Annotated in this window: 54 protein-coding genes, 1 tRNA gene and 1 pseudogene (1 of these 56 running past the window's edge); 26 read left to right on the top strand and 30 right to left on the bottom strand. The window is 69.9% G+C overall.

Features of this window, described 5'->3' with window-relative positions:
- The 3 genes and pseudogenes from VS93_RS11100 to VS93_RS31495 form a co-directional block, all read left to right on the top strand.
- Window positions 1–890, top strand: the 3' portion of a protein-coding gene (locus VS93_RS11100; RefSeq protein WP_236700483.1) for an NRAMP family divalent metal transporter. Its footprint begins 280 nt before the window's first position; 890 of the gene's 1,170 nt are visible here — the last part of the coding sequence; its start codon lies off the left edge, out of view; its stop codon occupies window positions 888–890.
- Window positions 891–969: 79 nt separating this feature from the next.
- A pseudogene (locus VS93_RS31500) lies at window positions 970–3,087 on the top strand (hydantoinase/oxoprolinase family protein); the annotation flags it as partial.
- Window positions 3,088–3,116: 29 nt separating this feature from the next.
- On the top strand, window positions 3,117–4,616 hold the full coding sequence (locus VS93_RS31495) for a hydantoinase B/oxoprolinase family protein (RefSeq protein WP_338022723.1): 1,500 nt from the start codon (window positions 3,117–3,119) through the stop codon (window positions 4,614–4,616).
- A 152-nt stretch (window positions 4,617–4,768) separates the two neighbouring features.
- On the opposite strand, the gene VS93_RS11090 is transcribed toward VS93_RS31495, so the two are convergent.
- The 5 genes from VS93_RS11090 to VS93_RS11070 form a co-directional block, all read right to left on the bottom strand.
- Window positions 4,769–5,275: a hypothetical protein gene (locus tag VS93_RS11090; RefSeq protein WP_052745685.1), complete on the bottom strand. Its 507-nt coding sequence runs from the start codon at window positions 5,273–5,275 to the stop codon at window positions 4,769–4,771.
- A 16-nt stretch (window positions 5,276–5,291) separates the two neighbouring features.
- Window positions 5,292–6,956: a polymorphic toxin-type HINT domain-containing protein gene (locus tag VS93_RS11085; protein ID WP_046469869.1), complete on the bottom strand. Its 1,665-nt coding sequence runs from the start codon at window positions 6,954–6,956 to the stop codon at window positions 5,292–5,294.
- Window positions 6,957–7,166: 210 nt separating this feature from the next.
- The gene (locus tag VS93_RS11080) at window positions 7,167–7,562 is read right to left on the bottom strand and encodes a hypothetical protein (RefSeq protein ID WP_046469868.1); all 396 of its coding nucleotides are present in this window, start codon (window positions 7,560–7,562) and stop codon (window positions 7,167–7,169) included.
- A 500-nt stretch (window positions 7,563–8,062) separates the two neighbouring features.
- Window positions 8,063–8,260, bottom strand: coding sequence for a DUF397 domain-containing protein (locus VS93_RS11075; protein ID WP_236700480.1), 198 nt, complete (start codon window positions 8,258–8,260; stop codon window positions 8,063–8,065).
- Window positions 8,257–9,102, bottom strand: a complete 846-nt coding sequence (locus VS93_RS11070) for a helix-turn-helix domain-containing protein (protein ID WP_046469867.1) — start codon at window positions 9,100–9,102, stop codon at window positions 8,257–8,259. The genes VS93_RS11075 and VS93_RS11070 overlap by 4 nt, the downstream gene beginning before the upstream one ends.
- A 203-nt stretch (window positions 9,103–9,305) precedes the next feature.
- Here VS93_RS11070 and VS93_RS11065 point away from each other — a divergent pair, with 203 nt between their 5' ends.
- Window positions 9,306–9,605, top strand: coding sequence for a hypothetical protein (locus VS93_RS11065; RefSeq protein WP_046469866.1), 300 nt, complete (start codon window positions 9,306–9,308; stop codon window positions 9,603–9,605).
- Window positions 9,606–9,882: 277 nt separating this feature from the next.
- A complete protein-coding gene (locus VS93_RS29745) occupies window positions 9,883–10,023 on the top strand; it encodes a hypothetical protein (RefSeq protein ID WP_162231671.1) in 141 nt (46 codons plus the stop codon).
- Between the two features lie 52 nt (window positions 10,024–10,075).
- Here the strand turns inward: VS93_RS29745 and VS93_RS11060 are convergent, their stop codons facing one another.
- Window positions 10,076–10,867, bottom strand: a complete 792-nt coding sequence (locus VS93_RS11060; RefSeq protein ID WP_046469865.1) for an acetoin reductase — start codon at window positions 10,865–10,867, stop codon at window positions 10,076–10,078.
- A 126-nt stretch (window positions 10,868–10,993) separates the two neighbouring features.
- Here VS93_RS11060 and VS93_RS11055 point away from each other — a divergent pair, with 126 nt between their 5' ends.
- On the top strand, window positions 10,994–11,794 hold the full coding sequence (locus VS93_RS11055) for a putative hydro-lyase (RefSeq protein ID WP_046469864.1): 801 nt from the start codon (window positions 10,994–10,996) through the stop codon (window positions 11,792–11,794).
- Window positions 11,795–11,912: 118 nt separating this feature from the next.
- A complete protein-coding gene (locus VS93_RS11050) occupies window positions 11,913–12,584 on the top strand; it encodes an NADPH-dependent F420 reductase (protein WP_338022722.1) in 672 nt (223 codons plus the stop codon).
- Window positions 12,585–12,680: 96 nt separating this feature from the next.
- Here VS93_RS11050 and VS93_RS11045 read toward each other — a convergent pair whose 3' ends face one another.
- Window positions 12,681–14,417, bottom strand: coding sequence for an alkaline phosphatase D family protein (locus VS93_RS11045; protein ID WP_156184781.1), 1,737 nt, complete (start codon window positions 14,415–14,417; stop codon window positions 12,681–12,683).
- Window positions 14,418–14,601: 184 nt separating this feature from the next.
- Here VS93_RS11045 and VS93_RS11040 point away from each other — a divergent pair, with 184 nt between their 5' ends.
- The 6 genes from VS93_RS11040 (at window position 14,602) to VS93_RS11015 (ending at window position 17,767) form a co-directional block, all read left to right on the top strand.
- The gene (locus tag VS93_RS11040; RefSeq protein WP_046469861.1) at window positions 14,602–15,030 is read left to right on the top strand and encodes a YjbQ family protein; all 429 of its coding nucleotides are present in this window, start codon (window positions 14,602–14,604) and stop codon (window positions 15,028–15,030) included.
- 156 nt (window positions 15,031–15,186) lie between these two features.
- Window positions 15,187–15,618, top strand: a complete 432-nt coding sequence (locus VS93_RS11035; RefSeq protein WP_046469860.1) for a DUF3052 domain-containing protein — start codon at window positions 15,187–15,189, stop codon at window positions 15,616–15,618.
- 133 nt (window positions 15,619–15,751) lie between these two features.
- The gene (locus VS93_RS11030; RefSeq protein WP_046469859.1) at window positions 15,752–16,213 is read left to right on the top strand and encodes a peroxiredoxin; all 462 of its coding nucleotides are present in this window, start codon (window positions 15,752–15,754) and stop codon (window positions 16,211–16,213) included.
- Window positions 16,214–16,411: 198 nt separating this feature from the next.
- Window positions 16,412–16,762 (top strand): hypothetical protein, encoded by a 351-nt coding sequence (locus tag VS93_RS11025; RefSeq protein WP_046469858.1) that lies wholly within the window; start codon window positions 16,412–16,414, stop codon window positions 16,760–16,762.
- 57 nt (window positions 16,763–16,819) lie between these two features.
- Window positions 16,820–16,896: transfer RNA gene (locus VS93_RS11020), tRNA-Val, on the top strand.
- Window positions 16,897–17,239: 343 nt separating this feature from the next.
- Window positions 17,240–17,767, top strand: a complete 528-nt coding sequence (locus tag VS93_RS11015) for a dihydrofolate reductase family protein (RefSeq protein ID WP_046469857.1) — start codon at window positions 17,240–17,242, stop codon at window positions 17,765–17,767.
- 328 nt (window positions 17,768–18,095) lie between these two features.
- Here the strand turns inward: VS93_RS11015 and katG are convergent, their stop codons facing one another.
- Both katG and VS93_RS11005 read right to left on the bottom strand, forming a co-directional pair.
- Window positions 18,096–20,327: a catalase/peroxidase HPI gene (gene katG / locus VS93_RS11010; protein WP_046469856.1), complete on the bottom strand. Its 2,232-nt coding sequence runs from the start codon at window positions 20,325–20,327 to the stop codon at window positions 18,096–18,098.
- A gap of 34 nt (window positions 20,328–20,361) precedes the next feature.
- Entirely contained in the window at window positions 20,362–20,793 is a 432-nt protein-coding gene (locus tag VS93_RS11005; RefSeq protein WP_046469855.1) for a Fur family transcriptional regulator, read from the bottom strand.
- A gap of 212 nt (window positions 20,794–21,005) precedes the next feature.
- On the opposite strand from VS93_RS11005, the gene VS93_RS11000 reads away from it, so the two are divergent.
- Together VS93_RS11000 and VS93_RS10995 are read left to right on the top strand one after the other, a co-directional pair.
- Entirely contained in the window at window positions 21,006–21,608 is a 603-nt protein-coding gene (locus VS93_RS11000; protein ID WP_046469854.1) for a hypothetical protein, read from the top strand.
- Between the two features lie 73 nt (window positions 21,609–21,681).
- Entirely contained in the window at window positions 21,682–22,374 is a 693-nt protein-coding gene (locus VS93_RS10995) for a sigma-70 family RNA polymerase sigma factor (protein WP_082126806.1), read from the top strand.
- A 106-nt stretch (window positions 22,375–22,480) separates the two neighbouring features.
- Here VS93_RS10995 and VS93_RS10990 read toward each other — a convergent pair whose 3' ends face one another.
- Entirely contained in the window at window positions 22,481–23,032 is a 552-nt protein-coding gene (locus VS93_RS10990) for a hypothetical protein (protein ID WP_052745683.1), read from the bottom strand.
- A 560-nt stretch (window positions 23,033–23,592) separates the two neighbouring features.
- Between VS93_RS10990 and VS93_RS10985 the strand changes: the two genes are divergently transcribed.
- Complete coding sequence (locus VS93_RS10985; RefSeq protein WP_046469853.1) at window positions 23,593–24,645, top strand: phosphatidylinositol-specific phospholipase C domain-containing protein; 1,053 nt, start codon at window positions 23,593–23,595, stop codon at window positions 24,643–24,645.
- Window positions 24,646–24,828: 183 nt separating this feature from the next.
- Here VS93_RS10985 and VS93_RS10980 read toward each other — a convergent pair whose 3' ends face one another.
- A complete protein-coding gene (locus tag VS93_RS10980) occupies window positions 24,829–25,536 on the bottom strand; it encodes a class I SAM-dependent DNA methyltransferase (RefSeq protein WP_082126805.1) in 708 nt (235 codons plus the stop codon).
- 192 nt (window positions 25,537–25,728) lie between these two features.
- Window positions 25,729–26,640: a class A beta-lactamase gene (gene bla / locus VS93_RS10975; protein WP_046469887.1), complete on the bottom strand. Its 912-nt coding sequence runs from the start codon at window positions 26,638–26,640 to the stop codon at window positions 25,729–25,731.
- 128 nt (window positions 26,641–26,768) lie between these two features.
- Between bla and VS93_RS10970 the strand changes: the two genes are divergently transcribed.
- On the top strand, window positions 26,769–27,662 hold the full coding sequence (locus VS93_RS10970; protein WP_046469886.1) for a LysR family transcriptional regulator: 894 nt from the start codon (window positions 26,769–26,771) through the stop codon (window positions 27,660–27,662).
- Window positions 27,659–28,564, top strand: coding sequence for a serine hydrolase (locus VS93_RS10965; protein WP_046469852.1), 906 nt, complete (start codon window positions 27,659–27,661; stop codon window positions 28,562–28,564). The genes VS93_RS10970 and VS93_RS10965 overlap by 4 nt, the downstream gene beginning before the upstream one ends.
- A gap of 2 nt (window positions 28,565–28,566) precedes the next feature.
- Here VS93_RS10965 and VS93_RS10960 read toward each other — a convergent pair whose 3' ends face one another.
- The 5 genes from VS93_RS10960 to VS93_RS10940 form a co-directional block, all read right to left on the bottom strand.
- The gene (locus tag VS93_RS10960) at window positions 28,567–29,865 is read right to left on the bottom strand and encodes a hypothetical protein (RefSeq protein ID WP_236700479.1); all 1,299 of its coding nucleotides are present in this window, start codon (window positions 29,863–29,865) and stop codon (window positions 28,567–28,569) included.
- A 98-nt stretch (window positions 29,866–29,963) separates the two neighbouring features.
- Window positions 29,964–30,356: a hypothetical protein gene (locus VS93_RS10955; RefSeq protein WP_046469851.1), complete on the bottom strand. Its 393-nt coding sequence runs from the start codon at window positions 30,354–30,356 to the stop codon at window positions 29,964–29,966.
- A gap of 31 nt (window positions 30,357–30,387) precedes the next feature.
- Entirely contained in the window at window positions 30,388–31,995 is a 1,608-nt protein-coding gene (locus tag VS93_RS10950; protein WP_156184780.1) for a polymorphic toxin-type HINT domain-containing protein, read from the bottom strand.
- Window positions 31,992–32,348 (bottom strand): hypothetical protein, encoded by a 357-nt coding sequence (locus VS93_RS10945; protein WP_046469850.1) that lies wholly within the window; start codon window positions 32,346–32,348, stop codon window positions 31,992–31,994. The genes VS93_RS10950 and VS93_RS10945 overlap by 4 nt, the downstream gene beginning before the upstream one ends.
- Window positions 32,349–32,643: 295 nt before the next feature.
- The gene (locus VS93_RS10940; protein WP_338022721.1) at window positions 32,644–33,054 is read right to left on the bottom strand and encodes an ATP-binding protein; all 411 of its coding nucleotides are present in this window, start codon (window positions 33,052–33,054) and stop codon (window positions 32,644–32,646) included.
- A gap of 225 nt (window positions 33,055–33,279) precedes the next feature.
- Between VS93_RS10940 and VS93_RS10935 the strand changes: the two genes are divergently transcribed.
- The gene (locus tag VS93_RS10935) at window positions 33,280–34,143 is read left to right on the top strand and encodes a helix-turn-helix domain-containing protein (RefSeq protein ID WP_046469849.1); all 864 of its coding nucleotides are present in this window, start codon (window positions 33,280–33,282) and stop codon (window positions 34,141–34,143) included.
- Complete coding sequence (locus VS93_RS10930; protein ID WP_046469848.1) at window positions 34,140–34,391, top strand: DUF397 domain-containing protein; 252 nt, start codon at window positions 34,140–34,142, stop codon at window positions 34,389–34,391. Before VS93_RS10935 ends, VS93_RS10930 begins: the two co-directional genes overlap by 4 nt.
- Window positions 34,392–34,397: 6 nt before the next feature.
- Here VS93_RS10930 and VS93_RS10925 read toward each other — a convergent pair whose 3' ends face one another.
- From VS93_RS10925 to VS93_RS10900, 6 genes are all read right to left on the bottom strand, one after another.
- On the bottom strand, window positions 34,398–37,688 hold the full coding sequence (locus VS93_RS10925) for an NACHT domain-containing protein (RefSeq protein ID WP_046469847.1): 3,291 nt from the start codon (window positions 37,686–37,688) through the stop codon (window positions 34,398–34,400).
- 261 nt (window positions 37,689–37,949) lie between these two features.
- Window positions 37,950–38,963, bottom strand: coding sequence for a LacI family DNA-binding transcriptional regulator (locus tag VS93_RS10920; RefSeq protein ID WP_046469846.1), 1,014 nt, complete (start codon window positions 38,961–38,963; stop codon window positions 37,950–37,952).
- A 76-nt stretch (window positions 38,964–39,039) separates the two neighbouring features.
- Window positions 39,040–40,149, bottom strand: a complete 1,110-nt coding sequence (locus VS93_RS10915; RefSeq protein WP_046469845.1) for a zinc-dependent alcohol dehydrogenase — start codon at window positions 40,147–40,149, stop codon at window positions 39,040–39,042.
- 32 nt (window positions 40,150–40,181) lie between these two features.
- On the bottom strand, window positions 40,182–41,447 hold the full coding sequence (locus VS93_RS10910) for a Tm-1-like ATP-binding domain-containing protein (protein WP_046469844.1): 1,266 nt from the start codon (window positions 41,445–41,447) through the stop codon (window positions 40,182–40,184).
- Window positions 41,444–42,103, bottom strand: coding sequence for a class II aldolase/adducin family protein (locus VS93_RS10905; RefSeq protein WP_052745680.1), 660 nt, complete (start codon window positions 42,101–42,103; stop codon window positions 41,444–41,446). The genes VS93_RS10910 and VS93_RS10905 overlap by 4 nt, the downstream gene beginning before the upstream one ends.
- Before the next feature lie 20 nt (window positions 42,104–42,123).
- On the bottom strand, window positions 42,124–43,017 hold the full coding sequence (locus tag VS93_RS10900; RefSeq protein ID WP_046469843.1) for a creatininase family protein: 894 nt from the start codon (window positions 43,015–43,017) through the stop codon (window positions 42,124–42,126).
- A 699-nt stretch (window positions 43,018–43,716) separates the two neighbouring features.
- Here VS93_RS10900 and VS93_RS10895 point away from each other — a divergent pair.
- Window positions 43,717–45,213, top strand: a complete 1,497-nt coding sequence (locus VS93_RS10895) for an Nramp family divalent metal transporter (RefSeq protein WP_082126802.1) — start codon at window positions 43,717–43,719, stop codon at window positions 45,211–45,213.
- Between the two features lie 219 nt (window positions 45,214–45,432).
- Here the strand turns inward: VS93_RS10895 and VS93_RS10890 are convergent, their stop codons facing one another.
- The 4 genes from VS93_RS10890 to VS93_RS10875 all read right to left on the bottom strand — a co-directional run bounded on the left by VS93_RS10890 (window position 45,433) and on the right by VS93_RS10875 (window position 48,237).
- Complete coding sequence (locus tag VS93_RS10890; protein WP_052745679.1) at window positions 45,433–45,642, bottom strand: hypothetical protein; 210 nt, start codon at window positions 45,640–45,642, stop codon at window positions 45,433–45,435.
- 17 nt (window positions 45,643–45,659) lie between these two features.
- Window positions 45,660–46,487: a hypothetical protein gene (locus VS93_RS10885; protein ID WP_162231674.1), complete on the bottom strand. Its 828-nt coding sequence runs from the start codon at window positions 46,485–46,487 to the stop codon at window positions 45,660–45,662.
- Between the two features lie 189 nt (window positions 46,488–46,676).
- The gene (locus VS93_RS10880; RefSeq protein WP_162231673.1) at window positions 46,677–47,072 is read right to left on the bottom strand and encodes a peptidase inhibitor family I36 protein; all 396 of its coding nucleotides are present in this window, start codon (window positions 47,070–47,072) and stop codon (window positions 46,677–46,679) included.
- Between the two features lie 370 nt (window positions 47,073–47,442).
- A complete protein-coding gene (locus tag VS93_RS10875; protein WP_236700477.1) occupies window positions 47,443–48,237 on the bottom strand; it encodes an SDR family NAD(P)-dependent oxidoreductase in 795 nt (264 codons plus the stop codon).
- A 203-nt stretch (window positions 48,238–48,440) separates the two neighbouring features.
- Between VS93_RS10875 and VS93_RS10870 the strand changes: the two genes are divergently transcribed.
- Window positions 48,441–48,857, top strand: a complete 417-nt coding sequence (locus VS93_RS10870; protein WP_046469839.1) for a CoA-binding protein — start codon at window positions 48,441–48,443, stop codon at window positions 48,855–48,857.
- A gap of 33 nt (window positions 48,858–48,890) precedes the next feature.
- Here the strand turns inward: VS93_RS10870 and VS93_RS10865 are convergent, their stop codons facing one another.
- Complete coding sequence (locus VS93_RS10865) at window positions 48,891–50,039, bottom strand: acyltransferase family protein (protein WP_162231672.1); 1,149 nt, start codon at window positions 50,037–50,039, stop codon at window positions 48,891–48,893.
- A gap of 470 nt (window positions 50,040–50,509) precedes the next feature.
- Between VS93_RS10865 and VS93_RS26925 the strand changes: the two genes are divergently transcribed.
- Window positions 50,510–51,466, top strand: coding sequence for a MarR family winged helix-turn-helix transcriptional regulator (locus tag VS93_RS26925; RefSeq protein ID WP_052745678.1), 957 nt, complete (start codon window positions 50,510–50,512; stop codon window positions 51,464–51,466).
- A 225-nt stretch (window positions 51,467–51,691) separates the two neighbouring features.
- Window positions 51,692–52,879, top strand: a complete 1,188-nt coding sequence (locus VS93_RS10855; protein ID WP_201776612.1) for an FAD-dependent monooxygenase — start codon at window positions 51,692–51,694, stop codon at window positions 52,877–52,879.
- A gap of 63 nt (window positions 52,880–52,942) precedes the next feature.
- Here the strand turns inward: VS93_RS10855 and VS93_RS10850 are convergent, their stop codons facing one another.
- Window positions 52,943–53,944 (bottom strand): adenosine deaminase, encoded by a 1,002-nt coding sequence (locus tag VS93_RS10850; RefSeq protein WP_046469837.1) that lies wholly within the window; start codon window positions 53,942–53,944, stop codon window positions 52,943–52,945.
- Between the two features lie 6 nt (window positions 53,945–53,950).
- Window positions 53,951–54,583, bottom strand: a complete 633-nt coding sequence (locus tag VS93_RS10845; protein ID WP_046469836.1) for a TetR/AcrR family transcriptional regulator — start codon at window positions 54,581–54,583, stop codon at window positions 53,951–53,953.
- A gap of 138 nt (window positions 54,584–54,721) precedes the next feature.
- Between VS93_RS10845 and VS93_RS31485 the strand changes: the two genes are divergently transcribed.
- Both VS93_RS31485 and VS93_RS10840 read left to right on the top strand, forming a co-directional pair.
- Window positions 54,722–55,294, top strand: a complete 573-nt coding sequence (locus tag VS93_RS31485; RefSeq protein WP_052745677.1) for a (2Fe-2S)-binding protein — start codon at window positions 54,722–54,724, stop codon at window positions 55,292–55,294.
- Window positions 55,291–56,699 (top strand): xanthine dehydrogenase family protein molybdopterin-binding subunit (locus VS93_RS10840; protein WP_236700476.1); only part of this gene is annotated, 1,409 nt, incomplete at its 3' end. The genes VS93_RS31485 and VS93_RS10840, both read left to right, overlap by 4 nt.

Below are 56,699 nucleotides of genomic sequence, written 5' to 3'. Positions count from 1 at the left end.
GCCTCGACGCGCTGGCCGGGATCGACGTCCGGGTCGGCGGGGCCGTCTCAGCGCTGATCGCGATCGCCATCTTCCTCATCAGGCGGGCCGGGGTGGCGATCGACCGCATCATCGTCGTGCTCGGCGTCGCCATGATCCTGCTCACCTGCTACGTGGCGTTCTCCTCCCGGCCCCCGGTGGGGGAGGCGATGCGCCAGGCGGTGCTGCCCGAGGCGCTGGGCAGCGACATGTTCTTCGCGACCGTGACCATCATCGGCGGCACCGTCGGCGGCTACATCACCTACGCGGGCGCGCACCGCATGGTCGAATCCGGGGTCCGGGGACCGGAGAACGTCCGGACCATCTCGCGCGCCTCGGTGAGCGGCATCCTCATCACCGGGGTGATGCGCGTGCTGCTGTTCCTGGCCGTGCTCGGCGTGGTCACGGCCGGGGCCTCCATCCTGGACAGTCCCAACCCGCCGGCCGCCGCGTTCCAGAGCGCCGCCGGAGAGGTGGGCATGCGGCTGTTCGGCGTCATCATGTGGGCGGCGGCGATCAGCTCGGTGATCGGGGCCTCCTACACCTCGATCTCCTTCGTCTCCACGTTCTCCGCCACGCTGACGAGGTACCGCGACTGGCTCGTCGCGGGCTTCATCGCCGTCTCCGCCGCGATCTACCTGGTCCTGGAGCAGGCGCCGACAACGCTGCTGATCTTCGCCGGCGCACTGAACGGACTCATCCTCCCGGTGGGTATGGGGATCATGCTGTGGATCGCCGCATTCCGCACCCGCGACCTGCTCGGCGGCTACCGGTACCCGCGGTGGCTGCTGGCCGTGGGCGTGCTCGCCTGGCTGCTGACCATCTTCATCGGCTACCAGGCACTGGCGGGCATCGCCGAACTCTGGCGATGACCCGCCCCGCGCCGGCGGCGGGCTCATCCGCCGCCGGCGCCGGCAACCACCTCAGCACAACACGAAGGAGCTGGTCACCATGGGAATCGAGGCCAACGCCGGCCAGGGCGGCGGGACCGCCGAGGACGGCTGGCAGTTCTGGGTCGACCGCGGCGGCACCTTCACCGACATCGTCGCCCGGCGGCCGGACGGCCGGCTGGTGACGCACAAGCTGCTGTCGGAGAACCCGACACGTTACCGGGACGCCGCCGTGGCGGGGATCCGCGCCCTGCTCACCGGCGACGAAACCGGCACCGGCCCGATCCCGGCGGCCGAGGTCGACGCGGTGCGGATGGGAACGACCGTGGCGACCAACGCGCTGCTGGAGCGCAAAGGGGAGCGCACCGCACTGGTGATCACCCGCGGGTTCGCCGACGCGCCGCGCATCGGCTACCAGAACCGCCCGCGCATCTTCGACCGGCACATCGTGCTGCCCGAGCTGCTGCACGAGCGGGTGATCGAGGTCGACGAGCGGATCACGGCCGAGGGAACGGTGCTGCTGCCGCCCGACCTCGACCGGCTCGCCGCCGACCTGAAGACCGCCTACGACGACGGCATCCGCGCCGTCGCGGTGGTCTGCGTGCACAGCCACCTGCACCCGGACCACGAGCGGGCGATCGGGGAGGTGGCCGGGCGGCTCGGCTTCACCCAGGTTTCGCTGTCCAGCGAGGTCAGCCCGCTGATGAAGCTGGTACCCCGGGGTGACACCGCCGTGGTGGACGCCTACCTCTCCCCCGTGCTGCGCCGCTACGTCCAGTGGGTGGCCGAGGAGATGAGCGGCGTGCGGCTGATGTTCATGCAGTCCAACGGCGGCCTCACCGAGGCCGGGCACTTCCGCGGCAAGGACGCGATCCTATCCGGCCCGGCCGGCGGCATCGTCGGGATGGTGCACCTGTCCCGGCTGGCCGGCTTCGACCACGTGATCGGTTTCGACATGGGCGGCACGTCCACCGACGTGTCGCACTACGCCGGCGAGTACGAGCGGGTGTTCGACACGCAGATGGCCGGGGTCCGGCTGCGCGCGCCGATGCTGGACATCCACACGGTCGCCGCGGGCGGCGGCTCCATCCTGCACTTCGACGGCAGCCGCTACCGGGTCGGCCCGGACTCGGCCGGGGCCCACCCCGGCCCGGCCTGCTACCGCAACGGTGGGCCGCTGACCGTCACCGACGCAACGTGATGCTCGGCCGCGTCCAGCCCGCCCACTTCCCGCACGTGTTCGGCCCCGACGGCGACCAGCCGCTCGACGCGGAGGTGGTGCGGCGGCGGTTCGCCGAGCAGGCGGACGCCATCGCCGCGCGGACCGGGGACGAGCGCTCCCCGGAGCAGGTCGCCGAAGGCTACCTGCGGATCGCCGTGCTGAACATGGCCAACGCGGTCAAGCGCATCTCGGTGCAGAAGGGCCACGACGTCACCGGATACGTGCTCACCACGTTCGGCGGCGCCGGCGGCCAGCACGCGTGCGCGGTGGCCGACTCGCTGGGTATCCGCACCGTGCTCGTCCCGCCGATGGCCGGTGTGCTCTCCGCGCTCGGCATGGGCATGGCCGACACCACGGCGATGCGCGAGCAGTCCGTGGAGGCGAGGCTGGAGCCGGCCGTGCTGCCGCGGCTGGAGGAGGTCGCCAAGGCCCTGGAGGAGCAGGCCCGCGCGGAACTGCTCGACGAGGGGGTGCCGGCCGAGCGGATCACGGTGACCCGGCGGGTCCAGCTGCGCTACGACGGAACCGACACCCCTGTGCCGGTCGAGCTGGCCGACCTGGACACCATGGTCGCGGCGTTCGAGGCCAGCCACCGCAGAACCTACTCGTTCCTCATGGACCGCCCGCTCATCGCCGAGGCCGTCTCGGTCGAGGCCACCGGGCTCACCGTGCAGCCCGATCTCAGCCACCTCGGGGACCCCGGCACACTCGAATCCCAGGGGCCGATCGACGTGGTGCGGCTGCACTCCGGCGGGGCGTGGCGCGACGCTCCGCTGCACCGGCGCGAGCGGCTGCACCCCGGGGAGCAGGTGACCGGCCCGGCCATCATCGCCGAGGCCAACGCCACCACGGTCGTGGACGACGGCTGGCGGGCGCACGCGACACCGGCCGGGCAGCTGCTGGTCGAGCGGGTGCACGACCGCGCCCAGGACGACGTCGGCACGCGCGCCGACCCGGTGATGCTGGAGATCTTCAACAACCTCTTCATGTCGATCGCCGAGCAGATGGGGGCGCGGCTGGAGTCGACGGCGCAGTCGGTCAACATCAAGCAGCGGCTGGACTTCTCGTGCGCGCTGTTCGACCCGGACGGCAACCTCATCGCCAACGCGCCGCACATGCCGGTGCACCTCGGCTCGATGGGCACGACGGTCCAGGAGGTGATCCGCCGCAACGCGGGCACGCTGCGCCCGGGCAACGTCTACGCGGTCAACGACCCCTACCACGGCGGCACCCACCTGCCCGACGTCACCGTTGTGACTCCGGTCTTCGACGACACCGGTGAGCGCGTCCTGTTCTACGTCGCCTCGCGCGGCCACCACGCCGAGATCGGCGGGCTCACCCCCGGCTCCATGCCGGCGCACAGCAGCAGGGTGGACGAGGAGGGCGTGCTCTTCGACAACTGGCTGCTCGTCGACCAGGGAGAGTTCCGCGAGACCGAGACGCTGCGGCTGCTCACCGAGGCGCCCTACCCGTCCCGCAACCCGAGCGTCAACCTCGCCGACCTGCGCGCGCAGATCGCCGCCAACGCCAAGGGCGTCGAGGAGGTCGACAAGATGATCGACCACTTCGGCCTCGACGTGGTGCAGGCCTACATGCGGCACGTGCAGGACAACGCCGAGGAGGCGGTGCGCCGGGTCATCGACGCGCTCGACGACGGCGAGTACCGCTACGAGATGGACTCCGGCGCGGTGATCTCGGTGCGGCTGTCGGTGGACCGGGCCAGTCGCAGCGCGGTGATCGACTTCACCGGCACCTCGCCGCAGCTCGCCACGAACTTCAACGCGCCATCCTCGGTGGCGACCGCGGCGGTGCTGTACGTGTTCCGCACACTCGTCGCCGACGACATCCCGCTCAACGACGGCTGCCTGAAACCGCTGAGCCTCGTCATCCCGCCGGGCTCGATGCTCGCGCCGGAGTACCCGGCTGCGGTCGTGGCCGGCAACGTCGAGACCTCGCAGGCGGTCACCGGCGCCCTTTACGCGGCGATGGGCATCCAGGGCGAGGGGGCCGGGACGATGAACAACGTCACCTTCGGCAACGAGCGGCACCAGTACTACGAGACCATCAGCTCCGGTTCCGGGGCCGGCGACGGGTTCCCCGGGACGTCCGCGGTGCAGACGCACATGACCAACTCCCGGCTGACCGACCCCGAGGTGCTGGAGTGGCGGCTGCCCGTGCTCCTGGAGGAGTACTCGATCCGGCGCGGCAGCGGCGGCGCCGGGCGGTGGCGGGGCGGCGACGGCGGGGTGCGCCGGATCAGGTTCCGCGAGCCGATGACGGTGAGCACGCTGTCGGGCCACCGGCGGGTGCCGCCCTACGGCATGGCCGGCGGGTCACCCGGCGGCCTGGGCCGCAACAGCGTCCGGCGCGCCGACGGCACCGTCGTGCCCGTCGCGGGCTGCGACTCGGTGGACGTGGGTACCGGTGACGTGCTGGTGATCGAGACACCCGGCGGGGGTGGGTACGGGCCACCGGACGGCGCCTGATCAGCCGTGCCGGTGCCCCGCACCGGCACGGGCCCTGTCCGGGGACGGGTGACGAGCGCTCCCCGTCCCCGGCTGTGGCCGGCGCCCGTACGTGCACGGCTCCGTGCTCGTGACGTGTCCACACGTAGCTGGAGAGCCGCCGCGCGGACACGTCACGACTTCCGGTTTCCTTCGTCCCTTTCGCGGAAGCGTTTCCAGAACCGTTCCGGAATGGCGAGGCGGTCCGCGATGAACGACTGGAAACCGGGGGCGGCGACCTCCTCGCCGTCGCCCTGGAGAGTGTAGCTCCATACCCTCTCGTCCTCCGGTTTGAAGCAGTAGAGAACGTAGCCCTGGTGGTGTCCGAAGAAGAACCGTTCGCCGATCGGCACGTTCTCGTCCTCTTCCCGCCTGCACTCCTCGGCGTACTCTCGCAGTCCCAGGCACGCCGGATAGTGGATGTCGCTCCCGCGGAACAGGTTGCCGGCACCGCGCCCGAACCTCCTCATGAAGCCGACGTATGCCGACGGTGGGCTGCCGAACGGGCATTCCGCGAGGATCTGCCGGACCTCCTGCTCGGTGCATTCCCGGATCTCCTCCGGACGCGCTGCGTCCAGCCGCAGGAGCTCCTCGGCCAGCTGGTCAAGCCACGCGTCGACATGCGGTTCCTCGTCGTGCACGTCGGGACTCCTTCCCCTACCCGTGTCGTACGTTCACCTCGACATTGGGGAACTCTCGCTCGAACTGCTCGATCACGCCCTCGCACGATGAGCAGGGCGGCCGCTCGGAGTACAGGTCGATGGAACCTTCGATGTCCGGTCGGGTCTCCGGGTAGTTTCCGTTGCTGTCCCTGGGGTTCAGCTCGTCGGCGATATCCTCGAGGATCTTCTGCTCGGAGTCCGCCGACCGGTCGGCGTTGTAGCGCGTCTGACCGGGCATCGGTGTGCTTCCGGGACGGTCGGGACCGCTGGTTCCGGCGCGCTGTGTGTTCTCAAACCCTTCGATATTGGTGTCCGCGACCGCCACATTTCGCCTCCCGGAGTAAGCCTGCCCCTCGTCCGCCCAGTGTTGCCGCCATTCGTCCACCGCCTCCGGGCCGGCGGGAGTGCAGTCGTTCTGGTTGTGGACGAGGGCCGTGTTCGCGCCGCCGACGACATAGTAGGTGTGCAGGTCGTCAACGGTGAGGTTGTGGACCTGCTGGTCGGCCACGGTTCGGATGTCGACCGCGGTGACCTGGGTCCAGGTGCCGGCCGATGTGCGCAGCCAGGTACCCGGGTCCAGGTCGATCGCCTCGACCCACGCACCGGCCTCAGGCACCCAGAATGGGTGCGCGTCCGTGGCGGTGACACTCCCCGTCTCGCCGTTGGAGTCGGTGATGGCGATATCGACCAGGGTCTTCTCATCGGCGCCGCCGATCAGGCCGGTGACCTCGCGCGGCCCCTCCTCACCGGTGGCCGGGTCGAAGGCCCACACCTCGTCGCCGACGTCAACCGCCTCGATTGGCACCCGGTCGCCACCGGCCATGAGCACTTCGGTGCCCGGAACGAAACTGCTTCCTCCAATAGGACACGACAGACCGGAGTTGTTCTCGTTATTGTCGTCGTTGTCGTCGTTGTCCCTGTTGTTGTTTCCGTCGTTGCTGCTGTCGCCTCGACTGTTTCCGGGGGCGAGCTTGCCGAGTTTTCCGGCCTTCGCGGCCCACCCGGCACCGGGAATGAACCAGGAACCGATATCCCACGTGCCCAGCCCCAGGGCCTCGCCGTAGTCCCCGTTACTCCACGCCTCGCGGGCTTCTGGACTGATCACCAGTGAGAGCGGGTCTTCTTTGATGCCCTCCCACATACCGGTGACCGTGTCGATCGGGTTGGTGGTGAAGATGTCACCGATGCCGGTGATGTCATTCCAAACGCCCTGGCCAAGACCGCTGAAAAAGCCCCCGACCTGTGGGGCTGCGGTATCCGTGGTCCACTCCCAGGCCGTCGACAACCCATCACCGGTGGCATCGAGCGCATTACCGCCGTGGCAGATCGGGTTCCAGCCGCACCCGTCATCGCCATCATCGTCAGAGCCACCGCTCCCGTCACCACCGGAACCATCGGCATCGTCGGCGCCACCCGAGTCGTCACCGGCGCCGGAGCTATCGTCGCCACCGCCGCCCGAGGTGTCATCTCCCGGGTCGGAGCTGGCACTGTCCGGGGTGTTGCCCGTGATCCGGTCCAGCGCATCACTGATCATCACCGCGGGCCGGTCGGCGATCCCCGACACCGCTACGGTCACGAACATCGCCGCGACCAGTACAAGGATCGCGCTGTACTCGATGAACGACGCGCCGCGGTCGGGGTTGTGGATTCGCAGGAGCATTACTTACCACCGGGCCGCTGCCGACCGACACCGGACAGCGTGGCGGCGTAGAGGGATGAAATTCGACAATGAGGAAGGATGTGACGCGCTGACGCTAACGAACGGGACGCCGGGTTGAAGAGACCCAAGAGGACCCAAGTCTCATTGGGCCCCAAGGCGATACGTGCGGCCGCACAGTCCACGGCCCCCGGCGGTTCGGCCGTCGGCCAGCTACTTGAGATAGACGCGCGAGGTCGGAAGCAGGACGAGCACCAGGATCGTCGAAGGCAGGAGGAGTTGGATAAGTCCGCGCGGGTCCCCCTGGCCGATAGTGGACAGGGCCAGCAGGATCATGAACACCATCAGCGCGGCGAGGCTCCACAGCAGCAGGCGGCGCCCCTTACGCAATCGCAGGCCGCAGACCATGGCAAGCACACCGGGCAACGCGAGCGCGGTCGCGAATCCAGCGGCCTCCGCGGTGGAGGTCGCCTCGAAGGCGTTCACCGCGAGCCCGGCGACGGCCGTCACCAGTGTGATCGCGGCGAGCACGAACAGCAGGACCCGCGCGACCCTGAGCGGGCCGGGCAAAGGCCCCCGGAGGTCGGCGTCATCATTGAGGTCGGGCATCGGGGACTCCACGGTGCGAAGGACGAGGAGGGGGTGCGGGCGTTACAGACGCGGGGCCCTGTATGGACCCCGGGATGTCACTGCCAACCAGAGCAGCAGGATCGTCGGACCTTCCCGTGCAAAGCCCCAGCGATTATGCCAGGTTCACTCCGACCACATCCCCGTCGCTGGCTCCCGTGGGGGTGGCAAACCGGTGATGACTCCGTAGGCAACGGGAAGGGGATCTGGCCAGTGGGGCCAGCGGGCCGGGTGCAGGAAAAACGCGGTGGAGCCCAAGGGCCCGCACCGCGCGTGGCAAGCTTGTCGGTCCCCGGTCTCCCGCCGCGATGCGCTCTGCGTGACCAGATCCGTCCACCCTCACCGCCGCTCGGGGTGGGGGCCGGGGCACAGGAGGGCATGGTCGTCCGCGCGTCCGATCCGTGGGGCTATTTCCGGCGATCTTGAGGATTGCGTTCCTTCAACGCGCGGTGAAGGAACGAAATGCTCAAGATCGCCGGGTTTCAGTGCTCGCGGCGGAGGTGGCCGAGGAACGCGACCCAGGCGGCGCGGTCGAAACCCAGGTGGGTGGCGTGTGGGTTCTTGGAGTCGCGGAGCGCTATGCGCTCCGGGAGGCGGGCGACTTCGACGCAGTTGGTCTCAGCGAACGAATAGCTGCTCTTGTGCCAGGTGGCGGTGGACAGGTCCTTGGCAGGGGTCACGGCTCCTCATAAGAGCGGGCGACATCAGTTACGAATTTCGCCGAATCTGTCCGATTCAGGGCGATTTCCTCCAGCTTAGCGACCGCGCTTCGGAACGCCTCCACATCCCTGGGGTCATCGACGAAGATGCTTGATTTCAGGTGTTCAAGGTGGACGATGGTGGCCGCCTTCTTGAACTCCAGCATGGAGAACGCCCCGCTCATGGCGGGGTGCCCTCCATGGGAGAACGGCACCACCCGGATGTCGATGTTGTCCCGCTGCCCAGCTTCGCTTATGTGGCGGAGCTGATCAGCCATGACGCCCGGACCACCGAGCGGTCGGCGCAGCGCCGCCTCATCGATGATCACGGTCAGTTGGGGCGAGTCGGCGCGGTTGAGAAGGGTCTGACGCCCCATCCGTGTGACGACTCTGGTCTCCGCCGCCACTGCGGGAACTCCCGAGACCTCCATGGTCGCCCGTGCATACTCCGGCGTCTGGAGCAGACCGGGAATCCCGAGCATGGCGACCTCGGTAATCCGCGTGGCCTGCGCCTCGAACCCGATGAGAGCGGTGAGCTGCTTCGGAAGGTTCGAATCGCCTGTCTCCCACCAGCCGGGCCGGTCGACCTCGCGGGCAAGGCCGACGAGCCGGTCCCGCTCCTCCGGGTTGGCCTTGTAGATCACCATCATCGCGGCGACCTCTTCGCTGGTGACGCCGCGTTGCCCGGTCTCGATCCGGCTGACGGTCGCCGTCGACGAGTTCATCAGTTCGCCGACCTGGCGCGTGGTCAGTCCGGCCCGCTGCCGCAGCTCCTTCAGCTCAGCGCCGAGCCCTCGCGCCCGCACTGTCGCCTTGCGTGGCACGCCTACCTCCTTGTCGCCCGGCCCAGCATCCTACGGCCGGTGCGGATTACCCAGGGTTTCCCCAAGACGCTTGAGTCTGCTTCAGGATAGAGTATCGTTTCTGAAGCAACCGAGTGGAGACCGCACTATGTATTCACTGAAGAGGAAGTACGGTGGACGGTCTCCGCTACCTCCTGCTCTGACCTGATCTCTGGGAGGCCCCCATGTCCTCTGACCGCGTCCTTGCCGAGCTCTCCCTCGACTCCGAGATCGCCGCGCTGTGTCTGGAGGAACGGCCGCAGCTGTTCGCGCTGGCCGGGGTAGACCACGAAACCGAGAACGGCGGGCTGATCGGCCGGGTGCTGGCCTGGCCGAACCGCGTCGTCGTGTACTGGGACGGCCAGCGCGACGTCTCCAGCTACCGGTCCTTCGCCGATTTCTGGCGCAGCGCGAGCAGGCACGAGCGCAGCGGGGACGTTCGCATCATTCCCATGGACGGCCAGCCCGTGCCGGACCTGGACTGAGGCGGATCGCGCGGGACCGGGCATCGGTCATGGTGCCGGCTCCGCCCCTGCACCCCGAGGGCGGAGCCGGCACCCCGATCATCGGGGAAACCGCCGGAGCCCGCCCGAACGCCCGGGAAAGTAGGGTTGCGGGCGATCCGGCGCGTGTGCGGCGCGCACGCCTCTGTACGCCGACAACGGATAGGACGGTCCATGCCCCCTGAGATCCCCCGTTCAGTGCCTCCGAGAGAGGCCGGCCCGTCACCCTCCCGAACGGCACGGAGCTCACCTGCACCGTGTGCGGGCACGGCAGTTCGAGCAGTACAAATGGAAGCTCAACACGGCCGGCATGAGCTTCATGAACCTGGACTGGCTGAACAGGGAGGCGACCTGCTACGTCTGTTCCGGGTGCCGCCACATCCACTGGTTCCACCTCTGACGAAGAGGCGAGGGCCGCCAGGCCTCCGCCCAACGCCGTACTGGCAGGGCCTTCAGGAGAACTGGATTCCGCCGTCGATGATGACGGACTGGCCAGTCATGTAGTCGGAGTCCGGGGAGGCGAGGTAGGAGACGAACGCCGCCACGTCCGCGGGCTCCTGCACCCGGCCCAGCAGGATCTGCTCGGTGTTCTCGCGCAGCGCCTCCCCGCGCGGTTTGCCCTGCTGCTCGGTGAGTTTCTCGTCGATCAGCTCCCACATCTCGGTGCCGACGATGCCGGGGCAGTAGGCGTTCACGGTGATGCCGTGCTTGGCCCACTCGGTGGCCGCGGCCTGGGTCAGCCCGCGCACGCCCCACTTGGACACCGAGTAGGCGCTCAGCATCTCGAAGGGGCGGTAGGCCACGATCGACGCCGCCCCGATGATCTTGCCGCCGTGCCCCTGCTCGATCATCTGCCGGGCCGCCGCCTGGTAGGAGTTGAACACCCCGCGCAGGTTCACGCTCATGACCTGGTCGAAGTCCTCCGCGGTGGTGTCGAGCAGGGACTTCACCTTGGCGATGCCGGCGTTGGCGACGAACACGTCGATCCTGCCCAGCTCGCGCACGACCTGGGAGACCATCGCCGCCACGTCCTCGGCGTCGGCCACGTCGCAGGTGGCCACGGCGCAGCGGCGCCCTTTCTTCCGGACCGCCTCGGCCACTTCGTCCAGCTCGGAGCGCATGTCCGCCAGGTCCACGACCGCGACGTCCAGCCCGTCGCCGGCCAGCCGTTCGGCGATGCCGCGTCCGATGCCGCGGGCCCCTCCGGTGACGACCGCGATCCGGTCCGGTCCCTTCTCCGCCATGGTGCCGCCTCCTCTCACTCGGCACTGTTTCCGGGGGCGGCCGCTACCCTGGCGTGCTGCCTCCATCACGCAGGGGCCGAATCCTGCCGGTTACGCTGGGCGCACCGAAGAACGAGGAGCACCCGCATGAGCCAGGTCCCCCCGCCCGCCGACCCGGCGGCGCTGTCCCCGCGCGAGGCCCGGGAGCTGTTCCGGGCCGGGCTGCGCGTGCCCACCTCCGGTTACGCCGCCGGGTACGCCCAGGCCAACCTCATCGCGCTGCCGCGCGACCTGGCGTTCGACCTCCTGCTGTTCGCGCAGCGCAACCCGAAGTCCTGCCCGGTGCTCGACGTCGCCGAGGAGGGCGAGACTCGGGCCGCCGTCTTCGACGGGGACCTGCGCACCGACCTGCCCGCCTACCGCGTCTACGAGCGCGGCCGGCTGACCGCCGAACCGGACGACGTCCGCGACGCCTGGCGGGACGATCTGGTGGCCTTCCTCATCGGCTGCAGCTTCACCTTCGAGGCGCCGCTGCTGGAGGCCGGGATCCCGGTGCGGCACATCGAATCCGGGTGCAACGTCCCGATGTACCGGACGGACCGGCCGTGCCGCCCCGCCGGTCGGCTGTCAGGCCCTCTGGTGGTGTCGATGCGCCCGATCCCCGCCGGGCGGGTGGCCGACGCCGTGCGGATCACCTCGCGCTACCCGGCGGTGCACGGCGCGCCGGTGCACGTGGGCGCCCCGGCGGCGCTCGGCATCGGCGACCTCGGCCGCCCCGACTTCGGCGACGCCGTGGAGGTCCGCCCCGGGGAGATCCCCGTGTTCTGGGCCTGCGGGGTGACCCCGCAGGCGGCGGTCATGGCCTCGGCCCCGGAGTTCGCGATCGCCCACGCCCCGGGCCACATGGCGGTCACCGACGCCCGCGACACCGCCTACCAGGTGCCCTGAGGCCCCCGAGACGTAAGCAGGGCTTTCCCGGTGTCTGCCGCATGTGGGAGCGCCTCCTTGTTTTGGTCCGGTAGCGGGGGATTAGCTTCGCTGTACGTACCGGACCGACCGGTCACCGGTGGAGGGGGGCACGAACGTGAATGTAGGGATTCTGGGTTCAGGGGACGTGGCGCGGGCCCTCGGCGCCGGTTTCCATAAGTATGGCCACGACGTCATGCTCGGCAGCCGCGCCCCGGCGAAGCTCACGGCGTGGTCGGCGGAGCATCCCGGCGCCCGGGTCGGAAGCTTCGCGGAGGCGGCCGGCCACGGCGAGGTCGTCGTGCTCTCGGTCAGCGGGCGGGCGGCGGAGCAGGCTCTGAGCGCGGCCGGTGCTGAGAACCTGAACGGCAAGCCGGTGATTGACACGACCAACCCCATCGCGGACGCGCCCCCCGACAACGGGGTGCTCAGGTACTTCACCGATCTCAACGAGTCACTGATGGAGCGCCTTCAGGAGCGGTTTCCCGAAGCGCTCTTCGTCAAGGCGTTCAACTCGGTGGGCAACCCGCACATGGTCGACCCGCGCTTCGAGGGCGGCACGCCGACGATGTTCATCTGCGGCGACAACGACGGCGCCAAGCGCACCGTCCGCGGGATCCTGGAGCAGTTCGGCTGGGAGGTGGCCGACATGGGCGGCGCCGAGGGCGCCCGCGCGATCGAACCCCTGTGCATGCTGTGGTGCATCCCCCTCCTCCTGCGCGGCGAGGGCGACCACGCGTTCAGGCTCCTGAAACGAGCGGGCGGGACGTAGGCAACGCGGGTACGGCCGCCGAACGACAATGCGGGATGTCGGGGAGTCCCCGTCCACGCCGGGCGGTCGCGATCACACCCGCACGGAACAGAACATCTAGTCCGTGATCCGCTCGCGGGCCAGTTCCCGGAGCTCGGGGCGGAAGGCGGAGTCCTGTTCCGGCGTCTCCATGGCATCCGCTGATACGGGCGCGTGCTCCCAGCCCACCTCGGCCCGGCGGCCCTCGATGGTCAGGGTGGCCAGCGTGTTGCCGTACCAGGGCCCCGCGTCCAGCTCCCAGGACAGTCCCGGTCGGCGGACCCCCGCCATGCGGGCGAGGAGGGCGCCGGCCGCGCCGGTGATCCGCCAGGCCGCCACCCGGGTGAGCTTGCCGACGAGCGACGGCAGCTGGTTGCGCACCGGTGAGCAGACCAGCTGGGCGATCCGGGTGTGCGAGGCCCGCGCGGCACCGCCGCGCGGATGCGCCCCCGCCAGGTAGGAGAAGTGCACGTCGCCGCCGAGGAACAGCACACTCGCCGGTGGAGCGCCCCGGCCGCCCGCGGCCACCTGCACCACCGCGTCGGCGACCGCGTGGAACGAGTCCTGGAAGGCCGACCAATGCTCCAGGTCGATGGCCTGGCGCAGCGTCTCGCTGGGGCGGCGCAGCGCCCTGCCCCACTTTCCGGCGCACACCGCCTCGTTCCAGGCTTCCAGGTAGTGCACGCCCCTTGGCAGCAGGAACGGCAGCGTGCTCGCGACGACGAGGTGATCGACATCGCCGGTGAGCTGTTCGTCCAGCCACGCGCTCTCGACGGAGTCGAGTATGCCGCGCCGCCGGTCGTCCTCGACGACCCTGCCGCAGCGGGTGTCCACCAGCAGGAGGCGGGTGCCGCCCACATCATGGCGGTGGCTCCAGCGGTAACTGACCGGGTCCTCGTCGGCCCGCTGGGCGAATGCGTCCAGCACGTCGCTCCCGTCCTCCTGCGCGGCGACCTTGCCGAACACGGGGTCGGCGGCGCGCTGCTCCGAGGAGAGGTTCCCGAGGTGCTGGTAGACCCAGTACGCGCCGAGCCCCGAGGTGATGCGCGGTCCCCACCACGGGTTCTCGGCGATCTGTCGCCGCCACGTTCCGGAGGTGTTCCAGTCGTCGCGGATGTCGTGGTCGTCGAAGAGCATCAGTGTCGGCACCGTCGACAGCAGCCAGCGGACGTCCGGGTCCGACCAGGCCCGCCGGTACAGCTCGGCGTACTCGTCGAAGAAGACGACCTCGTCCTCCGGGGGGTGGGCCTCTCCCTTGGCCTCCGCCCGCGCGCGGTTCTCCCTGAGGAACCGTTTCATGCCGGGCTGCAGCTCGTCGGCGTACACCTGGTCGCCTATCAGCAGCAGGAGGGTGGGTTCGGCATCGCCGGCGGTGCCGTCCAAGCGGCCGTCGCCGCGCCGGTCGGCGAGCCGCAGCGACTGGGCGCGGAGCATGTCGACCCCGTTGCGCAGCACCGCTTCGGGCGAGTGGTCCGTCGTCATGCGGCAGGAGCCGAACAGGATGCGCACGGGCGCGGTGTGGTCCAGGGTGCGCACGAGGCTCGGCGGGTAACCGGAGCCCGGCTCCGGCCAGACGGTGGCCTCCTCCCCGTTCCGCTCCAGCCGGACCTCGTAGGGCAGCGCGGAACCGGGGCGCAGCCCGGTGAACTCGCAGACGGCGTAGTGGTGCCCGTGCACGGTGAACGTCTCGGCGACGGCCCGGTGCTCTCCCGCCGCGACGCTGACCCGGCAGGGCTCGTCGGTCTCCACCCAGATCGTCGCCGTCGTATCCGTCACATGCCGCAGCATCGGCCCAAGCCGCAGACCAGCGCGCACGTCCGTCTCCTGTCGTCTCACCCGGGCCGGCGCGGGTCTGCTCTTCTGTCCGGCCACTATCGAGTATGCCGAGGTCCGGCCTCTGGTGTCAGTGCCCGCCCGGCAAAAGCATCCGGCCGCCGCTCCCGCCGGCCCGCGGCCGCCGAAGGTTGAACCCGCGGGCCGCCTGGGTAAGCGTTGCCGCATGCGGACAAAACTTATCGATCTGCATACCGGCGGGTCGGAGAACATCATCGACATCACCGCGGAGTGCCGCGACTTCACCTCAGAAACAGGCGGCGACGGCCTGCTGCACGTTTTCGTCCCGCACGCCACCGCCGGTGTGGCGATCATGGAGCTGGGAGCGGGCTCCGACGAGGACCTGCTCGCGGCACTGCGCGACCTGCTGCCGGCCGACGACCGGTGGCGGCACCGGCACGGATCACCGGGGCACGGACGCGACCACGTCATGCCGGCGATGATCCCTCCGTACGCCACGATTCCGGTGATTTCGGGCCGCCCGGAGCTGGGAACATGGCAATCTATCGCCATTGTGGACCTGAACGTGGACAATCCGCGCAGGAATGTCCGGCTGTCGTTCTTGACGAGTCCGGTTGACGGAGCAGGATGGTAGGAGCAGAAGCTCAAGGGGCGGTAACGCGTTGACGGGACAGCCCCCCAGCGTGTGAACTAAGCGAGCAACGGCGGGATCGACCCGGAAGCGGGCCGCATACAGCCGAGTCCGCCCCAGCGGCGGGCAGTGCAATGAAAAGTATGGAGGAGGACTTTCGTGAGCGCGACCGCGGGCCAGGCACAGAGCGAACGCGGCCTGGCCGATCGACTCGGGTTCAAACCGGGTCAGGTGGTGCAGGAATTCGGTTTCGACGACGACGTGGACGAGCAGCTGCGCGCGTCGATCGCCGAGCGCACCGGAGAAGAGCTGGTCGATGAGGACTACGACGGTGTCGTGGACGCCGCGTTGCTCTGGTGGCGGGACGACGAAGAGGATGACCTCACCGACGTCCTCGTCGATGTGCTCGGGGCCGTTGAAGGCGGCGGTGTCATCCTGGTACTGACCCCGAAGGCCGGGCGCGAGGGCCACGTGTCGCCGAGCGACGTCGCGGAGGCCGCGACGACCGCCGGCCTGTCCCAGACCAGCGCTGTGAGCGCGGGAACGGACTGGTCGGGCACCCGTCTCGTCGCCCCCAAGATGCAACGCTGAGTCGATCCCGCTGTAACCGAGCCGCGGCGCAGCGCCGCTCAGCCTGGGATGCGCCAGGAGGCACGCCGCCCGTCCAGGCGGGCGGCGCTGTCAGCGTGTCTACAACAAGCGAAACGCGGAAATGAGGACGGACATGTCGATTGAAGCCGGCCAGAGCGCACCCGACTTCGCGCTCACCGATCAGCACGGGCAGGCGGTGCGGCTGTCGGACTTCAGGGGCCGCAAGAACGTCGTCCTGGTGTTCTACCCCCTGGCGTTCTCCGGCGTGTGCAGCGGCGAACTGTGCGAGCTCCGGGACAACATCTCCGACTTCGAGACCGACGACGTCCAGTTGCTGAGCGTATCGGTCGACTCGATGTTCGCCCACCGGGCCTGGGCCGAGCAGGAGAACCTGGAATACCCCCTGCTCTCGGACTTCTGGCCGCACGGTGAGACGGCCAAAGCCTACGGCGTCTTCGACGAGGACAAAGGTGTGGCCGTGCGCGGCACGTTCCTGATCGACAAGGAAGGCGTCATCCGCTGGAAGGTCGTCAACCCGATCTCCGAAGCCCGCGATGTGGACTCCTACCGCAAAGCCCTCGCCGAGCTGAGCTGAGCCGTTCCCAGAGGCGGCCCTGGAAAAATCCCCGGGCCACCCCTGGGAGCGTCGCTGTCCGCCGGGTGGATGTGCGGTATGGTGCGGGTGTCGCGGCAGCGAGCGAGCCGCCACCGGGGCCAAGCCCCTACCGGCGCTCCGCTCCCGGACGTCCCCGGTGCCCGCTGCGACGCGGAATCCACAGACCGAAGGAGATCCATGCCCTGCTACCTCTGCGGGGCGCGGCAGAGCGATCCGGTCCGCGGGGCGGCGCCGTTCAAGCGCGGGGTACGCCGCGACCGTCAGGTCCTCATCTGCCCGAACTGCCAAATCGCCCACGACTGGAAAGCCGACCTCGACCGCTGCGGCCGGTGCCGGTCGACCTTCCTGCTCTGTCGCCTGGGCGAGATCGAGTGCTACAGCTGCGGCGAGGTCCGCCCGCAGAACTTCCGGCCCCCGGTCCCCGACACCCCGGGGCTCGACCCCGCGCTCACGAACGAGGTCGAGCAGGCGCTCTCCCGCGTCCTCAGCGGCCTGTCCGGACCCGACGCCTCGCGGGCGCACCGCTAGTCTGGAACCGGTACTATTTTCCCGGCGCCCGGTCCTTGGCACCGGGCACCCTCGCACGGGCGCGTAGCTCAGTTGGTCAGAGCTCTCGGCTTACAACCGAGCGGTCGGAGGTTCGAGTCCTCTCGCGCCCACCACCCCCGGCTTCGGACTGGGGGTTCGTTGCGCCCCCAAGGGATCGAACCCCGAACCCGCGGAGTCTCGGCCGCGGCGGCGGGGCTCTGACCACGTCTCCTGTGATTTGGGGGTTCATACCCCGTGGATCACCAGTCGGCGGTCGTTTCGGGGGCTCGTCGGGGGACTTCGTGTCCCGAAACCGTCCCGTTTCGGGGGTCTCTCCCCTCGCACGGGACTCGGTGCCGGTCTCCGAAGCGGAGCCGGGCGGGGCCCGGCGACAGACCTCTGAGTAGGCGTACCCCTGCCGATGAGTTTCCCGGCGGCCGGGTGTCTATCTCTCGGAGAATCCGTGAAGGGAGGACCATGGCCAGAATTCTGTATTCGGCCACCATGTCGCTCGATGGCTACATCGCCGGCCCCGGCGGCGACATGTCCTGGCTCACCGAGCACCTTGCTGGCGAGAACCCGACGGCGGAGCGCCTACTCTCCAATGTCGGTTCCATCCTGGCTGGTAACGGCACTTTCGGTGGCGATGACCCCAATCGTGGCACTGACAAAGAGGGCGCGTTCGGAGGCCGCTACCACGGCCCGGTGTTCGTGCTGACGCACCGGCCGCCGGCCCGGCCGGTCGCGGGCGTCACCTTCGTGGGCGACCTGGACAGCGCGATCACGCAAGCCAAGGAGGCCGCCGGCGACAAGTACGTCAACGTGCTCGGCGCGAATGTCGCCAAGCAGTGCATCAAGGCGGGACTGCTCGATGAGATTCTGGTGTTCTTCGCCCCGGTGCTGCTCGGCGATGGTGTTCGCATGTTCGACCGCCCGGGCGGATCGCACGTGCGGTTGACTCCGATCCCCGGCGAAACGGCGCACTGGTACCGGGTCACCTACTGATCCCGGCAGCCAGGTCTCCTGCACCACGTCCTCGGCGTCCGCCACGGAGCCGAGCATCTCGTAGGCGACGGTGGAGACCAGGCCGCGTTGGGTGTCGCACCGGTCCCACTTCTGTGCCTTGCGACCGAGGCCGAAGCTGAAGTTCAGCACCTTGCGGTTGTGCCACGCCACCTCGACCGGCTCGGGTACGTCACCGAACATCCTGCGCGCCATCCGCTTGACCATCGCGCCGTAGCAGGGTTCCGGGGATCTCAGAAGGCGGGAGCCGGCCCGGCCGTGAGGGCCGGGCCGGCTCCCGCGCATGGGCTTCGGAGCCCTGAGGAGAGGATCAGGCGAGGTCGAACCGGTCGAGGTTCATCACCTTGTCCCATGCCGCGACGAAGTCGTTCACGAACTTCTCCTTCGCGTCGTCGGCCGCGTAGACCTCCGCGAGCGCGCGCAGCTCGGAGTTCGACCCGAAGACGAGGTCGGTGCGGCTACCGGTCCACAGCAGCTCGCCCGTGGCGTCGCTGCGGCACTCGAAGGTCTCGGAGGTCTCATCGGTCGGCTTCCACGTGGCGCCCAGGTCGAGCAGGTTCGCGAAGAAGTCGTTCGTCAGCGTCCCCGGCGCCGTGGTAAGAGCGCCCAGCTCCGAGTCCTGGAAGTTCGCGCCCAGGACCCGCAGACCGCCGACGAGGACCGTCATCTCCGGGGCGCTCAGGGTGAGGAGGTTCGCCTTGTCGATGAGGAGGTACTCCGCCGGAAGGCGGTGACCCTTGCCGAGGTAGTTGCGGAACCCGTCCGCGGCCGGCTCCAGGTGGGAGAAGGACTCCACGTCGGTCTGCTCCTGGGTGGCGTCGCCGCGGCCCGGAGTGAAGGGGACCTCGATGTCGTAGCCGGCGGACTTGGCGGCCTGCTCGACCCCCACGCAGCCGGCGAGGACCACCAGGTCGGCGAAGGAGACCTGCTTGCCGCCGGTCTGGGCGGCGTTGAAGGACCGCTGGATGCCCTCAAGGGTGCGCAGCACGGTCGCGAGCTTCTCGGGCTCGTTGACCTCCCAGGCGCTCTGCGGCTCAAGGCGGATGCGGCCACCGTTGGCGCCGCCGCGTTTGTCGCTGCCGCGGAACGACGATGCCGCCGCCCACGCGGTGGAGACCATCTGCGCGACGGTCAGGCCGGAGTCGAGGATCCGGGCCTTCAGGCTCGCGATCTCCTCAGCGCCGACGAGCTCGTGGTCCGGCGTGGGGATCGGGTCCTGCCACAACAGCTCCTCAGACGGCACCTCCGGGCCGAGGTAGCGCACGATCGGGCCCATGTCGCGGTGGGTCAGCTTGAACCACGCGCGGGCGAAAGCGTCCGCGAACTCGTCGGGGTTCTCCATGAAACGCCGCGAGATCGGCTCGTAGACCGGGTCGAACCGGAGCGCCAGGTCGGTGGTCAGCATGGTCGGAGCGTGCTTCTTCGACGGGTCGTGGGCGTCGGGGACTGTGCCCTCACCCGCGCCGTCCTTCGGCTTCCACTGGTGCGCGCCCCCCGGGCTCTTGGTCAGCTCCCACTCGTAGCCGAACAGGTTCGCGAAGAAGCCGTTGCTCCACTGCGTCGGCGTGGTGGTCCAGGTGACCTCCAGGCCGCTAGTGATCGCGTCGCCGCCCTTGCCGGTGCTGTGGCTGTTCTGCCAGCCCAGGCCCTGGGCCTCGATCGGGGCGGCCTCGGGGTCGGGGCCGAGGTGGCTGTCGGGAGCCGCACCGTGGGTCTTGCCGAAGGTGTGACCGCCGGCGATCAGCGCGACCGTCTCCTCGTCGTTCATCGCCATCCGGCCGAAGGTCTCGCGGATGTCGCGGGCGGCGGCCAGCGGGTCCGGGTTGCCGTTCGGACCCTCCGGGTTGACGTAGATGAGGCCCATCTGGACCGCGGCCAGCGGCTTCTCGAGCTCCCGGTCGCCCGTGTAGCGCTCGTCGTCGAGCCAGCCGGTCTCGGGGCCCCAGTAGACGTCCTCGTCGGGCTCCCAGACGTCCTCACGGCCGCCGGCGAAGCCGAAGGTCTTGAAGCCCATCGACTCCAGCGCCACGTTGCCGGCGAGGATCATCAGGTCCGCCCACGAGATCCTGCGGCCGTACTTCTTCTTGACCGGCCACAGCAGCCGACGGGCCTTGTCGAGGTTCCCGTTGTCCGGCCAGCTGTTGAGCGGCGCGAACCGCTGCTGGCCGGCGCCACCGCCGCCGCGGCCGTCGCTGACGCGGTAGGTGCCCGCGCTGTGCCAGGCCATCCGGATCATCAGCGGGCCGTAGTGGCCGAAGTCGGCCGGCCACCAGTCCTGCGAGGTGGTCAGCACCTCGGCGATGTCCCGCTTCACGGCGGCGAGGTCGAGGGTCGTGAACTCTTCGGCGTAGTTGAACTCCCCGCCCATGGGGTCGGCCACGGCGGGGTTCTTGGCGAGGATCTTCAGGTTGAGCCGGTTCGGCCACCAGCCGCGGTTGCCGCCGCCCTGGGTGGGGTGCGGGGCGCGACCGTGCGCGACCGGGCAACCGCCTCCGCTCTCCGCCTTCGCGGCGTCGGCGACTGCATCGTGGCTTTCGGACATGGGCATCCTTCCGGACAGGGAGGAACAGTGTGATTCAGAAACTGCGTGTGTTGGAACAGTCGGGGCACAGGCCCCAATAGACGACCTCGGCCTCGTCGATCGAGAAGCCGTGGTCCTCAGACGCGTTCAGGCACGGTGCATGGCCGACGGCGCAGTCGATGTCGGCGATGGCGTCGCACGACCGGCACACGACATGGTGGTGGTTGTCCCCGACCCGCGTCTCGTAGCGGGCCACGGAGCCCCGCGGCTGGATGCGCCGCACCAGTCCCGCGCTGGTCAGCGCCTTGAGCACGTCGTAGACGGCCTGGTGGGACACCGTACCGAGATTCCCACGCACGACGCCGATGATCGACTCCGTGTCGGCGTGCGGATTGTCGTGTACGGCGGACAGCACCGCTATCCGGGGGCTCGTCACCCGCAGCGCGACCTCGCGGAGCATGCGCTCGAAGTCCGAGGGCGTTGGCATGCCCCGAAGTCTGGCGCCTTTTCTGGAATAAGTCAAAAGTAGCGGGTGAACCCGCGCCGGCAGGCCGAGTGGGCCGGAACCCGTACCGCCTGGAGCACCCGGCGAACCATCGACCGGCGGGAGCACCCCGCCGTCTCGCCGTCCGCGGGCCAGAGCCGGAACCACCCGGGTGCTCCCGCCGTTCGTGCGCGCGGTGCGACAATGGGACCGTCATGCCAGCATCGGCCGGGTTCCGTCTGCCGCGTGCCGGCGTGTTCGCCACCGTATGCGTGAGCGTGTCGGTGGGGGGCCACGCCGCCGCCTCGGATACCCCTGTCCCGGTTTTGGGCGTGGTCGCGGGCTTCCTCCTCGTACTGGGAATGGCCTGGGGCGCGACCATCAGGGAGTGCCGCTACGGCACGGTCCTGGCCTGGATGCTGTGGGGCCAGCTCGCCCTGCACCTCGTTTTCCACCGAGCCCAGCGGCTCTCGTCGGTGTCCGAGCCCGAGGAGCCCTCCCCCGCACATCTCGCGCGCCATCCGCCCGCGACGGGTGGCGAGGCCGACGGGTCGCCGGTGTTGATGCTGCTCGCACACATCGCGGCGGCGATGGTCACCGCATGGTGGCTGCGCCGCGGCGAGGCGGCCGCTTTCGCTCTGGCCCGTGCACTGCGCATGCTGCTGACGCCCCCGCTGGTGCAGCCGCGGTTGTCGCCGTGTACTCCGGCCCCGGTCGTGGTGCCCGCAGCGACGGCTGACTCCCCTGCGCTGTACGGCACCGTACTACCCTACGTACGCACGTTGCGAGGGCCACCGCTTCGGACGGGTACCCGCTGATTCCTTTCCCCTGCCGCCGTGGAACCACCACGCGGCGGTAGCGAGCTGTCCTTTTCCGAAGAGGTGAACACGCATGTATGTCCAATCTTTCACCGGCGCCGCGGCCACCAGATCGCGACCAGCGCGCCCCTTCCCGCCGACCGTCGAACGCGACGCCCCGGTACCGGCCCGGCCGTCTCGTCGGACCGGAACGGGCGCCGGCGATGACCAGGCGGTCACCGCGCTGGCGTTCGCGGCCCGCCGCGGCGAGGCGAACGCGATGGAGGCCTTCGTACGCGCCACCCGCGGCGACGTGTGGCGTTTCGTGGCCTCCCTGACGGATGTCGAGTCCGCCGACGACCTGACCCAGGAGACCTACGTCCGGGTCCTGCGCGGTCTCGCGCGGTTCGCCGGACGCGCTCACGCACGGACCTGGCTGATCGCCATAGCCCGGCGCGTCGTGGTGGACCACTACCGAACGCGGGCCGCGCATCCCACGATCGCCGGCACCGACTGGCAGCTCGTGCTCGACGAGCGTCCCCGGAACGAGAACCCGCGCTTCGACGAGGAGTTCGCTCTCCTGGAACTGCTGAAGACGCTGCCCGGCGAACAGCGCGGAGCGTTCCTCCTCACCCAGGTGGCGGGCTTTCCCTACCGGGAGGTCGCCGCGATGACCGACTGCCCGGTGGGCACGGTGCGTTCGCGAGTGGCGCGCGCCCGCCGGGGCATCACCACCGCCCTACGGTCCGTCCACTCCCTCTCAGAAGACGCGTCCCCTTCCGCCTGACCCGGACCAGCGCCGGGCACGGTACTGCGCGGCTCGGGTGGTGCGGCCACACCGCACCACCCGAGCCTTGCCCCGGCGACACGCGTCGGCGGCTCCTGCCGGCGCGTTATTCGGCCCCCTCATCGTGCCCGTGGGATCCGTCCGCCTCGGCGCCGTCGACCTGATGCTCGGCCTGCACGGGTTCGCCCTCGGCCGCCCATGCGGTGTGGTCATTGGCGGTGAGCATCACCGTCAGGGTCCGCTCCTCTCCGGCGACCGCTTCAGCGGGGAGGTGGAACCAGGGGCCGTACACCCGGGCGTACTTCTCGCCGTCGATGTAGAGGTGGGCGTGCCCCTGGCCGCCCTGCGCGTCACCGCCGCTCTCTTCCGGCGTGAATTCGAACCCCTCGGTGGCGAGGTGCAGGTCCCACCCATCGTGGGCATCGGGCTCCACCTCAAGCTCGACGGACGGAGCCTCTTCCGCGGGGACCTCCCGCAGCTTGTGACCGTCCGGGGTGGTCTCCGACAGCACCTCTCCGGCGGACGGTTCCTGCTTCTGTCCTTCCTGTCCTTCATCCTGGGCATCGGCGCCGGGCTCGCCGGCGCAGCCGCTCACAGCGACCAGTGCGAATCCCGCGGCGACGGGAAGCGAGCGAACACCCCTACGACCGAACCTCATCAGCGACCGTCTTTCTTCTTCCTTTTCCCTGTGGCCGTGAACGGTCGCTCCTCCGGAACCGCGGATCCCATCCTGAGCTGCGGGGACACGAAAGCCGCCGCAGTGTTCCACGACCGGGGAGCGATACGCCCGGGACCGGTAGCCGCCCCGGCACGAACATGGCGCGCGGACCGCCTGCCGGACCGCCGGGCCTTCCTTCACCACACAAGTCGGAAGCCCGCGCGGATAAGTTCCCGCTCGCTCCCGATTCCGGCTGTTCCGGGAAAGGGCGGCCGGGCCGCCGGCGATGGCGTGCCGGATGCGGTCGCGCATCGCGGCGATCCTCCCGGCGGGGATCTCCGGTCAGCGTGCCGCGCCTGCGCTGAACGGCAGACCGGCCCCTGACCGGCGTTCGAGCCGTGTCGAGGAAGACGACTCGCCTGCGCCCCGTACGTGTTGCCATGGGCGGAATGGCACAGGGGGGCTTTCGTCGCGCCGCGCCGAATGGCACGATATGTGACCCCCCGCACACCCTCCGAACCGATCCCCCTCCCTCCCCTCGTCTTTCCTAAGGAAGTTCCATGCCGCTCGCGCGATCCATATCGCTGGTGTCCGCCACTTCCGCGTTTCTCCTCCCCCTCCTCTCTCCCGGGACCGCCGCCGCCGAACCGCTGCCCCGCGCCGGTTCCCTCTCTCTCGCGGCGAGCACGTCCGTGGGCGTGCACAACGCCTACGAGAAGAGCAAGTTCGGCTACTTCGCCGACGCACTCGGCTCCGGGGCGGGGCTGCTGGAATTGGACGTGTGGACCGACGACCTCACCGGGGAGTGGCGTGTCAACCACGACCTCATCGGGCGCCAGAACAACTGCGTCGGCGCCGCCGCCCCCGGCGAGCTGCGCCGGGGTAACGGCAACGGCGACCTCGCCGACTGCTTCCGCGATATCCGCACCTGGCACGACGCCAATCCGGAACACCGGCCGATCCAGCTCAAGATCGAGATGAAGGACGGCTTCTACGGCAAGGGCGGACTCGGGCCCGCCGAGTTCGACGCGCTGGCGGGCGAGATCCTCGGCGACGCCCTGTTCCGGCCCGCTGACCTGCTCGCCGGTGCGGGCGGAGGGCACACGACGCTCGACGACGCCGCCAGGACCGCGGCCTGGCCGGCCCGTGACACGCTCGCCGGGAAAGTGCTCATCGAGCTGATCCCCGGCACGTTCGAGCAGAAAAACCCGTTCGACGACCTGTGGACCGACGAGGAGTACGGCACGCACCTGCGCGACCTGGTCGCGGCCGATGACATCGGCCGCGCGACCGCGTTCCCCGCCGTGCTCGGCGCGCAGGCGGGCGACCCGCGCGAACGGTACGACGAGGACCTGCGGCCGTGGTTCGTGGTGTTCGACGGCAGCGCGCGCTCCTACGTCGACGGGATCGACACCGCGTGGTACGCCGACAACGGCTACCTGCTGGTGATGACGAGCGGCCACGCCGTCGAGCCGGCCATCGACGCCAGCGATCCCTCCGAGCAGGAGGCCGCCGACCGGGTGGCGCTGCTGGCCGAGGCGAACGCGACAACGATCACCAGCGACTGGAGCCGACTGCAGGGAGTGCTGTCGATGGTGCTGCCGCGCGGCTGACCGCGGGCGCCCCGGCGGCGGGCGGGTCCGGTCCGGCTGCCGGGCCCGTCCCCTCCGGCAGCGCCGGGTGCCTCCCGGCGCCGCCGGTACCGCTTCCTCATCACGGCGGGTCTTCGCCCGCGCCGGGAGAGGTCTGGTATGCCGCCCCCGGCCGCGAACCGGAGGTTCGCATGCGCATCGGGGCTATGCGTGCCCGTGCTCCGCGGCCCCGGCGGGTTTCTCCCAGATGGAGACGTGCTGGCGGCTGAGGCTCGTGAAGGGCTCCCGCGTCCATCCGTCCCACCGCTCGCGCAGGCGCAACCCGGCGATCTGGGCCATCAGGTCGAGTTCGGCGGGCCACACGTACCGGAAGGGAATCGACCGGTACTCGCCGCGCCCGTCGACGACCTCGACGTAGTTCGAGCTCATCGCCTGGGTGGCGACATCGTAGAGGTCGAACGCCCACTGTGTCGGGCTCACGTGGAACGGTACGGCGACCTGCCCCTCCGGAAGCCTGCGCAGATCGGGGACCCCGACCTCGATGACGAAGCGGCCCCCGGGCTCAAGGTGGGCCGCGGCGTTGCGGAAGCAGGCCACCCGCGCCGCCTGCGTCGTCAGATTCATGATCGTGTTGAAGACCAGGTAGGCGACGGAGAACGTCCCCTCCACCCCTGTCGTCGCGAAGTCGCCGATCATCACACCGATCGCGTCGCCGCCCGGCTTGGCGCGCAGCCGGGCGACCATCGCCCGGGACAGGTCGATGCCGTGGACCGGAACGCCGCGGCGTGCCAGCGGCAGCGCGACCCGCCCTGTCCCGATGCCCAGTTCCAGGGCCCGGCCGCCGCCGGCCAGCCGCTCCAGGACGTCGACCGCCGGATCCACGACGCCCGGCTCGAACCTCTCCGCCGACATCTCGTCGTACTTCGCCGCGATGCGTTCCCGAAGTAGCCGTCCTCGTCGTCCATGCCCGGACCCTAACGCGGAGGACCTGCGCGGCGCTGCTGATTTTTCGGTCGGTGTGACGGCCGGGCCGCCCGCCGGTGTTCCGCGGTGCCCCGGACCGCGGGCGCCGGCCCGCGAAGGACCGGCGCCCGCGGAGGGCCGCTAGCGCAGCGCGTCGGCGGCGACCGCCGCGGCCTCGGCGATGAGCGCGTCCTCGGACTCGGCGTCCTCCCCGTCCCTGCTGGACAGGACCGCCAGCACGATCGGGTCACCGTCGGGGGGCCACAGCACGGCGATGTCGTTGCGCGTCCCGTAGCCCGCGCTCCCGGTCTTGTCGCCGACCTCCCAGCCGTCGGGAATCCCCGCGCGGATCAGGTCGCCGCCGGTCGTGTTCTCCAGCAGCATCTCCCGGAGCAGGGTCCGCTTCTCCTCGGGCAGGGGGTCGCCGAGCACGTACTCGCGCAGGTCCGCGGCCAGCGCCTCCGGCGTGCTGGTGTCCCGGGTGTCGCCGGGAGCGGCCTCGTTCAGCCCGGTCTCCCGGCGGTCCGCCTGTGTGGTGTCGTCGCCGATCTCCACCAGAGCGTCCTGCAGCCCCTGCGGCCCGCCGAGTTCGTCGAACAGGAGGTTGGCGGCGGTGTTGTCACTGTAGCGGATGGCGGCGTCGCACGCCTCCAGCAGGGTCATCCCGGTGTCGACGTGCTCCTCGGTGATGGGCGAGTACTCCACCAGGTCCTCGGCGCCGTAGCCGACGACCTCCTCCAGTTCCGCAATGGACCGGCGCTCCATCACGGCACCGCAGGCCAGCGGCTTGAAAGTGGACGCGTAAGCGAACCGCTCATCGGAGCGGTGGGCGACGTCGAGGCCGGTGCCCGTGTCCAGGGCGTAGACCCCGAGCCGGGCGTCGAACTCCTCCTCCAGCCGTTCGAACTCCGCCGCGTACGGCGCCTCGCTCGACTGCGCCGCCGAATCGTCGGAGGGAGACGCGTCCGGGGCCGCCGCGCACCCCGCGAGCGGGCTCACGGCGATCGCCGCCAGAGCCGCGAACGCGGCGCGACGAGCAGGTCTGTACAGCATGATCAAGCCTTCCTGTCCTTGGATCGGACGGGCCCCGGGAAACCCTGCGCAGCAGTCTCGCCTCCGCGGCCGATACTGTCGAAGACGCAAATGGGCCGATCCATGCGGAACCGGCATAATCTGTGGCCATGGATCTCGTCGGCGCCTGCAGGGCGTTCGTTCATGTGAGCGAGAAGGGCAGTTTCACCCAGGGCGCCGCGGCCGCGCGGGTCCCCCAGCCGGTGGCCAGCCGCCGCATCGCGGCCCTGGAGAAGCACCTCGGAGCGCGGCTCTTCGACCGCTCCGCGCGGCGGGCCGTCCTCACCCCCTTCGGCCGCGACATGCTGCCCTCGGCGCGGCGCCTGGTCCGGCTGGCCGAGGCCATGGAAGACGCCGCGGAGCAGGCCAGGCGCACTCCTTTACGCGTCGCTGTGCCCGACACCTGTTCCACGCTGGACCTGGCGCGGCTGGACGCCGAGGCGCGCCGCCACGGCATCCACCTCGACCTCCATACGGCGCCTCCCGACGCGCGGGCCGAGCTCCTGCGCTCCCAGGACGTCCGAGCCGCCCTCATCGCGGTTCCGCCGGACGAGGCCGCGTGGCGCGTCCCGCTGGGCCTGGCGAGCGTGTCCCCGCCCGGTGCGGACGTCGTGTACATCGAGACCCTCCGTGTCGGCCGCGCCGATGTCGGCCGGCGACCGCGCCGCGTATGGATCCAGCCCGAGGACGACGTCCCGCACATCAGGGACCGGGTGACCCGGATCCGCGACGCGGTGGGCCTCCGCCCCGCGCAGGTGGCGGTCGCACACACCCTCGCGGCGGCGACGGCCGAGATCCTGGGCTCGGACGACCTCCTCCTGGCGTCCGCCGGGCAGGCCGAGGAACTGGGGCTGCACTGGTGCCCCATGGGGGAGGCCGCCCTCACCCGCGGTCTCGATGTCGCCACCGCCGGCGGCGAGGACCCGGAACGCCTGCGCACCGCGTTACGGGAGGGCATCGCCCGCTGCATTGGCGCGGTGGACCGGGACGGGGCGGGGCTGTGAGGGCCGAGGCGTTCCTCCGAGAACTGCGCGAGACGCTCGACGGCGCCGGACTGCGCGGGTCGTTCCTCGTGCGGGACCTGAACACCGGACACGAGCTCGGTATCGAGCCCGACCTCGAGTTCCCCACCGCATCACTCGTGAAGGTCCCCCTCGCGATCGCCACCCTCGACCGTATCCGCAGGGGGGAGCTGGACGGTGCCGCGGAGGTCCGGGTGCGGCCAGGGCACAACACCGTCCCCGGCCCGGTGGGGCTCGGCCGGTTCCGGCACCCGGCGCGCGTCGCGGTCGAGGACCTGATCTACCTGAGCATGGCGGTCAGCGACAACACCGCCGCCGACATCCTGTTCACGCTCACCCCGCCGGGCGACGTCGCAGGCGCGCTGAGGGGACTGGGACTGAACGGGATCACCGTCCGCAACACCCTGCGCGACCTCAGCGAGACACCGCAGGAGCGGCTCGCCCCCGCCGATGCGCACCTCGCCCACATCCTGGCCATCGAGGCGGGGACGGCCGGGCGCGGACACAGCGTGCCGCAACTCGACGTGACCCGCGCCAGCTCCGGGACCGCCCGGGCCTACGTCGAACTGCTCCAAGCACTGTGGCTGCCCTCGGCCATCGCTCCCGGGATCGCCGAACAGGTCCGCGACCTCATGGCCGCCAACGTCCTGCGGCAGCGGCTCTCGCCGGACTTCAGCTCCGACACCTCCCGGTGGTCGTCCAAGACCGGGACCCTGCTCAACCTCCGCCACGAGATCGGCGTCGTCGAGCACGCCGACGGCCGGCTGTTCGCGGTCGCGGCGCTGACGGAGTCGCGTGTCTCCGCCGCCGCCCAGCCCGAGGCCGAAGCCGTGATGGGAGGCGTCGCACGCCGGCTCCGCGACCACCTGCGGGCGAACGCCTGAATTCAGGAAGCGGCCGGGGCCGGGCGCCGCCAAGCGCGGGCGGCGGCGTAGCAGAGCGGAAGGAGCACGGCGGCGGTGGCGATGTGCCAGGGCAGCCGCCATCGGCCAAGGCCCTGGTCAGTGGCCACCGGACCGGGGGCGGCGTGCTCACCGCCGGCGGTGAGCGACCAGACCAGGAACACGTCGCCCACGGGGAGCAGTCCGCCCGCGTAGCGGCGCTTCCCTCCGGTCTCGATGGCCATGCCGGTGGCCTCGGCCAGGCCGGTGAGCGCGGCGGCGGCCCGCTCATCGCCGAAGAGCACCGCGTCGCCCAGCGCGACAGCGCTCGCCGACGCCGACAGGCCGAGGATGAGCGGCCCGGAGTCGACGTCGCCCGGTGAGTCGTCGCCGCGCGGGTGCTCGCGGATCCCGGGCACCATCCCGATCTCGGAACCGAAGAGAGTTCGGAAGGCGCGGTAGTCCTCGGCGGCCCATTCCGGGTCGACCTCCGCGAGGAAGCGCAGCAGCAGGCTCTGCGAACTGCCCCGAGCCCCCTGCGCGGGTTCACCCGTGGCCGGATCGGCGGCGTGCGGTACCAGGCCGGTGCCGGGGTCGAGGCGGTCGCGGACGGCGCGGGACCACCGTTGGACGACCTGCGCGTGCTCGTCCGCGCCGCGCACCCGGTCGTCCAGGGTCAGCGCCGCGACGGCCACCACGCTGTCCACCGGCCATGCCTGGCCCGGGTAGGCGGCGAGGTAGGGGCTCCCGCGCTCCAGCGCGGCCTCGAAAGCGCCGCGCAGCTCGCTCGCGTCCGCGTGCAGCGCCTCGGCTTCGGCGGGCGCGCGCCCCGGCCCGCCGGACAGCTCAACGATCCGCCCCCGCAGCCAGGCCGTCCAGCCCGCGTGGAAGACGCCGTAGGGCGGGTCGGCGTCAGCGGGGAAAGGGGCGGTGCCCTCGGCGGATTCCAGCCGCTCCAGCGCCCAGCGGGCCTCGCTGAGCGCCCGGCCGCGCTGACCGGGCTCGACAGAGCCGACGTTGACCCAGCTGAGGCCGTAGAGCGCGTGGGTGAAGAAGTAGCCCTCGGGGAAGAGCCGCTGCATCCGCTCCCCCGCCCCCGTTTCCAGTTCCGCCCGCAGGAACGCGAGCCGGGGCAGCGCGTCGGCGGCGACCTCGGCGCCGCTCCGCTGCAAGGGCGAGGGGGTGTAGGAACGGACGGTGGACAGCGTGACCACCCCCGTCGAGGCCAACGCGGCCAGGGCGAGCACGACGGCCGCCACCGCCCGCCACGGCGGTCTGCGGACGCGGGAGAGGTAGGGGGGCATCCGGTCGGCCATCCTTGTCCGAGCAGGGGCGGAGGTCGCCGCTTCGTTCTTTCCCAAACGGGAGAAGGCCCGATTTGGACGCCGCGGGAAGCGCGGATTCAACGCGTTTCGCGTAGGCGGGTGACAAGAGCGCTGACTTCTGCCGGGGAAAACCCCGTACGAGTGTGTGTTTCGGCGTCCCCAAGGCGCTCGCGGACCGTTTCGAGCCCGGCGAGGACCGACTCGACCATCGTGCTCCGAAACGACAGGGTCACCGATCCAGGGGCGACGCTTACCAGCCTCACACGGTCGCTCCGGCCGACTTCGGGGACGCGTTCCAGCCGCGTTCGTGCGTAGCCGCGGATCTCGCGCAGAAAACCGAGCAGCTCGTGCAGGGTTTCAATCCCTGCACGCGGTGGCCCCTCCCCCAGTCCGTACTCCCGTATATTCGGGGACTCCTTGGACATCTGGAAGAGGAGGGAGAACTCGTCGTCGGACAGGCGAAGCGTCACCCAGTCTCCGCTTCCGTTCAACGTGGTGTTCCTACTCCAATTCCTCGAAATAGGTCCTTCCCTCGGAAGGAGTGAAGACCGTGCCGCCGTGAGGCGCTCCCGGATCCTCGATGACCACAGCTCCCGTGTCGTTGTCCCAGTACGCGGTCCGACCGCCGCGAAGCCCGTACCGTACTTCGAGGTTGGGAAGATCCTCGTTCAACACGTTGTCGACGTAGTCAGCGAGTCTTTCGGGAGGTACCCCATCGACGTGATGGTCCAGTGCTCCCTCGTTGAAACGATCGTTGGCATGGTCGGCGATCGATTCGGCCTCGGGACAAGGACCGTCATTGTGGACGAGGGCATCCGCGCCCCCTGTTCCTACATAGTAGGTGTGCAGGTCGTTGACGGTGAGGTTGTGGACGTGCTGGTCGGGGAGGGTGCGGGTCTCGGTGGCGGTGACCTGGGACCAGGTGCCGGCGGAGGTGCGTAGCCAGGTGCCGGGGGTCAGGTCGATGGCCCTGACCCACGCGCCGGTCTCCGGCGCCCAGAAAGGGTGGGCGTCGGTGGCGGTGAGGGTGCCGGTCGCGCCTGTCGCGGTGTCGGTGATGGTGAGGTCGACCAGGGTTTTCCCGCCGCCGCTGTTGTGCAGGTGGGTGACCTCGCGAGGGCCTTCCCGCCCGGTGACCGGGTTGAACGCCCATACCTCGTCGCCAACGCCGATGTCCTCGATCGGGGCGGTGGAACCGTCGGCGAGAAGCACCGGGGTGCCGGGCACGAAGCTGTTGCCCGCGCAGCCGGCGTTGTTCCGGTTCTCCTCGTCCTCGTTCTTCTGATCGTTTTCGTCGCGCTGGCCGCTCCCGTTGTCGGAGTCGCTGCCGCCCTGGGGGCTGTCGGATCCGCCGCTGGGGCCGGGTACCTTGCCGGTGGCCTTGAACAGGGTCTGGAACGCCTTGGCGATCCAACCCGGCCCGGGGACGAAGAGAGTACCGATCTCCCACAGGCCGTAGCCGATGACCTCGGCCCAGTCGCCGCGCTGCCAGGCATCGCGCAGCTCCTCGCTGAGCAGGAGGCCCAAGGGGTCCTCGACCAGGCCCTCGATCATCCCGCCCACGGCTTCGGCCGGGTTGGTGATCAGTTCCCGGATACCGGTGAGACCGCCGGTGACGTCGTCGGAGATGGCCCGGCCGAGCGCGCCGAGGACATCGCCCACCGGGCCCAGGTCCAGGTCGTCGGGGTGGGCGTCCTCTCCCGGGGCGAGGTGCAGGTCGTCGTCGGTGGGGTCCTGCCCGGTCTCGTCCACCGTGCGCTGGAAGCCGTAGGCGGTATCGTCCAGCCCTTCGCCGGTGTCGTAGTTGGGCGCGTCCTCGGGCAGGTAGGGGGATCCCGCAGCGTAGTCCGAGGATCCGTCCGCGGGAGCGGTCGGCGCGCCCCCTTCCCCGGAAGGGTCCGCACCGTCCGGTTCGGCCCCGGCGACCTCGCTCACGGCGTCCTCGACCAGGCCGGCCACCCGGCCCGGGATGCCGGCGTTGAGCACGACGTTGGCGATGGCGGCCACCAGGAGGATGACAGCGGCGTACTCGATCATGCCCGCGCCGCGCTCGGAGTCGTGGATGCCGCGCAGCACCCCGCCGCGGCGTTCGCAGTGGCGCGACCTCACGAGAGGTGCTCGCGCGAGGGCGCGCGCAGCACGAACGTCAGGATCAGGATCGGCAGGGCCAGGTTGACCAGGCCCTGCGGCTCACCGTTGCCGATGCGCCCCAGGGCGAGGAAGAGCAGGAACGCCTGGAAGACCACGATCGCCACCAGCGTCCCGCGCCGGCCGGCGGGCAGCCGCAGTCCCAGCACCAGCGCGAGGATCCCGGGCGCGGCGATCCAGAGAAGGGTCCCGAAGGATTCAGGGGTCGGCTCCATGATGATGAGAGCGCCGGTGACCTGCAGCCCGACAGCCCCGGCGAGCACGAACAACAGCACACGGGCGACTTTGAGTGAGGACGGCAGAGCGCGTGGCACGGGAGAACCTCATGGCGGGAAAGGGGGAGACACGGCGCATAGCGCCGCAAATCGTCACAGTGTGTAAATGCTAGAGCGTGGTGGGTACCCGCTCAAAGCCCAGGGCCGGACCCGGCCACCGCACCATCGCCGATCATGGAGGAGGTGCCGGATTAGGCGGCGTTCCAGGTACTGTCGGCCAGGTCGTAGGCGAGGAAGAACCACACGTGGCGGTGGGAGGGTCGGCCGTTGTCGCCCCAGGCGGTGGCGAAGGCGTCCACCAGGGCCAGGCCGCGCCCGGCCGGGGCGAGGGGGTTCAGCCATCGGGGTCGGGGGCCAGGTAGTGGCGTTGGCGGTGGTCGTAGTGGTGGTCGTCGATGGCGCCGCCGTCGCGGCAGGTCAGGGTCAGCCCGGTGGGTGAGCGGTCCACCCGCAGCGTGTAGGTGCCGCCGGGCCGGCCCGAGCGCGAGTGCCGGAGGGCGTTGGCGGCCAGCTCCGAGCCCAGCAGGTCGAACAGGTAACGGTACTCGGGGTTCTGGTCGGCGGCACAGGAGCGCAGGAAGGCGTGCACCAGCGGGAACAGCACCACGTTGCCCCAGAAGTCGAAGGCGCGGCGGGTGAAGGGCACCGGCTCGGCGATGAAGTAGTGCTTCTTCTGCCAGGGCACCACCAGATCAAGCGGAACCGTGACGGAGGGTAGCTGCAACGGGGCAGCCCAAACAGACATGCGGACTCCTTGGAGACGAGCCAGAAGGCAGAGGAGAGTAGCCGGAGAGACAGGCGGCGCCCGCGTTTCGGTCCGTTGGCCGGACAGCACGGCGGGCGACCAGTAGCGTGATCACCAACAACCCGGGGTGACGCGACGGTGACCAGGTGCACATTAAAGCCAACTCTACTTCGTAGAGTTTTCAAGTCTGTTTGCTACGAAGTAGCGATCGATTAAGGTAGTCCCATGCGTTCACCACATAGCCCCACGCTTCGCCTCCGCCGTCTTGCCACCAAGCTCCGCCAGGCACGCGAGAGCGCCAGACTCACGACCAGCCAGGTCGGAGCGGAGTTGAAGTGGAGTTCCGGCAAGGTCAGCAAGATGGAGACCACCGAGACCAAGCGCATCAGCGCCGCTGATCTCGACAAGCTCATGGACCTCTACAAGGTCCATGACACCGCCAAACGAGAGGCCATGCAAGCGCTGGCCCGCGACGCCAAGGAGCGCGGCTGGTGGTCGAAGTATCGTGAAGTCTTCGGAGCCCAAGCACTGCCGGATTTCGAGGCTGAAGCCTCGGCCATCCGCAGCTTCGAAGGACTCGTCATTCCGGGGCTGCTCCAGACCCCCGAATACGCCGAGGCGCTCTTCCAAGGAGGCCGCTACACCGGCCCTGAGGACATCGAACGCCGCGTCGAAGCTCGGATGGCCCGCCGGAACATCCTGACCGAGTTCAACCCCGTGCGGTTCCGGGTCGTCATGGACGAAGCAGCACTGCACCGCATGATCGGCGGCCCACAGGTCATGGCGGCCCAGATGCGGCACCTGCTCTACATGGCCAAGCTGCCCAACATCGACATCCAGCTACTCCCGTTCGAAGCGGGGTCCCATGCGGCGCTCGTCGCCCCGTTCAGTATCTTGGAGTTCCCCGACCGCGTGAACCCACCGATCGTCCACGTGGACACCGTCACCGATTCTGTGTTCTTCGAACAACCCGGCGACGTGGAGCGGTACAGCGCAACATTCGGCGACATCCAAGGCACCGCCATCAGCACCGCGCAGACCGCCAAGTTCATCAGCGACCTAGTCAAAGCCCTAGAGAGCAGACAATGACCGACGCGTTAGTCTTCCGCAAGAGCAGCTACAGCGGACAGGCTCCCAACTGTGTCGAAGTGGCCCACATCCCCGCTTCCTTCCGCAAGAGCGGCTACAGCGGCGTCAACGGCGACTGCGTCGAGGTCGCCGATCTCCCCTCCGGTGCCGCCCTGCGCGACTCCAAGCAACCCGAGGCCGGGCACCTCGCTTTCCCCGCCGCCGAGTGGGACGCCTTCCTCACCGCCGCCCGGGACGGGGAGCTGTAGTCGGCGTTACGAACTCTTGAAACGCGGGCGCGGTTCCCGGACGACCCGGCTGCCGCGCCCGAGCCCATCGGCGCCGACGACTTTTTTCGACCCGAAGTGCGCCAGTCGGATCGTAAGGTCGGTGGCTCCGGCCAGATCGGTCAGATCGACACCACCATCCGCGACGATCCGAAGAGTGCGCAGGCTGGGAAGATCCCGGAGCCAGGATGGGAGTCGATACGGCTCGGTCACGGTCGGGAGAATGAACAGCTCCAGTTCGTCAAGCAAGGGAAGACGGGTCAAGACACGCTCGTTCGCTTCCACGGTCGTGTCGGTGATGGAGAGGCTGTTCAGGCGCTCCAGGAATAGCAGAGGCGAGAGGTCCACGTTGTTGGTGGCGCCGGAATCGCGGTAGCAAAAATACTTTAGGCTACTGAAAAGCGTCTCGATCCCGTCCAGCGAGCCGAGATTTCGACAGCTGGCCAGTGTGAGTCTGGCTATATCGTAGTGCGCGACATCGTAAAGGGACCGCAGGTCGGTGATCTCTTCCACTCGGAGGTAATTGAGATAAAAGTTCTCTTTCTCCGGAATAAGAGCGGAAAGCGGAATCTGGGGAGCACCGGAAAAAAAGGATACACCTCCCAATTCCCGCATCGCCCTTAACGACTCCAGGCCCCGAACGTCCTGCGGCCGGTTGATAGTCAGATACCGAATATGTGTTTCCGCCAGTACGGAGACATCGCTGACACGCGTGTCCTCATGAAGAAACAGCGAGGCGAGCCGCTTGAGTGGTCTCAGCCAGTCCAGGGACTTGACGTGCCAGGTTGTTTCCCAGCGGGTGCGCAGAGCAAGGCAACGTAGGCCAGGCATACGTTCGAGTACCCGCAGGTCGGTTTGCTCATCCCCATCGACCACCAGTCCATCTATGTCTGGCACGCACTCGGCCACCAGTGGCAGGTGGTCGCCGTGGGTGCCGAACAAATAATTTGACCCTTGCGGCCATTGGGGAAGCACCTCCCGGGCGAAACGCCGGGAGGGATTCTTGGTCCAGGCGTCTTCGAGCGCGCCCAAGACTTTCCAACTGCCGTGGCGTGCCGCGTTGGCGATGATGGGGACGGATTCCTCTCCCCCGATGCCCGAGGCCGCGCGGATGGTGGCTTCGGCCTCGCGCGCGTTGCGGACCGTGGCCTCGGTGAGGAACGGCAACGCGGGTTCCCCCGCCGTGATCAGCGCTTTGACCTGGGCTTCGGTGCGGGGCGGGAGGATGCCCGCCACCCGGCGCTCCACCTCGGTGCGCAGTTCCACGGCCAGGGTGGAGGAGGCGCTCATACAGGCGAGCGCGGTGGCCAGCAGCCGGTCGTGGTGCTTCTTGACCTGGTCGGCGCGCGTGAGCAGGCCCGAGATGAGTTCCGCCCGTTGGCGGTTGCCGACGTGCCCGGCGGCCATGACCACGACCTCGTGCCACTGGTCGTCGTGGGCGTTCCTGACGAGTTGGGGGATGCTGTCCTCTTCGACCAGCGCCTTGGCGGCGAGGTACTCCTCGAAGGTCCGGTGGATGAAGCTCACCCGGTCGACCGTGGGGGCGTTCAGCAGCCCGCTGCGGACGAGCAGGTAGTCGAAGACCTGGTCGGGACCGCCCTCGGCGCGGTGCATGATGGCCAGGGTGCGTTCGATCTGGCGCCGCGCGGTCTGGTGCGGCATCTCGGAGCTTCCGTTGCACACCAGCCACCGCGCGAGCTCCTGCAGCAGTTCCGTCTTCTCGGTGCGCGACAGGTGGACTCCGTCGCTGGCGATCCCGCGCTGCTCGTCGCGATCGGCCAGCAGCATCGCCAGGGCCGCCTGGTAGACCTCCAACCGGTCGCGGGGCAGGGCGGTGCGCCGGTCCCGGTAGAGCGCGCACAACAAGGCGCACAGCAGCGGCGTGGACGCGATGTTGCGCAGCGGTTGCGTGGTGAGCACCTTGTCAGTCAGCTCCCGCTCGTAGCGTTCGAGCCGTTCGCGCTCGTCGACGTCGACCGTTTCGCTGCGCACCGCCGCGTGCCAGTGCCCGATGAACGCCCTGATGTCGTCCTCGCGCAGGTCCTCCAGCTCGGCGCTGACGAAGTCCTGCGCGGCCAGCCAGTCCTCGCCGGCCGCGGCGGGACGCGAGGTGACGACGAAGCGGCAGCGCGGGTAGTCGCGGATCAGGTCGTGCAGCCAGCGCCGGGCCTGTTCGCGCTGCGCACCGGGAAGCTCGTCCACGCCGTCCACCAGCAGCACCGCGCCGCCGCCGTCCAGCACCCGCTGCACCCACCCCGGGGGCGCCTCGGCGGCGAGGAAGCGCCCGGTGTGCCGGATGAAGTCCTCGGGCTCGGGCAGCGCGCTGTCGACGTAGCGGCGCAGGGGGACGAAGAACGGGATGAGCCCGTTCCACGCCGCCAGCTCCGGCCCGAAGTCGTTCCTGCTGGCGCGCACCGCGACCCAGTGCAGCAGGGTGGTCTTGCCCGACCCGGCCGCGCCGCGCAGGAACAGCCGGGGGTTGGCCGCGAGCGCCTCCTCGACGCTCTGGACGCCGCCGCGGTGCTGGTCCCACCACCCGGCATGTCCCGGATCGGCCGCCCTTTCGGCATCCGCCGGGTAGGTCACGTTGAGGCTGAGATAGGCCAGGCTCAGCGGGTAGGTGCGCGTGGTGGCGTCGGTGCCGAACAGCTGCAGGACGTCCCACCGCTCGGCGGCCTTGCGGCGGTAGGCGGTGGCGAAGGCCGCCTCGGCACCCCCGTCGCCGTCCGCGGACTGCTTCGGCAGGTTCTCCAGGATCGTGCTGAGCTTGTCCAGGATGATCCGGTCGCGGCGCAGCAGCTCGGTGAACGCTCCGGCGTGGAAGTCGGGCAGCGTGGTGTAGGTGGCGATGACATAGGAGCAGCACTCCGGTAGCACCCGGTCGTAGACCCCCACCGCGGCCTCGCTGAGGTCGCGGGTGATCCGCGGGTTCTGCCGGCGGATGTGCCGCTCCAGTAGCAGCGAGTCCAGGTCGCGTTCGAACAGGGCGCGCTCGGTCAGCCGGGCTTTGTCGAAGGAGTCGGCCACGGCCAGAACCGCCGCCTCACGCTCGTTGTCCGGCAGGCCGCGGAACTCGTGCTCCAGGTCCGCCAGCACCCGCTGGGCGATGGTGTCCTCGAACTCGGCGAACCGCCGTTTCAGCCGGCGCTGTTCCATCAGCCCGCTGACCCGCTGCTCGACCAGGTCGGTGACGCTGTCCGCTATCGGGGAGTCTCCCACCCAGAGCTGGAGTGCGGTCCGGACCACTGCGGCCCCCAGGCTCAGAACGGGCTCGGCCAACTCCCCACCTCCGCGAATCGGTACATCAACCGGCGAACACGCATGTGCCGGGATTATCGGCCATGAGGTGAAGGTATACGGGCCACTTCCGGAGGCTGGCCGACTCCGGCCACAGCCCGCGACGCTGTCTTCCCCGCTCCTTGCTCTGTTCCGCGCGCCGTCCGCCTCGGCGGACCCCGTGCGGGACCGCTCAGTGGCGAACGGGGCTTGCGCGCCGCGCCCGCACCGCCCCGAGTCTCGCCGGGCTCCGGGCGGGCGGAATCAGTCCGGCGAGGCGGCGCAGCTGTCCCGGAGCATGAGCGTGGTCGAGAGCGCCCGGGACTCGGTCCCGGCCGCCTGGCCGCCGCCTTCGAGCTCGCGCGAGAGCAGCTCCATCGCCGCGCACCCCATGTCGTAGGTGGGCACGGACACGGTGGTCAGGGCGGGCCGGAGATAGCTGGCCAGTGAGACGTCGTCGAACCCGACGAGCGATACGTCGTCGGGGACGCGCAGCCCGGCGTCGATGAGCGCGGCCATGGCGCCGACCGCCATCCGGTCGTTCGCCGCCACGAGCGCGGTCGGGCGGGAGGGGGGCGCCGCCAGCGCGCTCGCGATGTCGTAGCCGCTCTGCTCCTGCAGGTCCCCCTCCCGGACCAGCCGCTCGTCGTACTCGATGCCGGCGGCCCGCAGCGCCGCCCGGTAGCCCTCGTGCCGGTCCTGGACGGTGATCGAGGACGCCGGGCCCGCGACGAACCCGATCCTGCGGTGCCCCAGGCCGGTCAGGTACTCGATGACCTCGTGCACCGCGGCGACGTTGTCCACCTGCACCGAGGGGTACTCCAGCTGGTGCCGGCCGACCACCACGACCTTGGTGCGGTACGGTTCGAGCACCCTGTGCAGCATTCCCACGCTCGTGCTCCCGCCGGCGATGACGATGCCGTCGACCCTCGTCTTGATCAGGGTGTCCACGTAGGCGGCCGTCTTGTTCTCGTCCCGGTCGGTGTTGCAGAGCATCACCCGGTAACCGAGAGCGGAGGCGGCGTCCTCCACCCCGCGCACCAGCGGCGGGTAGTAGGGGTTGGAGATGTCCGGCAGGACCAGCCCCACCGTCGCGGTCCGGTCCTGGAGCAGCGCCCGGGCCAGGTCGTTCGGCCGGTAGCCGACCCGGTCGACGACCTCCAGCACGCGCCGGCGCGTCTCCGGGCGTACCGACTGGTTCCCCGGCTTGGAGCTAAGCACCCGTGACACGGTCGCCACGGACACCCCTGCCGCTGCAGCAACATCTCGAATGTTCATTGCCTCTTGCCTGTTCACGCGACGGCGGGCGATGAGCCCGTGCCCGCACGAGGCCCGCGGGGAAGCCTATTCGGATCTAGGGGACGAGCACCACCTTCAGCGGTTCGCCGTCCCGTTCGCGGACGACGCGGAACGCCTCGGTGATGTCGTCCAGCGGGAACCGGTGGGTCACGAGTTCCGCGCCGCGGAGCTTGCCCTCCCCGGCCATCGCCACGGCCCTCTTGACGTTGTTCCCGCCCTCGCCACGGGAGGTGTACATCGTGATGTCCTTGCGGATCGCGGCACTCAAATCCATGGTGACCTGCCCGGGGTAGAACGCCACGAGCAGGATCTTCCCGCCGCGCTTGGTGGCCTCGATCGCCTGCTGCGGGCAGTCCGGGCCGCCGGAGGCCTCCACGCTGAGGTCGGCCCCCTCTCCCCCGGTGAGCCGCAGCACCGCGTCGGCCACGTTGGTGTCCTTCGCGTTGATCACGTGGTCGGCGCCCAGCCGCTTGCCCACCTCAAGCCTGGAGGGGCGGGTGCCGACCAGGATCACCTGGCTCGCGGCCATCTGCTTGCACAGCTGGACGGTCATCAGCCCGACCGGGCCGGGGCCGAACACGACGACGGACTGGCCGGCGACGTAGCCGCCCGCCACGTCGAGCCCGTAGAGGCCGGTTCCGGCCGTCGTGACGAGGACGGCGTCCTCGAAGGAGACGGACTCCGGCATCCGGTACAGCGCCTTCGCGTTGTGCACGGCGTACTCCGCGAAACCGCCGTTCGCCGTCATACCGGTGGCGCGGTGCCCCTTCGCCCGGTTGGCGTAGTTGAGGCAGGCCGTGTAGCGACCGATGAGGCAGTTGTCGCAGCCGCCGCAGCCGGCGTGCGCCTCGATGCACACCTTGTCGCCGATCCGGAACTCGTCCACGCTCTCGCCCAGGCCGGCCACGGTGCCCGTCCACTCGTGCCCGGGGATGAACTCCCCGAACGGCGGGGTCTGCGGAAAGTGGCCCCCGAGTATCTTCAGATCCGTTCCGCAGGTGCCGCACATCGCGACCCGGACCAGCACCTCTCCGGGTCCCGGCATCGGTACCGGGCGCTGCACGACGCGCATGTCGTCGGGGCCGAAGAGCACGGCCCCGCGCATGGTCTCGGGTACGTCGGCCGCGACGGCGCGTTCCGTCACGGTTCCTTCGGACTTGCTCATGTTCCTCGTCCCCTTCTCCGCCGGGACACCGGCTATTGCACCGGGAGCTCGCGGCGGGCGGCCGGATGGTCGCGCAGCAGCTCCAGCAGCGTCTCCGCGGCCGTGGTCGCGAAAACCGGGTCGTTGATGGTCGTCTCCAGCTCGCGCAGCACGACTCTCGACGACAGCCGCGCGCGCAGTGTTCGGGTGAAGGCCTCGTTGGCCGCGGGATCGTGCAGCACTCCCCCGGGACTCCCGACGGCCGACCAGCCCAGTGCGGGCACGAGGACGGCGACCGCCCCGGTCGACGCGTTGAGCCGCTCCGCCAGCTCCTCGGCCACCGTCACCAGCTCGTCGGCGGTGGCGCGCACATTGGTGTTGTTCGGGTTGTGGTAGTGGGTCGGCCGGTTCCGAAGCTCCGCGGGGATCGTGCCGGCCCCGCCGAAGCAGTGGTACTCCAGCCCTCCGGGCGCCACCACCTGGGGGATCCCGGCCCTGCCCGCCGCGGTGAGCCGGCCGGGGCGCACGGGGGCGTAGATGTCGGCCGGGAACAGTTCGCCCAGCAGTTCGTGCGTCGTCAGGTCGAGTACCCCGTGGAACATGCCGCTGTCGATCAGCCGCTCCATCGCGGACCCGCAGGCACCGGACGCGTGGAACGGCACCGCGGACACATCGGACTCCGAGAGCACGGACATCGCGGCCGTCACGGCGCCGTGGGTGTTGCCGAACGCGGTCAGCGCGACCAGCGGTCGGTGGTCGCCGTGGGTCTCCGCGAGCGCGTCGCCCGCGCCCGCCGCCGCCATCCCGGCCATCGCTGCGGCGGCGCGGCGCAGGACGCCGGCCACCACCGGGTTCGCACCGCCCAGGAGGTCGGCGACCGAGAACATCAGCGTGACGTCGCTGTCGCCTACGTACTCGCGCACGTTGCCGGACGCCACGGTCGACACGATCAGCTTCGGGATGCCGTAGGGGAGCTCGCGCATCGCCGCCGCGGCGATCGAGGTCCCCTGGTTGCCGCCGAGCGCCAACACCCCGGCCAGTTCGCCGGCGGCGTGCCACCTGCCCAGCACCTCGTGGGCACCGGCGGCCATGACCGCCATCGCCTCGTCCCTTCGGGCGCCGGCCCGCAGCTCCTCAAGCTGCTGGCCCGCCGCCGCGGCGACCACCCTGGCGGGGGCGTCGACGCCGTCGTCGACGGGGCTCAGGCCGACGTCGACCACGCGCACCGAATGGCCGCGGGCGAGCAGCTCGGCCCGGAGGAACTCGACCTCGGCGGCTTTGGTGTCCATTGTCGCGAGCAGGACGACAGGCGCTTTCATCCGGTTACCTCGGCCAACGGCGCGGTGTCGACCGCGAGCGGCAGGCTGTTCGGGTCGGTCCCCTGGATCCGCGCGGCCAGCAGCGCCACCCTGGCGCAGTCGTCGAGGTACTCGGTCCGGTAATGCGCGGCACGGATGTCCGGGCCCACGGTAATAGTGCCATGCTCGCGCAGCACGGCACCATGCACCTCCGGGTCGGAGAACGCCGAGACGACAGCATCGGCGAGTTCGGCGGAGCCGGCGGGGAACAGGTCCACCGCGGCGACCCGCCGCAGGTGCCCGCGTCCGGCGGTATGCACCAGGGGAACCGGCCGGTTGGCCACGGCGAACGCCACCGAGTGCGGCGGGTGCAGGTGGGCGATACCGCCGACCTCGGGGCGCGCGCGGTAGAGCGCCAGGTGCCACCGCCATTCCTTGGACGGCACACGCCCCTGGTCCAGGACCTCCCCGTCAAGACTCATCAGCACCGTGTCGGAGATGTCCATCTCCCCCATGCACCCGCCGCTCGCCTTGATCAGCACCCGGTCGGTCCCGGGGACCCGCAGGCTGTTGTTGCCGCTCACCCCCGGCACGAGCCCGCGCTCGTAGCCGCGCCGGGAGACGGCGACCAGGTCCTCGCGGAGCAGTCGCAGGGCCGCGGCGTCCACCTCAGGCATTGTCGCCTCCTTCGCCGTTCTCAGGCCCGCTCCGGGTAGTCGCTCTGGAAGACCTCGACCTTGAACTGCCGGACCTCCTCGACGTAGGCGGTGAGGTGTTCGGCCATCCGGTCCAGCATCGCCAGTCCCTTGTCCCTGTTGGAGCGGAACGGGTTGCCGATCACGGCGGTGTCGCAGTACTCGTGGTGCTCCATCGGTACCCAGATGTTCTCGGAGCCGCGGAACTTCACCGTCGCCGTGCCGTCGGACTTGGAGAACGCGTCGGTCATGTAGGCGGGTGCGTGCGCCCTGTCCTTCACGGCGCGGTCCATGTTCACCAGGCCGTCGGCGGTGGCCATCAGGACCGACGTCTCCAGCTCGCTGGAGTGCCAGCCCGGTGTCTCCTCCGGAGGGTTGTCGAACAGGTCCTGCACCACGCTGGCGTCCCGCTCGGTGGGGGTCTTGTAGTAGGAGATGTAGGCGCCGGTGTCGTAGCGCAGCTGGCGCATGATCTCGTCGATCGGTTTGGTGTTCGACCCGTGGTGGCTCACGAAGAGGATCTTGCGGAAGCCGTGGTAGATGAGGCTGCGCGCGACGTCGCTCATCACCCGGCGGTAGGTCTCCGCGCGCAGCGTGACCGTTCCGGCCCCTTCGAGGTGCCGCCCCATGTGGTGCGGCGAGTACCCGAACGGCACCAGCGGTGAGTACAGGACATCGCCTGCTCTGGCCGTCCGCTCGACGACCTCCATCGTCACGTAGCTGTCCGTGCCCAGCGGGATGTGCGCGCCGTGCTTCTCCGTACTGCCCAACGGGACCAGGACGACGTCCTGCCCCTCCTCGTTCAGGCGCTCGGCCACCTCGGCGTAGGAGAGCGCCAGAATGTTGTGCTTGCGCGCCTCGTTGGCGTCGGAGTCGACGTAGTCCTTGTCAGCCATTACTGCGGCCCTTCCATGACGCGTCCTCTCGGCTTCCGGCCAACGTGTACGGCCACTACGGCCGCGGAACCGGGGACTCGGTGGGATCGGGAGATTCAAATGAGCTCGATCGCTCGGAAGACGGGTTATGTAACGCTTTTCTGTAACCCTTTACATATGACCGTAGCCCGCCCGGCCGAAGCGTGTCAATGGGCGTCCGCACGGCGGCCGAGCGCGGCCGCCCACGAGGTGGCCGACCAGGTCTGAGCAGGTATTCTCTGCGACTCACAGGCTCAGTGCCCGTCAAGAGGGAGGCGGGAAGTGTGACCGTTGACACTCTCTCGGGCGATGTTCTACGTTATGTAAAGCATTACAGAAAAGCGTTACATCAAGCGCCCGCGTGCGCTACCAGGCGCCAGCCGACGCCCCCACGCAAGTGCACCGCGACAGAACCGCCGCCGTGCGAGCCGTACCGGCCCGATTCCCGCCCGGCTCCCTACCCGACCGATCGGCCCGTACCAGCCAGCGGCCTTCGCTGCGCGGAGTCCTCCACCGACCGCCGACCCGCACAAGGGAGCCACGTGAACGCCGTTCTCCGCCCAACGCGCCGTCCCGCACCGCTGGGACCGGCGCCGCTCGGCCAAGGCCGCCGACCGGCGAGCCCCTCGCGGCGGCCACAGCGGTTGTACGCATTCTTACCGGACCAACGGAGTCTCTGTTATGCGCCCGAACACCGATGACTCGAACAACGGCGACCCGGACGACGTCGAGGTCGTGAAAAGCCAGGCCCCTCCGGCCGGATCCGCATCCTCCGACCCGGACAGCACGAATACCGGCTCCTCCAGGGATTCCCGGCGCGGCGAAACGGCCCGGAAACCGACGATCCGGCTGGAAGCCCCGGGAACGGGGATCCGCGACACCTGGAAGGCGATGGGGCCGGGGATCGCGGCCGCGATGACCGGCATCGGGGCCAGCCACATCATCCACGCGCCCACCGCCGGTGCGCAGTGGGGCTACACCCTCCTCTGGATCATCCCGGTCGCCTACATCCTCAAGTACTGCGCCTTTGAGTTCGCGCACCGCTACACGGTCGTGCGCGGTGAGAGCATCATGGACGCCTACGAGCGCATTGGCAGGGGGCGCGGCCAGTGGCCGCTGTGGTACCTGCTTTTCCAGTCGATCGCGAACACTTTCGGCACCGCGGGACGCGCGCTCGGGTGCGCGGCCATGCTCTGGGCGGCTTTCCCGTTCCTACCGCTCTCGGCCTGGGGAATCCTGGTACTGCTGGCGTGCATCGCCATCCTGTGGACCGGTAGGTACGCGGCACTGGAAAAGGCCGTCAAGCTCTGCATCATCGTTTTCTGCGTCGCCGTGCTGGTGGCGTTCCTCCTGCGGATGCCGCCCCCGGGCGAATACGTGGCGAACCTGGTACCGGCCCTCGCGCCGGCCGGCGCCCTGGTGCTGCTCGGCGCCATGTTCGGCTACTTCCCGACGACTCTTGAGATCTCGCCGATGCAGTCGAACTGGGCCGTGGACAAGAAGGCCGGCATGGCCATGGTCCGCCACCTCGAACGCCAGGGCTACCGGGTCGAGCTCGCGCCGAACTACCTGCGCAACAACTTCAAACTGTTCAAGCGCGACATGAACATCAGCTACGTCGTCTCCGGACTGACCGGGCTGGCCTTCCTGATCGTCGGGGCGGTGGTGCTCCACCCGATCGGGCTGGTGCCCGAGAGTTCCGAGATGGGGGCGACCATCGCCCGCATGTACACCGACACGTTCGGCGCCTGGGTGTTCCCGATCATCATCGCCGGCGGGGTAGCGGCCCTGTTCTCGACCACGCTGACCTACTTCGACGGCCAGCCCCGCATCTTCCAGGAGTGCTGCGTCCGGTTGCGCACATCCCTCGACACACCCAGGGTGCGTGTGGCCCTCTACCGCGGGTTCCAACTCCTGTGGCTCATCGCCGGCTCGGCCATCATCATCGGCCTGCCGAAGCCCGTCATCGTGATCCAGATCGCCTCCGTTCTGGCCCTGCTGTTCTCGCCGGTCATCTTCTGGCTGAACATCAAGGCGATCAAGGACAACTTCACGACGCCACAGGAACGCGAGTTCCTCCCCTCCCGGGCGATGATGGCCTGGGCCTGGATCGGCGTCCTCGGCCTCGTGTGCATCTGCGTATGGATCATCGGGTGGGCCGACCTCCTGGAGATGTGACCTGCGGCGCCGAGGTCCGCGCCTCCTCCGCACCGGCAGGACGCGTGCGCCCCCTGATCGGGGCGCACGCGTCGCGGTTGCCACCGAGCCCCACCGCTCTCTCCCCGCGTAGACCGGATACCCCGCGGGATACTGATCACTGGGGCGGGGCTGCTGGGTGGCCCGACTCCACGAAAAGGAGATTGTCCACTCCGCCCACGGCACACCGACCGGGACTCCTTACCGCCAGGCGGCGAGCAGCTCTTCCGGGCCGAACGTGGCAACGCCCCCGACCGCTGTTCCACCCCGTGAGACCGCCAGGAGCGGCGTGGACCCGTCCGCGCCCGGCATCCGGTCGCGATGAGCGGCGAGTGCGCCCAGGTCGTGAGCGTCGAACGGGCGCCGCTCCAGCCATTTGATGGAACCGAGGAAGCAGATCCGCTGGGCCACCGGTGCGCGATCAGCGCCTACGATGGGGTGGCGACTCCGGATTCGCCGACAGCATTGCCGCCGAAGACGGGGGCTTCCTCGCGTGCGGGATCGGAGCGGTGGCCCAGTTCCTCAAGCACCGCCCGGGCGTTCTCGCGGCAGGCACTGCCGGCCTGCCGCAGCCGCTCCAGTTCGGAGGCGTTCTCGGCGATCATGCCGCGCTGGATCTCGGTTTCGACCTGCACCCAGGTCTCCACCATTCCGGCCTCGTACTTGCAGTCGGCGTCGGCCCGGGCGACCTTCCGCTCCTCCTCGGAGACCGCGGGTTCGTCCAGGTTCCACGCCGGGTCCTCCACGGCCTCGCGGGGAGTGCCGTAGGAGTAGCCGCGCGCGTCCATACACGTGCTCCACGCGCGCTTGGCGGCCATGACGTCGGGGTGGTCCTCGGAGTCCTCCAGTGACCGCCAGTCGAGGTCGGCGAGTAGTCCGTAGTCGGCCGGGACGACCCCGCGCCCCAGTCTCCGGTCCGCGCGCGCCGCACACCCCTTTCCCTCGGAGGATTCCGGTCCGAAGTACGCCTCTTCGGCGCGAGGCTGCCGGAGGGTCTGATCGCGCAGCCGCTCCGTTCTCTGCGATCGGGAGTCGGACGGGAAATGGTAGCCGTACTCCTTCGCGGTGCCGGGATCGATGACGCCATACCGGCGGCGTTTCGGATCGGCGCCCGGTGAGACATCGTCGGGGACGTGCCATGTGAATCCGGCGTCCTCCATGCACTCGCGGACGAGGAGATCCTCGGCCCGATAGTAGTTTGATTCCGCTTCGTGGTCGAGGCGGTAGGAATCCAGGGGGAGTTCCAGTCCGACCAAGTCGGCCTGCTCGGCGACATCGGTTTCCGCATTCGCCGAGAATACGTAGTACCCGCCGTACCCCACGGAAATAAGAACGGTTACCGCAAGTACCGCTTTTCGTATCGGTTTTCTCATCGCACCGGCCATCGGGGGCGTTGCGGCGTCGGACCGGCCCCCGAATACGGCCGGGGCCGGAACGGCCGCTCCTTAGCGGCAGTGGACGTTGTGGGCGCTGGCCCGGTTGTCGCCGATGCTGTTGTTGCGGAGGTATCCGTCAGCAGCCCCGTTGTTGAACGTAGTCCTGGCTCCGGTTCCGCCGACGTGCTGGTAGAGGGTCACGCGGCAGCCGGCTCGGTTCCGGACCGAGCTGGCCTCATTGTCGAGCACGTCATTGCTGTTGTACCACTTGTTGTTCCGGTAGTCGTAGTCGTCGTTTCGCCATTGCTGGACGTGGTTGGTGTTGCCCCGGTTGAAGTCGTTGTTCTCGTAGAGGCAGAACTCGCCTGACGCGCAGACGTAGTCGGCCGCGGCGACACCCGAAAGAACGGGAAGAGCGGAGAACGCGAGAACGGTGGCGATCCCGGCCCGGCGCAGCATACGCATATCAGGAATCTCCAAAATTCCTGCCGACCCTTCGGAACCGGAAGACGGAATTCCGAAGAATGAGGGGAACTGCGACGCTAGCACCTCCTTCCCTCTGGGGAGAAAATACGACCACATGCGGCCAGATCGTTCTCCCGCAAGAGGTTGCCTTTCCGGTTAAATTGTTCCGGCCCGCGGGGCGGCCCGGGCGCGGAGATCGCAGAAACCCCTGCAGGAACGCCCGGCGAAGATCGGAGAACCGGTTTTCGTATTTCCGGAGAACTGATCGCGGTTTCCTGTTCCGGCGTGCTCGCCGTCCCGGGCGGCCCGCTTCCGGCGGCTCGGTCGGCCGCCGCACGCGCGGCGAGAAGGCCGTGCTTCGTCTCCGGTCTCAGCGGTTGTGCCGCTGGCCGGCCACGATCCGCTCCAGCGCGCCGTCCTTCAGCGCCAGGCGCTGCACCCTGGCCGCCAGAGCAGGGAACAGGCCGGCGATGGAGCTGCCCAGCCGCAGCTCGGCCGGTGCGACGTCCACCTCGGCCCGGTCGTGTTCGATCGCCCGGATGGTTCCGGTCGCCACCTGTTCGGGCGAGACCGTTCGGACCTTCCCGGGTGGGGCGGCGCCGGTGGCGGCGAACATGCCCGCGTCGCGGACGAAACCAGGCTGCACCACCGACACCCCGACGCCGGTGCCGTGCAGATCCTGACGGAAGCCGTGCGCGAACCCGCGCAACCCGAACTTGGTCGCGTTGTACAGCGACGCGGCCGGAGAGGCGGTCTTCCCCGAGAGAGAGCCGACCAGCACGATGTGTCCGCGACCCGCCTCGCTCATCGCCGGTGCCAGCAACCGGCACAGCATGATCTGCGATCGGAGGTTGACCGTCAGCGACCGGTCGATCTGCTCAGGGGTGTAGTCCAGCAGCGCACCGCTTGCCGGCAGCGCCCCGTTGGCGATCAGAATGTCGACGTTCCCGGCCTCCTCCGCGAGCCGTTCGACGTCGGCCGCCTCGGCCAGGTCGGCGACGACGGTCCGGACGGACAGTCCGGACATCGCCGACCGCAGCGCCTCCGCGCGCCGCCCACTGACGATCAGGTCGGCGCCCCTGGCCGCGAGCGCATGGGCGATGGCCCGCCCGATTCCTCCGTTCGCTCCGGTCAGCAGAACCGTCGAGCCGGCGATCTTCATCATGTCCTCCACTACCGTCCGTTCGGACGGACAGTATTGCGCGTTGCGGGAAGGACCCCGAAGCGGGTACCCCCGGCTACTGCGACCGCTCCGAAGAGCAGAACCGGCAGTGGGCGACGAGTGGCGGGGGCGCGCGGGCCCGGCCGCCGACCAGGATGTGGCCGGCTCGCGGAAACATCCCCCGAATGCCAAGGGTTGTAGCTGATATGGCGGGTTACAGCGATGCGGCGACCGTCCGCAGAATCCTCACCGAGTCGGGCGACACCTGGGCCGTCGTCGGCCTGTCCACCAACACGGCGCGGGCCGCCCACGGCGTGGCCCGGGTGCTGCAGCGGCACGGCAAGCGCGTGGTCCCGGTGCACCCGAAGGCGGAGACCGTGCACGGCGAACCGGGGTACGCCAGCCTCGCCGAGATCCCCTTCCCGGTGGACGTGGTGGATGTGTTCGTCAACTCCAGTCAGGCCGGGGACATCGCCGACCAGGCGGTCGCCGTTGGCGCCAAGGCGGTCTGGTTCCAGCTCGGGGTGATCGACGAAGCGGCCTACGGCCGGGTACGCGAGGCCGGTGCGGACATGGTCATGGACCTGTGCCCGGCCATCGAACTGCCCATGCTGGAGCGGTGAGCGTGCCCGGGCCGCAGGCCCGGTGGCGCCGGATCACATGAAGCGGCCGAGCCTGGTGCGGGTAACGGCCGGCCAGCCCAGCGCGAAGCACACCACGATGCCCAGCACGGCCACCGCGGCCGCCTTCGCCTCGGCCGGCAGCCCCAGCGGCCGGAGCGCGACCGCGAGCCCGAGCAGCACCGGGCCCTGCAGAATGAACGCCGCGAACGAACTCCTGGCGAGGGCCCTGGAGAATCTCCCGGCGTGGGAGAACACGCGCTGGGCGGCTCCCAGCAGCCATATCGATCCGAACACCACCAGCACCGCCTCGGCTGAGGCCATGAGCATCGCCTCGATGTTCCACCCGCCCAGGAACGGGGTGTCGTCGCCGGCAAGGCTGTTCACCCCCATGGCACCGGCGATACCCGGGACGGCGACGATGGTGAGCAGCGCGACCGCGCCGCTTTCGTGCCACAGCCGCCGCGGCACACGCTCGGCCAATCCATGGCGCGCCCAGGCGATGCCCAGGGCGAACATGGCGGCCAACTGGGGCCACTGCCACACGTGCAGGTCGCCGATCTGGGTGCTCCGCGCGGGGAACCACAGCCGCACCGCGAACGTGACCAGCGCGATGACCACGGCCAGCCAGGCCAGCCAGGCACCGCTGATCCGCGGTGCGGTGCGCGCGAGCCCGCGCCGGGGCAGCAGGCGCCATGCCGCGTAGGCCAGGGAGAAGATCAGCAGTACCTCGGTGAACCAGAGCGCACCGGCATCCAGGATCCGGTGGCGCCCGGTGAGCATCCCCCAGTACGTCGCCTCCCGCCCCGCTGCGAGGTAGGTGAGCCAGAGGAACAGCGGCCACAGCACCAGGATGGTGGCCAGGAACGGCACGCCGAGCCGCACGAGGCGGTCCCGAGCGAAGCGCCCGGTTCCCTTGCGGGCCAGCGAGTGCGGCGTGAACAGCCCGGCCACCAGGAAGAAGGTGCCCATGAAGAACAGCGCGGAAGGGCCGAGCAGGGGGGCCAGCACACGCTCGGTCTGCGGGCTCAGCGTGACCTCGTTGACCTCGTCGTAGGCCCACCCTCCGATCGAGGAGTAGCCGAGCAGGGCATGGCCGCCGATGATCCAGGCGACCAGGAAGGCCCGAAGGGTGTCCAGCGACGACACCCGCGCGGTGGCGTTCTCCTGCACTGCGACTGCCACACTGGCAGTTTCCCGCTTCCCCGGTGACACGCCGAAGAGGATTAAGACCTACCCGGTACGGGTCGTTGGTGCGGTATCGGCGGCCCCACCGCCGGCCCGCGCCGCGGGGACACCGGCCGGAACACCGCTCGCCGCGAGCAGGTGCGGATCTCCTCCGGCCTCCTCAGGGGGACACCGAAGGTGCTGCCCAGCAGGGTCGGGAAATCCGCGAGCGGTCCTCGGTGGGCGCGCACGGCGCGCGGGGGATGGCGCGCTCCAAGGCGAACGCGGAGAGAACGCCGGCGGCCTCGCTGCGGGAGCGCCCCGCCGAAACACCGTCTGTATACGAACTAGAATCAGCATGGGAACGGTTGGACCGCTCCGCCTTCAAAGGGAGAAGACCGGCGGGCCGGACCCGCTGCAGCGGGCACCGGAAAACGATTCTCAAGCGCTTCCCGCCCATTGCCCGCACCCCGGAAAAAGGAGGCGGCGTGGACCGGTGCTCCTCCGGTACGGGTGGCGGATCCGCACCGGCGTGTGCGGCGGCGATCGACCTGCCCACTGGGCTGCGTCTGGCGCCCGGCCATCTGATCCGGGTCGTGCAGCAGGTCCACGAACGGCTGTGGGCCGGCCACGTCGACCACGGGCTGACGTCACCGCAGTACGCCGTGCTCGGCTCGCTCGCCCGCGCCCCGGGGATCGACCAGCGCGCGCTGGGCTCCCATGCCTCGCTGGACAAGACGAGCTGCGCCGACGTCGTGGCCCGCCTCGCCGGGCGCGGCTGGCTCGAACGCACCCGCGACCCCCAAGACGGACGCCGCAACCTGCTGCGCCTCACCCCCGAAGGCACCCGCACCCTCGCCGACGCCACGCCCCGGGTGATCCGCACCCAGGAGCGCCTCGCCGGGCTCCTGGCACGGGAAGAGCACGACCGGCTCCTGGGGACTCTGCGCCGGATCACCGGTGCCGGCATCGCTCCCGAGCGCCGGGTGACCGCGGTGGAGATCCGATCCAGGGGCGAACGGTTCGCGGTTCCGGAGCTGCTGTGGACGCCCGGCCATCTGATCCGGGTCGTGCAGCAGGTCCACGAACGGCTGTGGGCCGGCCACGTCGACCGCGGGCTGACGTCACCGCAGTACGCGGTGCTTCTCGCGATACATCAGGAACCGGGGGTCGACCAGCGCGCGCTGGGCTTTCGGGTCTCGCTGGACAAGACGAGCTGCGCCGACGTCGTGGCCCGCCTCGCCGGGCGCGGCTGGCTCGAACGCACCCGCGACCCCCAAGACGGACGCCGCAACCTGCTGCGCCTCACCCCCGAAGGCACCCGCACCCTCGCCGACGCCACGCCCGATGTGGCCCGGGTGCAGCGCCTGCTCCTCGATCCGCTGCCCGAGGAGGAGCGCGCGGTCTTCACCGGACTCATGGCGCGGATCGCCTACCAGGGGTAGCCCCGCCCCTCCTCCCATTGACAGCGCTGTTGGGCCGGAACTAGCATGCCGAAAAATATTCCGTATACCAACTAATATTCGTCGATTCCGCCGAGGCGGCGAATACCCACCTCCGGCTCCAGCTCCGGGCGCACGGTAACCGGATCCCGAACCGGCGGACCCGTGACCGCGGTGTTCCTCCCCGCTTCGGACGGCCGCAGTGAGGCTCGTTGGAGGTGGCGGCCGGTGGCCGGCAGTCGTGTTCCGCTCCTGATCGTCGGCGGAGGCATCGGGGGAATGGCGGCAGCGCTCTCGCTCGCCCGCCGTGGCTTCCCCGCCCACGTCATCGAGCAGGCCGAGGACTTCGGCGAGATCGGGGCGGGACTCCAGCTCGCCCCCAACGCCACCCGTGTCCTGGACCGCCTCGGTCTGATCGAGCAGATCCACGCAGAGGCGGTCGAGCTCCGGCGCGGACTCATGATGCACGCCGAAACCGGGAGGCACCTGGCGACCCTGGATTTCGGGGCGGCCTTCCGCGAGCGCTACGGCCAGCCCTACATCGTCATGCACCGCGGTGACCTGCTCGCCGTCCTGGTCGATGCCTGCAGGGCGAGCGAGCTCGTGACGATGGAGTCGGACACGACCGCGGTGGGCGTCGACGACCGGTCCGATTCGGTCCGGGTGAGCACCGCCGACGGCCGGGTCTACCACTGCGGCGCCGTCATCGGCGCCGACGGGCTGTGGTCGGCCGTGCGGGGGCACATCCACGACTCCAGGCCCGTCTGCGCCCGCTACGTCGCCTACCGCGGCGCGGTGCCGCTGGACGACATCGGCATCTCCGTGCGGGAGAGCGATGAGGTCGTCTGGATCGGGCCGGGCAAGCACCTCGTGCAGTACCCGATCCGCCGCGGCGAACTGTTCAACCAGGTCGCCGTGTTCCGGAGTACGCGCTACCGCCCTGAGATCGAGGCGACCGCCGACTGGGGGACGAAAGAGGAGCTCGACGAGGCGTTCTCCAGCGGGTGTACTCAGGTGCGGGCTTCGATCGCCCTCCTCGGCACCGACCGGCGCTGGCCGATGTACGACCAGGAGCCCCTGCCCACCTGGACCCGCGGCCGGACCACCCTCCTCGGTGACGCCGCGCACCCGATGCTGCAGTACCTCGCACAGGGCGCGTGCCAGGCGATCGAGGACGCCGACCGCCTGGCACGGGAACTCGCCCGCCACAACGGTGAAGTGGTCCCGGCGTTCCACGCCTATCAGGAACAGCGCATGGCCCGTACGGCTCTGGTCCAGCGCAGAGCCCGGTGGTGGGGCGATCTCTGGCACGCCGAGGGCGACCTCGTGCCGGCGCTGCGCGACCGGATCCTCACCACACGCGCCGCGGACGACTACTCCGACCTCGACTGGCTCTATGCCCCCACGGACACCTGACCCGCCGCGGGACCCGGATCCGTGCCCGCGCCGCGCGAATCGGACCCGGCCCCGGTTCCCCCCTCACTGCTGTTCCAAAGCCCAGGCGAACACCTCGGCGGCGAGCTCCGCCTTGCGCTCGCCGGACAGGAACGACGCCTCGAAGGAATTGACCGCCAGCTGCCGCAGCTCCGCTTGCGAAAGCCCCAGCTCGTCGCGCACCGCTGCGTAGTTGTCCGCCACGTAGCCGCCGAAGTAGGCCGGGTCGTCGGAGTTGACCGTGGCCAGCAGCCCCTCGCTCAGCATGCGCGGCAGCGGGTGGGCGCTGAGCGTGTCCACCACGCGCAGCCGCACGTTCGACAGTGGGCATACGGTCAGCGGCACGCGCTCCTCGCGCAACCGCGCCACCAGCCGCGGGTCCTCCAGGGCGCGGATTCCGTGGTCGATGCGCCGCGCCCCGAGCACGTCCAGCGCCGTGCGGACATAGGCGGGCGGCCCCTCCTCCCCGGCATGCGCCACCGCGTGCAGGCCCATAGTCCTGGCCAGCGAGAAGACCTCAGCGAACGCGTCCGGAGGGTGCCCTACCTCCGCGGAGTCCAGCCCCACGCCGATGATGCGGTCCAGGAACGGCTCGGCCCGGCGCAGGGTGCGCAGGGCGTCCTCAGCGGGGACGTCGCGCAGGAAGCACATGATCAGGTCGGCCGAGAGGCCGCGTGCGCGCGCCTCCTCAACGGCCGAGTACAGCCCCTCGACGACGGCCTGCATCGGGACCCCGCGCGCCAGGTGCGCCTGGGGGTCGAAGAAGACCTCGGCGTGGCGCACCCCCTGGGCCGCCGCACGCCTGAAGTAGGCGCCGGCCAGGTCGTGGAAGTCGGTCGCGGTGCGCAGAACGGCCATGTTGGCGTAGTAGATGTCCAGGAAGGACTGCAGATCGCGGAAGCGGTAGCGGGCGCGCAGCTCCTCGATCGAGGCGGCGGGCCGTGCCAGGCCGTTGCGCTCGGCCAGCGCGAACGCCATCTCGGGTTCCAGGGTGCCCTCGATGTGGACGTGCAGTTCCGCTTTCGGAATGGCGTGGATGTCGGACATCGCGCTTCACACCTCCAACCCGGCGACCAGTTCGTCGAGCAGACGCGCCAGCGCCTCCTCCGATTCGATCCCCTTGCGAACCAGGTGGCCGGACTGGGCGAGGGTGACCAGGCCGTGCAGTGCCGACCAGGTGAGGATGGTCAGGTCCTGAGCGTCTCCGGAGCGTACCTCCTCCGCCTGCTGCCCTCTGGTGAGGAGGGCGACGAAGTACTGAATCCCCTCCGGGATGCTCTTGGTGAGCTCGGAATGCTCCTCCTCGACCAGGCGTTCGTGGAAGATCAGCCGGTAGTGCTCCGGCCAGGACAGCCCGAACCGGACATAGGCGCGGCAGGCCCGGCGCAGCGCCTCCGGAACGGGCGACGGTGCGGCGGCCACCGCCGTCGCCATGTCCTGGTACAGCTGCTGGAACGCCGCCGCGGCGACCGCGGCCAGCAGATCGTCCTTGTCCCGGAAGTGCCGGTAGGGCGCGGTCCGGGACACCCCCGCGCGCTCCCCCACCCCGCGCAGTGTCACCGCCCCCGTTCCTCCCTCCGCCAGCAGATCGGAAGCCGCCGCCACCAGTCGGTCACGGGTGGTGGCGGGTAACCGCCCATCAGGGAGCTGCCCCCCGGGAGCGTGCGCTCTCTGCGCTGCGAACATGCCGAAACACTACTACGCCCTCCCTCTGTGTTGACAACGTCAACACAGAACCCTAGGGTGACACCCAGTTGACGTTGTCAACATGGCGTCGACCTCGACGCCACGCCAATCGAAGCCCTTACCACCAGGGAGAACCCGATGGACGTCGTTGTCAACGGCGCGGCCACTGGCGTCAACACCGATCCGGACACCACCGCCGCCGAGCTCCTGCGCGACCGCCTCGGGCTCACCGGGACCAAACTCGTCTGCGGAACGGGCGTCTGCGGGGCGTGCACCGTTCTCGTCGACGGCACGCCCACCGCTTCCTGCGTCCTTCCCGGTACCGCGGTCGAGGACCGCTCGATCACGACGGTGGAAGGCCTCAACGGCACCCACCCGGTCCAGCGGGCGTTCGCCGCCCACGACGCCCTGCAGTGCGGGTACTGCACCCCCGGCTTCGTCGTGGAGGCCGCGGCGTTCGTCGATCGCTGGCGCGCCGAGCACGGCGACACCGCACCGGAACGCGACGTGATCGCCGACGCGATGGCCGGGCACGTGTGCCGATGCGGCGCCTACCCGGGGATCTACGCGGCGATCGCCGCAGCCTGCGCCGGCGGGCACGACGACGAGGCCGCGAACACCGCCTGGCCGCGGACCGAGGCGATGGAGAAGGTGACCGGCCGAGCCCGCTATACCACCGACGTGCGCTCGATGACTGCCTGGAGGCGGTGATCGTCCGCTCGCCCGTGGCGCACGCCCGGGTGCGGGTCATCGACGCCGCCGGCGCCGCGCACGTGGAACTGCTGCCGCCGGACCGCATCGTCCGCTACGTCGGGCAGCCGGTCCTCGCTGTCGCCGCGCCCACCCGGGCCAAGGCGGAGGCCGCGGCCGAGCAGGTCGCCGTCGACTACCACACGCTCGATCCGGTCCTGGACCCGGACCGGGCCGCGGAGCCCGCCGCCTCCCTCGTCTACCCGGACCGCCGGGCCCGGAACGCGGCGGCCTCCAACATGGAGGGCACGAAGCGCCCGGCGCGCTGGCGGGGCAACGTGCGCGGTCCCGCCGGCCCGAGCTTGAGCTGGCGCCCGGGTACGGCGATGCGCCGGCTCACCGCGGCCCGGAAGCGCGAGAACCCCCGGCTGGTCACCGGCGTGTTCAGCACACCGGTGCAGACGCACACCCCTCTGGAGCCGCACGCCTGCCTCGCCTACTGGGACGAGAGCGGCGAACTCCACCTGTACGTCTCCACCCAGACGATCGGCATGCTCGCCGAGCAGGCCGCGGAGCGGTGGGGCCTCGCTCCCGAGCGGGTGCACGTCACCGCCGAGCACGTTGGCGGCGGATTCGGCTCCAAGAGCGGACTGACCACGGAGACCGTCGCCGCCGTCGAACTCGCCAAAGCGGCGCGGGCACCGGTCCGGGTCGTGCTCGACCGGCGCGAGGAGCTGACCGACCCGGGCAGCCGCCCGGGAACCCGGACCGCGCTGGCGCTCCTCGCCGACGAGAACGGCGACCTCGCCGCACTGAGCATGGACACCTACGGCGAGGGAGGGGCCTCAGTCGGTTCCGTGGTGGCCCTGTGGGCCCGGCTCATGTACGGCCACGCGCCCCGGCGGCTCCGGGACTTCGACACCGTCACCAACCACCCGCCGGGCACGCCGTTCCGCGCCCCCGGCGGACCTCCCATGGCGTGGGCGCTGGAGCAGGCCGTGGACGAGATGGCGCACCGGCTGGACGAGGATCCCGTGGCGCTGCGCCGCCGGTGGGACGGCAATCCCAAACGGCGCGCGCTCTACGACTGGGCGGCGGCCCTGCCGGCCTGGCTGGAGCGTCCTTCGCCGGGCGGGCGGACGGGGCGCTTCCGCCGCGGCGTCGGTGTGGCCGCGTCCAACTGGATCCACCAGGTCGACCCGGGCGCCGAGGTGGAACTGACCGTGGAGCAGGGTGCGGTCGTGGCACGCACGGCGGCGCAGGACATCGGTACCGGCATCACGTCGGTGCTCACCGATCTCCTCCGGGAGGAACTCGGACTGCCGCCCGAACGGATCCGGGTGGTCATCGGCCACTCCGGCTCCGTGCACGGCCCGGCGTCGGTCGGCAGCCGGACCACGGCGTCGCTGGCGCCGGCCGCACACGA

It is taken from the genome of Allosalinactinospora lopnorensis, assembly GCF_000981225.1.
GTDB lineage: Bacteria > Actinomycetota > Actinomycetes > Streptosporangiales > Streptosporangiaceae > Allosalinactinospora > Allosalinactinospora lopnorensis.
This window is presented reverse-complemented; position numbering and strand designations above follow the sequence as displayed.

Bases quoted from the DNA above. Each gene is read 5' to 3' on its own strand.
- VS93_RS11015 (WP_046469857.1), top strand. From the start codon at position 17,240: ATGGCCAGAATTCTGTATTCGGCCACCATGTCGCTCGATGGCTACATC.
- VS93_RS11060 (WP_046469865.1), bottom strand. From the start codon at position 10,867: ATGGCGGAGAAGGGACCGGACCGGATCGCGGTCGTCACCGGAGGGGCC.
- katG (WP_046469856.1), bottom strand. From the start codon at position 20,327: ATGTCCGAAAGCCACGATGCAGTCGCCGACGCCGCGAAGGCGGAGAGC.
- VS93_RS10935 (WP_046469849.1), top strand. From the start codon at position 33,280: ATGCGTTCACCACATAGCCCCACGCTTCGCCTCCGCCGTCTTGCCACC.
- VS93_RS10990 (WP_052745683.1), bottom strand. From the start codon at position 23,032: ATGAGGTTCGGTCGTAGGGGTGTTCGCTCGCTTCCCGTCGCCGCGGGA.
- VS93_RS11065 (WP_046469866.1), top strand. From the start codon at position 9,306: ATGTCCTCTGACCGCGTCCTTGCCGAGCTCTCCCTCGACTCCGAGATC.
- VS93_RS10900 (WP_046469843.1), bottom strand. From the start codon at position 43,017: ATGGCTGACAAGGACTACGTCGACTCCGACGCCAACGAGGCGCGCAAG.
- VS93_RS10845 (WP_046469836.1), bottom strand. From the start codon at position 54,583: ATGTTCGCAGCGCAGAGAGCGCACGCTCCCGGGGGGCAGCTCCCTGAT.
- VS93_RS10905 (WP_052745680.1), bottom strand. From the start codon at position 42,103: ATGCCTGAGGTGGACGCCGCGGCCCTGCGACTGCTCCGCGAGGACCTG.
- VS93_RS11040 (WP_046469861.1), top strand. From the start codon at position 14,602: ATGCGGACAAAACTTATCGATCTGCATACCGGCGGGTCGGAGAACATC.
- VS93_RS10995 (WP_082126806.1), top strand. From the start codon at position 21,682: ATGTATGTCCAATCTTTCACCGGCGCCGCGGCCACCAGATCGCGACCA.
- VS93_RS11000 (WP_046469854.1), top strand. From the start codon at position 21,006: ATGCCAGCATCGGCCGGGTTCCGTCTGCCGCGTGCCGGCGTGTTCGCC.
- VS93_RS10850 (WP_046469837.1), bottom strand. From the start codon at position 53,944: ATGTCCGACATCCACGCCATTCCGAAAGCGGAACTGCACGTCCACATC.
- VS93_RS10870 (WP_046469839.1), top strand. From the start codon at position 48,441: ATGGCGGGTTACAGCGATGCGGCGACCGTCCGCAGAATCCTCACCGAG.
- VS93_RS10910 (WP_046469844.1), bottom strand. From the start codon at position 41,447: ATGAAAGCGCCTGTCGTCCTGCTCGCGACAATGGACACCAAAGCCGCC.
- VS93_RS11005 (WP_046469855.1), bottom strand. From the start codon at position 20,793: ATGCCAACGCCCTCGGACTTCGAGCGCATGCTCCGCGAGGTCGCGCTG.
- VS93_RS10970 (WP_046469886.1), top strand. From the start codon at position 26,769: ATGGATCTCGTCGGCGCCTGCAGGGCGTTCGTTCATGTGAGCGAGAAG.
- VS93_RS10920 (WP_046469846.1), bottom strand. From the start codon at position 38,963: ATGAACATTCGAGATGTTGCTGCAGCGGCAGGGGTGTCCGTGGCGACC.
- bla (WP_046469887.1), bottom strand. From the start codon at position 26,640: ATGCTGTACAGACCTGCTCGTCGCGCCGCGTTCGCGGCTCTGGCGGCG.
- VS93_RS10985 (WP_046469853.1), top strand. From the start codon at position 23,593: ATGCCGCTCGCGCGATCCATATCGCTGGTGTCCGCCACTTCCGCGTTT.
- VS93_RS10930 (WP_046469848.1), top strand. From the start codon at position 34,140: ATGACCGACGCGTTAGTCTTCCGCAAGAGCAGCTACAGCGGACAGGCT.
- VS93_RS31495 (WP_338022723.1), top strand. From the start codon at position 3,117: ATGTCGATCGCCGAGCAGATGGGGGCGCGGCTGGAGTCGACGGCGCAG.
- VS93_RS11025 (WP_046469858.1), top strand. From the start codon at position 16,412: ATGCCCTGCTACCTCTGCGGGGCGCGGCAGAGCGATCCGGTCCGCGGG.
- VS93_RS10960 (WP_236700479.1), bottom strand. From the start codon at position 29,865: ATGCCCCCCTACCTCTCCCGCGTCCGCAGACCGCCGTGGCGGGCGGTG.
- VS93_RS10940 (WP_338022721.1), bottom strand. From the start codon at position 33,054: ATGTCTGTTTGGGCTGCCCCGTTGCAGCTACCCTCCGTCACGGTTCCG.
- VS93_RS10895 (WP_082126802.1), top strand. From the start codon at position 43,717: ATGCGCCCGAACACCGATGACTCGAACAACGGCGACCCGGACGACGTC.
- VS93_RS31485 (WP_052745677.1), top strand. From the start codon at position 54,722: ATGGACGTCGTTGTCAACGGCGCGGCCACTGGCGTCAACACCGATCCG.
- VS93_RS10915 (WP_046469845.1), bottom strand. From the start codon at position 40,149: ATGAGCAAGTCCGAAGGAACCGTGACGGAACGCGCCGTCGCGGCCGAC.
- VS93_RS10880 (WP_162231673.1), bottom strand. From the start codon at position 47,072: ATGCGTATGCTGCGCCGGGCCGGGATCGCCACCGTTCTCGCGTTCTCC.
- VS93_RS10875 (WP_236700477.1), bottom strand. From the start codon at position 48,237: ATGATGAAGATCGCCGGCTCGACGGTTCTGCTGACCGGAGCGAACGGA.
- VS93_RS11055 (WP_046469864.1), top strand. From the start codon at position 10,994: ATGAGCCAGGTCCCCCCGCCCGCCGACCCGGCGGCGCTGTCCCCGCGC.
- VS93_RS10980 (WP_082126805.1), bottom strand. From the start codon at position 25,536: ATGTCGGCGGAGAGGTTCGAGCCGGGCGTCGTGGATCCGGCGGTCGAC.
- VS93_RS11030 (WP_046469859.1), top strand. From the start codon at position 15,752: ATGTCGATTGAAGCCGGCCAGAGCGCACCCGACTTCGCGCTCACCGAT.
- VS93_RS11080 (WP_046469868.1), bottom strand. From the start codon at position 7,562: ATGCCCGACCTCAATGATGACGCCGACCTCCGGGGGCCTTTGCCCGGC.
- VS93_RS11085 (WP_046469869.1), bottom strand. From the start codon at position 6,956: ATGCTCCTGCGAATCCACAACCCCGACCGCGGCGCGTCGTTCATCGAG.